At 65.3% G+C, this 57,671-nt stretch carries 53 protein-coding genes, 1 tRNA gene and 1 riboswitch (1 of these 55 running past the window's edge); of the genes, 39 read left to right on the top strand and 15 right to left on the bottom strand.

What is annotated here, in order from left to right:
• Positions 1-808: the 3' portion of an HNH endonuclease signature motif containing protein gene (locus IWX64_RS12475; RefSeq protein WP_196867448.1), read on the top strand. The gene continues 716 nt to the left of window position 1, outside the view; only the last 808 of its 1,524 coding nucleotides appear in the window; its start codon lies beyond the left edge, outside the window; the stop codon is at positions 806-808.
• Between the two features lie 100 nt (positions 809-908).
• Here the strand turns inward: IWX64_RS12475 and IWX64_RS12470 are convergent, their stop codons facing one another.
• A complete protein-coding gene (locus IWX64_RS12470; protein WP_196867447.1) occupies positions 909-1,166 on the bottom strand; it encodes a mycoredoxin in 258 nt (85 codons plus the stop codon).
• Between the two features lie 139 nt (positions 1,167-1,305).
• Positions 1,306-1,743, bottom strand: coding sequence for a VOC family protein (locus IWX64_RS12465; RefSeq protein ID WP_196867446.1), 438 nt, complete (start codon positions 1,741-1,743; stop codon positions 1,306-1,308).
• Between the two features lie 128 nt (positions 1,744-1,871).
• Between IWX64_RS12465 and thrS the strand changes: the two genes are divergently transcribed.
• The 4 genes from thrS (at position 1,872) to pdxS (ending at position 6,137) form a co-directional block, all read left to right on the top strand.
• Positions 1,872-3,887, top strand: coding sequence for a threonine--tRNA ligase (gene thrS / locus IWX64_RS12460; RefSeq protein ID WP_196867445.1), 2,016 nt, complete (start codon positions 1,872-1,874; stop codon positions 3,885-3,887).
• A 5-nt stretch (positions 3,888-3,892) separates the two neighbouring features.
• Complete coding sequence (locus IWX64_RS12455; RefSeq protein ID WP_196867444.1) at positions 3,893-4,543, top strand: HIT family protein; 651 nt, start codon at positions 3,893-3,895, stop codon at positions 4,541-4,543.
• Entirely contained in the window at positions 4,533-5,153 is a 621-nt protein-coding gene (pgsA, locus tag IWX64_RS12450) for a phosphatidylinositol phosphate synthase (protein WP_196867443.1), read from the top strand. The genes IWX64_RS12455 and pgsA overlap by 11 nt, the downstream gene beginning before the upstream one ends.
• 69 nt (positions 5,154-5,222) lie before the next feature.
• On the top strand, positions 5,223-6,137 hold the full coding sequence (pdxS, locus tag IWX64_RS12445) for a pyridoxal 5'-phosphate synthase lyase subunit PdxS (protein WP_196867442.1): 915 nt from the start codon (positions 5,223-5,225) through the stop codon (positions 6,135-6,137).
• Positions 6,138-6,202: 65 nt separating this feature from the next.
• On the opposite strand, the gene IWX64_RS12440 is transcribed toward pdxS, so the two are convergent.
• From IWX64_RS12440 to IWX64_RS17050, 3 genes are all read right to left on the bottom strand, one after another.
• Positions 6,203-6,913, bottom strand: a complete 711-nt coding sequence (locus tag IWX64_RS12440; protein ID WP_196867441.1) for a GNAT family N-acetyltransferase — start codon at positions 6,911-6,913, stop codon at positions 6,203-6,205.
• A gap of 6 nt (positions 6,914-6,919) precedes the next feature.
• Positions 6,920-8,929, bottom strand: coding sequence for a M3 family metallopeptidase (locus tag IWX64_RS12435; protein ID WP_196867440.1), 2,010 nt, complete (start codon positions 8,927-8,929; stop codon positions 6,920-6,922).
• A 94-nt stretch (positions 8,930-9,023) separates the two neighbouring features.
• Complete coding sequence (locus IWX64_RS17050; protein ID WP_334683280.1) at positions 9,024-9,329, bottom strand: hypothetical protein; 306 nt, start codon at positions 9,327-9,329, stop codon at positions 9,024-9,026.
• Here IWX64_RS17050 and IWX64_RS12430 point away from each other — a divergent pair.
• Positions 9,319-10,335 carry a CapA family protein gene (locus IWX64_RS12430; RefSeq protein WP_334683279.1) on the top strand — a complete coding sequence of 339 codons (1,017 nt, stop codon included), beginning with the start codon at positions 9,319-9,321 and terminating at the stop codon, positions 10,333-10,335. The genes IWX64_RS17050 and IWX64_RS12430 overlap by 11 nt on opposite strands.
• Positions 10,336-10,368: 33 nt before the next feature.
• On the opposite strand, the gene IWX64_RS12425 is transcribed toward IWX64_RS12430, so the two are convergent.
• A complete protein-coding gene (locus IWX64_RS12425; protein WP_196867439.1) occupies positions 10,369-11,091 on the bottom strand; it encodes a type 1 glutamine amidotransferase in 723 nt (240 codons plus the stop codon).
• Positions 11,091-12,362, bottom strand: a complete 1,272-nt coding sequence (locus tag IWX64_RS12420; protein ID WP_196867438.1) for a Mur ligase family protein — start codon at positions 12,360-12,362, stop codon at positions 11,091-11,093. Before IWX64_RS12420 ends, IWX64_RS12425 begins: the two co-directional genes overlap by 1 nt.
• Positions 12,363-12,431: 69 nt before the next feature.
• Between IWX64_RS12420 and pdxT the strand changes: the two genes are divergently transcribed.
• The 9 genes from pdxT to IWX64_RS12375 all read left to right on the top strand — a co-directional run bounded on the left by pdxT (position 12,432) and on the right by IWX64_RS12375 (position 22,533).
• A complete protein-coding gene (pdxT, locus tag IWX64_RS12415) occupies positions 12,432-13,148 on the top strand; it encodes a pyridoxal 5'-phosphate synthase glutaminase subunit PdxT (protein ID WP_196867437.1) in 717 nt (238 codons plus the stop codon).
• Positions 13,132-13,890: a YebC/PmpR family DNA-binding transcriptional regulator gene (locus tag IWX64_RS12410; RefSeq protein ID WP_196867436.1), complete on the top strand. Its 759-nt coding sequence runs from the start codon at positions 13,132-13,134 to the stop codon at positions 13,888-13,890. Before pdxT ends, IWX64_RS12410 begins: the two co-directional genes overlap by 17 nt.
• Positions 13,891-13,939: 49 nt before the next feature.
• Positions 13,940-14,512, top strand: coding sequence for a crossover junction endodeoxyribonuclease RuvC (gene ruvC / locus IWX64_RS12405; RefSeq protein WP_196867435.1), 573 nt, complete (start codon positions 13,940-13,942; stop codon positions 14,510-14,512).
• Between the two features lie 104 nt (positions 14,513-14,616).
• Positions 14,617-15,243, top strand: coding sequence for a Holliday junction branch migration protein RuvA (ruvA, locus tag IWX64_RS12400; RefSeq protein ID WP_196867434.1), 627 nt, complete (start codon positions 14,617-14,619; stop codon positions 15,241-15,243).
• Complete coding sequence (ruvB, locus tag IWX64_RS12395) at positions 15,243-16,382, top strand: Holliday junction branch migration DNA helicase RuvB (RefSeq protein WP_334683278.1); 1,140 nt, start codon at positions 15,243-15,245, stop codon at positions 16,380-16,382. The genes ruvA and ruvB overlap by 1 nt, the downstream gene beginning before the upstream one ends.
• Before the next feature lie 106 nt (positions 16,383-16,488).
• Positions 16,489-17,040, top strand: coding sequence for a preprotein translocase subunit YajC (locus IWX64_RS12390; protein WP_334683277.1), 552 nt, complete (start codon positions 16,489-16,491; stop codon positions 17,038-17,040).
• Between the two features lie 85 nt (positions 17,041-17,125).
• Positions 17,126-18,862 carry a protein translocase subunit SecD gene (secD, locus tag IWX64_RS12385; RefSeq protein WP_196867433.1) on the top strand — a complete coding sequence of 579 codons (1,737 nt, stop codon included), beginning with the start codon at positions 17,126-17,128 and terminating at the stop codon, positions 18,860-18,862.
• Positions 18,863-19,873, top strand: a complete 1,011-nt coding sequence (gene secF / locus IWX64_RS12380) for a protein translocase subunit SecF (RefSeq protein WP_196867432.1) — start codon at positions 18,863-18,865, stop codon at positions 19,871-19,873.
• Between the two features lie 359 nt (positions 19,874-20,232).
• Positions 20,233-22,533: a RelA/SpoT family protein gene (locus IWX64_RS12375; protein ID WP_334683283.1), complete on the top strand. Its 2,301-nt coding sequence runs from the start codon at positions 20,233-20,235 to the stop codon at positions 22,531-22,533.
• Positions 22,534-22,561: 28 nt separating this feature from the next.
• Here the strand turns inward: IWX64_RS12375 and IWX64_RS12370 are convergent, their stop codons facing one another.
• Positions 22,562-23,203 (bottom strand): hypothetical protein, encoded by a 642-nt coding sequence (locus IWX64_RS12370; protein ID WP_196867430.1) that lies wholly within the window; start codon positions 23,201-23,203, stop codon positions 22,562-22,564.
• Positions 23,204-23,293: 90 nt separating this feature from the next.
• Entirely contained in the window at positions 23,294-24,889 is a 1,596-nt protein-coding gene (locus tag IWX64_RS12365) for a DUF349 domain-containing protein (protein WP_196867429.1), read from the bottom strand.
• Positions 24,890-25,199: 310 nt separating this feature from the next.
• On the opposite strand from IWX64_RS12365, the gene hisS reads away from it, so the two are divergent.
• On the top strand, positions 25,200-26,546 hold the full coding sequence (gene hisS / locus IWX64_RS12360) for a histidine--tRNA ligase (protein ID WP_196867428.1): 1,347 nt from the start codon (positions 25,200-25,202) through the stop codon (positions 26,544-26,546).
• 30 nt (positions 26,547-26,576) lie between these two features.
• On the opposite strand, the gene IWX64_RS12355 is transcribed toward hisS, so the two are convergent.
• Complete coding sequence (locus tag IWX64_RS12355) at positions 26,577-27,821, bottom strand: APC family permease (protein WP_442859056.1); 1,245 nt, start codon at positions 27,819-27,821, stop codon at positions 26,577-26,579.
• A gap of 121 nt (positions 27,822-27,942) precedes the next feature.
• On the opposite strand from IWX64_RS12355, the gene aspS reads away from it, so the two are divergent.
• The 10 genes from aspS to hisF all read left to right on the top strand — a co-directional run bounded on the left by aspS (position 27,943) and on the right by hisF (position 36,531).
• A complete protein-coding gene (gene aspS, locus IWX64_RS12350) occupies positions 27,943-29,709 on the top strand; it encodes an aspartate--tRNA ligase (protein ID WP_196867426.1) in 1,767 nt (588 codons plus the stop codon).
• A 140-nt stretch (positions 29,710-29,849) separates the two neighbouring features.
• Positions 29,850-29,993: riboswitch (FMN riboswitch) on the top strand.
• Between the two features lie 102 nt (positions 29,994-30,095).
• On the top strand, positions 30,096-30,776 hold the full coding sequence (pnuC, locus tag IWX64_RS12345) for a nicotinamide riboside transporter PnuC (RefSeq protein WP_196867425.1): 681 nt from the start codon (positions 30,096-30,098) through the stop codon (positions 30,774-30,776).
• Positions 30,777-30,781: 5 nt separating this feature from the next.
• Positions 30,782-31,921 carry a bifunctional diaminohydroxyphosphoribosylaminopyrimidine deaminase/5-amino-6-(5-phosphoribosylamino)uracil reductase RibD gene (gene ribD / locus IWX64_RS12340; protein WP_334683276.1) on the top strand — a complete coding sequence of 380 codons (1,140 nt, stop codon included), beginning with the start codon at positions 30,782-30,784 and terminating at the stop codon, positions 31,919-31,921.
• Positions 31,906-32,616, top strand: coding sequence for a riboflavin synthase (locus tag IWX64_RS12335; RefSeq protein ID WP_196867424.1), 711 nt, complete (start codon positions 31,906-31,908; stop codon positions 32,614-32,616). Before ribD ends, IWX64_RS12335 begins: the two co-directional genes overlap by 16 nt.
• On the top strand, positions 32,613-33,281 hold the full coding sequence (gene ribB, locus IWX64_RS12330; RefSeq protein WP_196867423.1) for a 3,4-dihydroxy-2-butanone-4-phosphate synthase: 669 nt from the start codon (positions 32,613-32,615) through the stop codon (positions 33,279-33,281). Before IWX64_RS12335 ends, ribB begins: the two co-directional genes overlap by 4 nt.
• A complete protein-coding gene (locus IWX64_RS12325) occupies positions 33,278-33,958 on the top strand; it encodes a GTP cyclohydrolase II (RefSeq protein WP_196867422.1) in 681 nt (226 codons plus the stop codon). The genes ribB and IWX64_RS12325 overlap by 4 nt, the downstream gene beginning before the upstream one ends.
• A gap of 72 nt (positions 33,959-34,030) precedes the next feature.
• Positions 34,031-34,510 (top strand): 6,7-dimethyl-8-ribityllumazine synthase, encoded by a 480-nt coding sequence (ribH, locus tag IWX64_RS12320; RefSeq protein WP_196867421.1) that lies wholly within the window; start codon positions 34,031-34,033, stop codon positions 34,508-34,510.
• A gap of 63 nt (positions 34,511-34,573) precedes the next feature.
• Entirely contained in the window at positions 34,574-34,837 is a 264-nt protein-coding gene (locus IWX64_RS12315) for a phosphoribosyl-ATP diphosphatase (RefSeq protein ID WP_196867420.1), read from the top strand.
• Between the two features lie 70 nt (positions 34,838-34,907).
• Positions 34,908-35,750, top strand: a complete 843-nt coding sequence (gene hisG, locus IWX64_RS12310; RefSeq protein WP_196867419.1) for an ATP phosphoribosyltransferase — start codon at positions 34,908-34,910, stop codon at positions 35,748-35,750.
• Between the two features lie 10 nt (positions 35,751-35,760).
• On the top strand, positions 35,761-36,531 hold the full coding sequence (gene hisF / locus IWX64_RS12305; RefSeq protein WP_196867418.1) for an imidazole glycerol phosphate synthase subunit HisF: 771 nt from the start codon (positions 35,761-35,763) through the stop codon (positions 36,529-36,531).
• A 139-nt stretch (positions 36,532-36,670) separates the two neighbouring features.
• Here the strand turns inward: hisF and IWX64_RS12300 are convergent, their stop codons facing one another.
• The gene (locus IWX64_RS12300; RefSeq protein ID WP_196867477.1) at positions 36,671-37,318 is read right to left on the bottom strand and encodes a TIGR03085 family metal-binding protein; all 648 of its coding nucleotides are present in this window, start codon (positions 37,316-37,318) and stop codon (positions 36,671-36,673) included.
• Between the two features lie 108 nt (positions 37,319-37,426).
• Here IWX64_RS12300 and hisI point away from each other — a divergent pair, with 108 nt between their 5' ends.
• The 11 genes from hisI to pyk all read left to right on the top strand — a co-directional run bounded on the left by hisI (position 37,427) and on the right by pyk (position 52,608).
• Positions 37,427-37,837, top strand: coding sequence for a phosphoribosyl-AMP cyclohydrolase (gene hisI / locus IWX64_RS12295; protein ID WP_196867417.1), 411 nt, complete (start codon positions 37,427-37,429; stop codon positions 37,835-37,837).
• Positions 37,838-37,898: 61 nt separating this feature from the next.
• Positions 37,899-39,473, top strand: a complete 1,575-nt coding sequence (locus tag IWX64_RS12290; RefSeq protein ID WP_196867416.1) for an anthranilate synthase component I — start codon at positions 37,899-37,901, stop codon at positions 39,471-39,473.
• Complete coding sequence (locus tag IWX64_RS12285; protein WP_196867415.1) at positions 39,470-40,123, top strand: Trp biosynthesis-associated membrane protein; 654 nt, start codon at positions 39,470-39,472, stop codon at positions 40,121-40,123. Before IWX64_RS12290 ends, IWX64_RS12285 begins: the two co-directional genes overlap by 4 nt.
• Positions 40,124-40,281: 158 nt before the next feature.
• Complete coding sequence (locus IWX64_RS12280) at positions 40,282-40,530, top strand: HGxxPAAW family protein (RefSeq protein WP_312884098.1); 249 nt, start codon at positions 40,282-40,284, stop codon at positions 40,528-40,530.
• Positions 40,531-41,355, top strand: coding sequence for an indole-3-glycerol phosphate synthase TrpC (gene trpC / locus IWX64_RS12275; protein WP_196867413.1), 825 nt, complete (start codon positions 40,531-40,533; stop codon positions 41,353-41,355). It abuts the gene before it with no gap.
• Positions 41,356-41,398: 43 nt separating this feature from the next.
• Positions 41,399-42,733 carry a tryptophan synthase subunit beta gene (trpB, locus tag IWX64_RS12270; RefSeq protein ID WP_196867412.1) on the top strand — a complete coding sequence of 445 codons (1,335 nt, stop codon included), beginning with the start codon at positions 41,399-41,401 and terminating at the stop codon, positions 42,731-42,733.
• Entirely contained in the window at positions 42,730-43,530 is an 801-nt protein-coding gene (gene trpA, locus IWX64_RS12265) for a tryptophan synthase subunit alpha (RefSeq protein ID WP_196867411.1), read from the top strand. The genes trpB and trpA overlap by 4 nt, the downstream gene beginning before the upstream one ends.
• Positions 43,531-43,533: 3 nt before the next feature.
• Positions 43,534-44,586, top strand: coding sequence for a prolipoprotein diacylglyceryl transferase (gene lgt / locus IWX64_RS12260; RefSeq protein ID WP_196867410.1), 1,053 nt, complete (start codon positions 43,534-43,536; stop codon positions 44,584-44,586).
• A gap of 274 nt (positions 44,587-44,860) precedes the next feature.
• Positions 44,861-49,594 carry a glutamate synthase large subunit gene (gene gltB, locus IWX64_RS12255; RefSeq protein WP_334683275.1) on the top strand — a complete coding sequence of 1,578 codons (4,734 nt, stop codon included), beginning with the start codon at positions 44,861-44,863 and terminating at the stop codon, positions 49,592-49,594.
• Positions 49,587-51,044 (top strand): glutamate synthase subunit beta, encoded by a 1,458-nt coding sequence (locus IWX64_RS12250; protein ID WP_196867409.1) that lies wholly within the window; start codon positions 49,587-49,589, stop codon positions 51,042-51,044. The genes gltB and IWX64_RS12250 overlap by 8 nt, the downstream gene beginning before the upstream one ends.
• A 70-nt stretch (positions 51,045-51,114) precedes the next feature.
• Positions 51,115-52,608, top strand: a complete 1,494-nt coding sequence (pyk, locus tag IWX64_RS12245) for a pyruvate kinase (RefSeq protein WP_196867408.1) — start codon at positions 51,115-51,117, stop codon at positions 52,606-52,608.
• Positions 52,609-52,694: 86 nt separating this feature from the next.
• On the opposite strand, the gene IWX64_RS12240 is transcribed toward pyk, so the two are convergent.
• The gene (locus IWX64_RS12240) at positions 52,695-53,321 is read right to left on the bottom strand and encodes an ANTAR domain-containing response regulator (RefSeq protein WP_196867475.1); all 627 of its coding nucleotides are present in this window, start codon (positions 53,319-53,321) and stop codon (positions 52,695-52,697) included.
• A 157-nt stretch (positions 53,322-53,478) separates the two neighbouring features.
• Between IWX64_RS12240 and IWX64_RS12235 the strand changes: the two genes are divergently transcribed.
• A tRNA-Leu gene (locus IWX64_RS12235) sits at positions 53,479-53,560 on the top strand.
• Positions 53,561-54,041: 481 nt separating this feature from the next.
• Here IWX64_RS12235 and IWX64_RS12230 read toward each other — a convergent pair.
• On the bottom strand, positions 54,042-54,296 hold the full coding sequence (locus tag IWX64_RS12230; protein ID WP_196867407.1) for a hypothetical protein: 255 nt from the start codon (positions 54,294-54,296) through the stop codon (positions 54,042-54,044).
• A gap of 227 nt (positions 54,297-54,523) precedes the next feature.
• Positions 54,524-54,847, bottom strand: a complete 324-nt coding sequence (locus IWX64_RS17305; protein WP_442859057.1) for a DUF6504 family protein — start codon at positions 54,845-54,847, stop codon at positions 54,524-54,526.
• A 187-nt stretch (positions 54,848-55,034) separates the two neighbouring features.
• On the opposite strand from IWX64_RS17305, the gene IWX64_RS12225 reads away from it, so the two are divergent.
• Positions 55,035-56,234 carry a hypothetical protein gene (locus IWX64_RS12225; protein ID WP_196867406.1) on the top strand — a complete coding sequence of 400 codons (1,200 nt, stop codon included), beginning with the start codon at positions 55,035-55,037 and terminating at the stop codon, positions 56,232-56,234.
• 267 nt (positions 56,235-56,501) lie between these two features.
• Here the strand turns inward: IWX64_RS12225 and IWX64_RS12220 are convergent, their stop codons facing one another.
• Positions 56,502-57,491, bottom strand: coding sequence for a Clp protease N-terminal domain-containing protein (locus IWX64_RS12220; RefSeq protein ID WP_196867405.1), 990 nt, complete (start codon positions 57,489-57,491; stop codon positions 56,502-56,504).
• Positions 57,492-57,671: the final 180 nt, after the last annotated feature.

Raw genomic sequence — 57,671 nt, 5'->3', positions numbered from 1 at the left:
CGAGGTCACCCCCGACCAGGACGGCATGGCCTGGCTTTCGGCGTATCTGCCCGCTGAGCGGGCCTGTGGCATCGAGAACCGGCTCACTTTCATGGCCCGGGCACTGCAGAACCCCCAGGAAACCCGGACCCTCACCCAACTCAAAGCCGACGTCTTCGGAGACCTCCTCACCCACCGCTGCGACCCAACCCCGGGCGGGGCTGCCACGCACAAGACGCACAAGGGGACCGGTGCCAGCGGCACCCGCGCCAACGGCACGGCTGCCGGTGAGACGGGTGCTGGTGAGACTCATGCTGAGAGCGCGGGCCTGGTCGATTTGGCGTCAGTGCTGGGCGTGCAGCCTGTGGTGTTCGTGACTGTTCCCGTGATGACCCTACTCGGCGGCAACGAACCAGCCGAGCTCGAGGGGTTCGGGCCGATCGACGCGGACACCGCCAGGAAGCTCGCCGCCCACGCAAAAGGGTTCACCCGGATCCTCACCCACCCGGAAACCGGGACGGTACTCAGCGTCGGGAGGGACCGCTACAAGGTCCCCAAAGACCTTCGCAGGACCGTCCTGGTCAGGGACAAAACCTGCCGACACCCGGGGTGTAACCGTCCCGGCCCTGCCTGCGACCTTGACCACACCATCCCCTGGCACCAGGGCGGAAACACCAGCTACGACAACCTCGCCGCCCTCTGCCGGAAACACCACATGCTCAAATCCGCTGGCTACTGGCACTACGAGCAACCCGAACCCGGCACCCTCACCGCCACCTCACTCACCGGCAAAACCTACACCACACTGCCCCAACCACCCCCGTTCTAACAGGTAAATCGGTGTGGTGAGAAGCGGACGCGCGATCAGGTGAGCGTCGCCCCCGCAAGGTACTGCAAGGGCGACGGCGTGGACTGGGCGCCGGGGACGACTAGCTACCGAGCCGTGCCATCACATCGGAGACTGAAGGATTGGTGGCGGCAGTACCGTCGGGGAACAACACCGTCGGGACCGTCTGGTTGCCACCGTTAAGGGATTCCACCAGTGCTGCGGTGCCTTCAACCTCTTCGATGTTGATCTCTGTGTAGCCGACACCCTTGGCGTCAAGCTGCTTCTTCAGCCGGCGGCAGTATCCGCACCAGCTGGTGGAGAACATGGTGATCGAGCCGGCATCGGGGGTGTAATCCACGGTGCTCCTTCAGGAATTGTTGGTGGCGGCAAGGCAGGAACGTCTTGCACGGATACGCAATGATTCGCGTACACAGGGTTCAACACATGTGGGGACGTTTAGATTCCGAGTCGGTAGTTGGTAGTGGGCCGCTGACGGATCAGACGATCTCCCGGAGCGCGACGGTCCCGTCGTCAGCCACTGTCAGGCCCGGGTTGTGGCACACCTCCCAATGGAAGCCGTCCGGATCGGCAAAATAACCCGAGTAGCCGCCCCAGCTCATGGCGGTGCCCTCCGCGACCAATTCCGCACCAGCACTGAGAACCGTCTGGAGAACCGCATCCACCTCTTCCGGTGAATCGACGTTGTGGCCCAGGGTGAGCGGTGGAGCGATCAGACCGTGGCCAATACCTCCGGCCTCCGCAGCCAGGTGATCGGCACGGAAGAGCGACAGCACCAGCCCCTGACCCACCTGGAAGAACGCCACCTCGTCAGGGACGTAGACGAGGGGCTCCCAGCCAAGAGCCGTTGCATAAAAAGCGTAGGAGGTATCAAGGTTCCGGACACCCAGCGTAATAACTGTGACCTGAGGTTTCATGAGTTGATCCTACTGACACTTTCGAAGGTTCAGCACCGGCGCGCGCTGGCCGGGTTGTTGGTCGCTTCAGGCGCAGCGGATACCATCAGAGAGTTAACCCACCGCACCACCTTTGCTAGGAGACCACTGTGTCAGCGCCTTCCCTTATCACCCTCCTCGTCGACGGCGAAGAGCACCAGGTGACTACGGGCACTACCGGCGTTGACTTGTTCGCCGACCGCCGCGACGTCGTCGTCGTCCGCGTTGATGGCGAATTGGTGGACCTGGATCAGCCCATCCCCGCCGGTGCCACGGTCGAACCCATCACTATCGGCTCGCCCGAGGGCCTCGAAGTGTTGCGCCATTCGGCTGCCCACGTGATGGCGCAGGCAGTGCAGCAGCTGCGCCCCGGCGCCAAACTGGGCATCGGGCCGTACATCACTGACGGCTTCTACTTCGACTTCGACGTCGACACCCCCTTCACGCCGGAAGACCTGAAGCAGCTCGAGAAGATGATGCTGAAGATCGTCAACAGCAACCAGCTGTTCGTCCGCCGCGTCGCGACCGAGACCGAAGCCCGCGAAGCGATGGCCAACGAGCCCTACAAGCTGGAACTGATCGGCCTCAAGGGCGGTTCGGGAGACATCACCGACGACGACGGCGCCTCGGTCGAGGTCGGCGCTGGGGAACTGACCATCTACGACAACATCGACCGCAAGAGCGGCGACGTCGTGTGGAAAGATCTGTGCCGCGGCCCGCACCTGCCCAACACCAAGCTCATCTCCAATGCCTACGCTCTGACCCGCTCGGCCGCCGCGTACTGGCGCGGCAGCGAGAAGAATCCGCAGCTGCAGCGCATCTACGGCACCGCCTGGCCCACCAAGGACGAACTCAAGGCCTACCAGGAGCGCATCGCCGAAGCGGAGCGCCGCGACCACCGCAAGCTCGGCACCGAACTGGACCTGTTTTCCTTCCCCGACGAGCTGGGCTCTGGCCTGCCCGTATTCCACCCCAAGGGCGGAATCATCCGCAAGGCGATGGAGGACTACTCACGCCAGCGCCACGTCGACGCAGGCTACGAGTTCGTCTACACACCCCACATCACGAAGGGCCACCTCTACGAAGTGTCGGGCCACCTGGACTGGTACCGCGACGGCATGTTCCCGGCGATGCACGTCGACGAGGAACTCAACGAGGACGGCACCGTGCGCAAACCGGGCCAGGACTACTACCTCAAGCCGATGAACTGCCCCATGCACAACCTGATTTTCAAGTCCCGGGGTCGGTCCTACCGCGAGCTGCCGCTGCGCATGTTCGAGTTCGGATCCGTCTACCGGTACGAAAAGTCAGGTGTGGTGCACGGGCTGACCCGGGTACGCGGCATGACCCAGGATGACGCCCACATCTACTGCACCCGCGAGCAGATGAAGGACGAGCTCACCGAGACTCTCAACTTCGTGCTCGGGCTGCTCAAGGATTACGGGCTGGACGATTTCTACCTGGAGCTCTCCACCAAGAACCCCGAAAAGTCGGTGGGCTCGGATGAGATCTGGGACGAAGCAACCCGGACCCTCGCCGAGGTGGGCGAGGCCTCAGGGCTTGAATTGCGTCCCGATCCAGGCGGAGCAGCGTTCTACGGTCCTAAAATCTCGGTTCAGGCCCGCGACGCCATTGGCCGCACCTGGCAGATGTCCACCATCCAGCTGGACTTCAACCTGCCGGAACGGTTCGAACTGGAGTACCAGGCGGCCGACGGAACCCGTCAGCGCCCGGTCATGATCCACCGTGCGTTGTTTGGCTCGATTGAACGGTTCATGGGGGTGCTCACGGAGCACTACGCCGGTGCGTTCCCGGCCTGGCTGGCACCCGTCCAGGTGCTGGCCATCCCAGTCGCCGAAGCCTTCAACGAGTACCTGTTCGACGTCGTCGACAAGCTTAAGGCAGAGGGGATCCGTGCACAGGTAGACATCGGCACCGACCGGTTCCCGAAAAAAATCCGCACCGCGAGCAAGGAAAAGGTTCCCTTTGTCCTGATCGCTGGCGGCGACGACCAGGACGCCGGAGCCGTATCGTTCAGGTTCCGGGACGGCAGCCAGGACAACCAGGTGCCGGTCGACGAGGCAGTCCGGCGCATTGTCGAGGCTGTCCGGAATCGGGATAAGTAAAACGTATGGAGGGTATTACGGGGGCTGACGGGGCGAACGCCGACGGGGGTTATCCCGGCGACGACGACGTAAGGGACGACTTCGAGCTTGCCGGGGTGCCCGACGCTTTTCAGCGCCTGTGGACTCCGCACCGGATGGCCTACATCAGGGGCGGCCAATCCCAGTTCAAGGACAAGGACTGCCCGTTCTGTGTGGCACCGTCGCGTACCGACGAGGAATCCCTCATCGTGCACCGCGGCACGTACGCCTACGTGATCCTCAACTTGTTCCCGTACAACCCGGGTCACCTGCTGATCTGCCCGTACCGTCACGTTCCCGACTACACCGACGTCGACACCGCCGAGACCATCGAAATCGCCGAGCTCACCCAGACGGCGATGCGCGTGCTGCGGGAGGTGGCCAAGGCCACCGGATTCAACCTCGGCATGAACCAGGGAGTAACCGGCGGCGCCGGAATCGCAGCGCACCTGCACCAGCACGTGGTGCCGCGGTGGGGCGGCGACGGGAACTTCCTGCCGATCATCGCCCAGACCAAGGCAATCACCCAGACGTTGGATGAGGTGCGGACCCAGATGGCTGACGCCTGGCCCCAGCCGTCAGGGGTCGCGCCATCGGGCGAGAAGACCGGGCAGGCCGGTGGCACCGATGCTGAATAAGTACGCGCGCAGGTTCTTCACCTCGCTGTTCAGCCCCCTGGCGAAGCTGCTCCTCAAATGGGGAGTCTCGCCTGACGCGGTGACCATTGTCGGCACCCTCGGCGTCGTCGTCGGTGCGCTGGTGTTTTACCCGATGGGCGAACTGTTCTGGGGGACGGTGTTCATCACGGTGTTCGTGTTCTCCGACCTGGTGGACGGCATCATGGCTCGGATCAAGGGCGCGGGAGGGACCTGGGGAAACTTCCTCGATTCGACCCTCGACCGGATTGCTGATGGCGCGCTGTTCGCCGGGGTGGCCATCTGGTTCTTCGGTGGAGGGGACAACGCCCCCATCGCGATTGCCGCGCTGGCGTGCCTCGTCCTCGGGATGCTCGTGTCCTATGCGCGGGCGAAGGCCGAATCGCTGGGCTTCACCGCCAACGTTGGCATCGCCGAACGCGCCGAACGGCTGGTATCGGTGCTGGTGGTGACCGGCCTGACCGGGTTGGGACTCCCCGAAGTGGTACTGCTCACGGTGCTGATCCTGCTGGCTCTTGCGAGCACCGCCACAGTGATCCAGCGGGTAGCGGCTGTCCACAAACAGGCGATGGCCTCCAGCGGAAGCCACTAGCGGCAGATACCGGTCCGCCGCGGGCGTATTATTAACTGTTATCTTTTTACCTAACTTTAGGGGCGAATTGTGTCCACCGTTGAAGAAACTTCGACAACCGCGCCCGTGACCGGCAGCAGCCGGGTCAAGCGCGGCATGGCTGAAATGCTCAAGGGCGGCGTCATCATGGACGTTGTCACTGCCGAGCAGGCGCGCATCGCTGAAGATGCCGGCGCCGTAGCCGTCATGGCCCTGGAGCGCGTACCTGCCGATATCAGGGCGCAGGGCGGCGTGTCACGGATGAGCGACCCTGACATGATCGACAGCATCATCGAGGCGGTCTCCATCCCGGTGATGGCCAAAGCCCGGATCGGCCACTTCGTCGAGGCACAGGTGCTGCAGTCCCTCGGCGTCGATTACATTGACGAGTCCGAGGTATTGACCCCGGCCGACTACGCCAACCACATCGACAAGTGGAAGTTCACTGTTCCTTTCGTCTGCGGCGCCACCAACCTGGGCGAGGCGCTGCGCCGCCTCAACGAGGGTGCCGCGATGATCAGGTCCAAGGGCGAGGCAGGAACCGGCGACGTCTCGAACGCCACCATGCACATGCGGAAGATCCGTTCCGAGATCCTGCGCCTGTCCTCGATGGCTGAGGACGAGTTGTACGTGGCCGCCAAGGAACTGCAGGCACCCTTTGACCTGGTCAAGGAGGTCGCCCGTACCGGCAAGCTCCCGGTGGTGCTCTTCACCGCCGGTGGCATCGCCACCCCGTCCGACGCCGCGATGATGATGCAGCTCGGCGCTGACGGCGTCTTCGTGGGCTCGGGCATCTTCAAATCCGGCAACCCGGCCGAGCGTGCGGCGGCGATCGTGAAGGCGACCACCTTCCACGACGATCCCGACATGGTCGCCAAGGTATCCCGTGGCCTCGGCGAGGCAATGGTCGGTATCAACGTCGACGAAATCCCGGAGCCACACCGCCTCGCAGAGCGCGGCTGGTAGCAGCTCACCAACCAGTACACACACATGCGGACCGCCCTTAGGGGTGGTCCGCATTTGTATATGGCCTACAGCTCCAGCCAGTACGTCTGACCCCGGCCGATCAGCTCGAATCCCCGGCGCGAATACAGCTCAAAACCCTGCGGCGTCGCGTTCAGCGCGAGGTTTTCGGCCCCCGAGGCGGCAGCGGCGGTGCTTAGCCGGCTCAGCAACGCAGTCCCCAGACCACGTCGCTGGTACTCCGGCAGCACCTCCATATTGAAGATGCCGCCCAGCCCCTTCAAACCCGAAACCCCCGACGGGTAGAACGAGTACCCGGCGCCCGCAATGGAGCCGTCCACCCTCGCTTCCGCGTGCCACGCCTGACGAGGCTGGGACCGCACCACCCGCAGCTCCTGCAGCAGTGGCCCCCGGTAGTCGGGGACCTCGGTGGTGAGGGTCGCGGCGGCGTCGTCGTACGCCGCCGGATCCTGAACGCTGGCGGCCATCCACCAGGGCTGCCACCCCGGGCTGAAACCCAGTCCGGTCAATGGCGAACCCTTGACGCCACCGCCCAGCCAGACGCCCACCCGGTGGGCGCCCAGCCTGGTCGCCTCGGCGAGGGCTGGCCGGATCCCGGCCGGCGAGATTTCCAGCGGGAAGAGCAGGATCAGTTCCCGGCGCGCGGGAAGCCAGACCCACTCCGACCCGTGGGTAGTGAACATGCGACCGCCCGTGGCCGAGGACACCGCGGCGAACCAGGAACGTTGCAGGCGCTGGCACGCCGCGATGGTGACCATGGTTTTCTAGGCCAGCCCGCGGCGGGTGAGGAGCGGGTCGATCAGGGCGTCGCGGCCGCGGAAGTTGCGGAACGCCTGCAGCGGGTCGATGCTGTTGCCGCGGGAGAGCAGCTCGGTCCTGAAATGGTCGCCATTTTCGCGGGTCAGGCCGCCGGCGGACTTGAACCATTCGACGGTGTCGGCGTCGAGCACTTCGCTCCAGATGTACGCGTAATAGGCGGCCGAGTAGCCTCCCGCGAAGATGTGCTTGAAATAGCCGGTCCGGTACCGCGGCGGAACGGGGGAGAAGTCGAGGCCAGCCTGGGTGAGTGCCTCCCGTTCGAACTCCACCGGGTCCGCGACAGTGGTCCCCGCCGGGAGCGCATGCCAGGCCAGGTCCAACAGCGCTGCCCCCAGGTACTCGGTGGTTGCGAAACCTTCACCCCAGGCCTGCGCAGCGAGCAGCTTGTCGACGGTCTCCGCTGGCAGCGGCTCACCCGTCTGGTAATGCTTGGCGTAGTTGGCCACCACCTCTGGCCACAGGATCCACATCTCGTTCACCTGTGACGGGTACTCGACGAAGTCCCGGGGCACGGAAGTCCCGGAGAAGGTCGGGTAGGTGACCGACGAGAACAGGCCATGGAGGGCGTGCCCAAACTCATGGAACGTGGTCACCACCTGGTCGAACGTCAGGAGGGTGGGCTCGCCCGCGGGCGGCTTGGGGATGTTCAGGTTATTGACGACGACGGCGTGGGTGCCGTTCAGCGTCGACTGCTCGACGAAGGAGTTCATCCAGGCGCCACCATTCTTGGTGTCCCGGGTGTAGTAGTCGCCGAGGAACAGGCCCAGCTCTACGCCGTCGGCGTCCCTGACCTCCCAGACCCGCACCTCGGGATGGTAGCCCTCAAGATCGGACCGTTCGGAAAAGGTGAGGCCGTAGAGCTTGTTCGCGGCGAAGAAGATGCCGTCCTGCAGCACCCGTTCCAGCTCGAAGTAGGGACGCAGGGCGGCGAGGTCGACGTCGAACTTGTCGGCGCGCACCTTCTCCGAATAGTACGCCCAGTCCCACGCCTCGATCGGGTGCCCGGCGGCGGCTTCAAGGTCCACCACCTCGGCCCGCGCGTTGCGCACCGCTGCCGGAGCCAGCTGCCCCAGCATCCGGTGGATGGCATCCAATGAAGGGGCGGTCTGGTCGTCGGTAGCAGCCGAAGCGTGGCTGTCGAAACCCAGCAGCGCGGCCCGGTCGGCACGCAGTTCGGCCATCCGGGCGGCGATGCCCAGGGTCCGGTTCTCATGGTCGGCGAATCCGCGGTTGACCGACGCCTCATGCAGCCGCTGGCGGGTGGCCCGATGGGTCAGGGTCTCCATCGCAGGCTGCGCCGTCGGCAGGATCAGGGTGAGCAGGAACTTCCCGGGGTGGCCTGCGGATTCGGCTGCGGCTGCTGCCGATCCGATGTCATCCGCCGAGAGACCGGCGAGCTCTTCAGCCGTGTTCACGAGGAGCGCGGAGTTGTTGGTGTCCCTGAGCAGCCGCTGCTGAAAGTCGGTGCTCAACTGGGACAGCTCGGTGTTCAGGGCCCGCAGCTTGCCCTGGGCGTCGTCGTCGAGCTGGGCGCCGGCGCGGATGAACCGCCTGATGTACTCCTCGACCAGCCGGACGGCCTCGGCGTCCAGCCCGGCGGTCGGCACCGCCCGGACCCTGTCGAAGAGGCCACGGTTGAGGGAAATGTTGTCCTCGTGCGCCGCGTAGCGGGGAGCGATTTCGGTTTCCAGGGCCTGGATGGCGGGGGTGGAATGCGCGGAGGAGCTGTTGTGGAACACCAGTGCCACCCGCCGCAGGGTGGCCCCCGCCCTCTCGAGGGCAACAATGGTGTTCTCGAAGGACGCCGGCTCCGGCGAGGACACGATCGACTCGATTTCCGCGAGATGCTCGGCGAACCCCGCCTCGAAAGCCGGCAGGTAGTGGTCATCCTGGACCAGCCCGAAGGGTGGGAGCTGGTACGGCAGGGTACTGGGTGCGAGGAAAGGGTTGCTCATAACAACTAACCCTTACACATGCGGGGCGGGCACTCCAGCAACCGGCGGATCCGCTTCGGCGTGCGGCGGGGCCCTGATCGCTTGGCGGGGCTTATTATGGGGGAACATCGACGAGGGGGTCAGCCGTGCGGGCTACTTTGACCAGTTTGGCAGGAGCGGCGCTGGCTATCGGGCTGCTCAGCAGCTGCTCGGCGGCGGGGCAGAACCCCACCCCCGACGGGCAGGGGCCGACGACGGCGACCGCGGGCCCCCAGTCGTCCGCCTCATCCCAGCCGACCCCATCATCCGCCACCGCACCCACGACGGCCGCACCCACGACGCCCGAGCCCACCGCACCCGAACCCACGCCGGGCGAAGGTCCACCATGTGATGCGGACAGGTGTTTCAGCGTGGCTGCCACCGGTGACCTGCTGATCCACCCGGGACTGTGGGAGCAGGCCGCCGCCGACGCCGCGACAGCCGGCACGGGGGATCTAGATTTTGAACCACTGCTCGCCGGGCAGCGCGGGTATCTCGACCAGGCCGATCTGGGAATCTGCCACATGGAAACCCCGGTGGCGTTGCCGGAAGGGCCGTTCAGCGGCTACCCCCAGTTCAACGTTCCCCCGCAGATCCTCGACGCCGCCCGTGACGTCGGCTACGACGCCTGCACCACCGCAAGCAACCACACCATCGACGCCGGCACTGAGGGATTGAACCGCACCCTCGATGTCCTGGATGGCCTGGGCCTGGAACACACCGGCTCCTACGCCGATGAGGCATCCTCCAGGGAAGTCATGATCCTTCAGACCCCCGCAGCCCGGGTGGCGGTCATCCAGGCAACCTACGGGCTCAACGGGCTGATTCCCGAGCAGCCGTGGCAGGTGGACCTGATCGACGCAGCCGCCATGACCGCCAAGGCCCGGCAGGCCAGGGACGAGGGCGCAGACGTCGTCATCGCCGTGATCCACGCCGGCGACGAATACGCGACGATGCCCAACGCACAGCAGGTGGAGGTGGCCCACGCCCTCGCCGACAGTGGGGAGGTGGACTTTATTTACGGCCATCACACCCACTCGGTCCTGCCGATCGAGAAATACAACGACACCTGGATTGTCTACGGCCTGGGAAATGGCGTCAGTGAACTGTCACCGGTCCACGCGGTGAACAACGAGGGGCTGATGGTGAGGGCCCAGTTCGCCCAGGACGACGGCGGCGACTGGACGGTCAGCGACCTGGCCTGGGTACCCTCCATCATCGTCGCCGACCCCTACCGCTGGTGCGCGCTGGCACCGGACCAGCCTGCCGGTGCGTGCACCTCGCCCGAACGCGAGGCGGAGGTCAGCGCGAGGATCGCCGCGGTGGTCGATACGTTCGGCGCGGTCGACGACGGCGCCCACCTGTGGGATCTCACCGACGACCAGTGACCGGGCAGCCCGGCCCGGGAGCCGGGCCGTTTCCTAGCGGGGACGAGCCCCGGCGTGACGGCGCGCCAGCTCGGCGAGGCTGTCGTCGAGGTCGGCTGCGTCGAATGAGCCGAACTTTCGCTCAGCCGCTTTCCTGAGCAGGAAGTCGGCAATGGCCGGATTCTTCGGCAGCAACGAGCCGTGCAGGTAGCTCGCGACGACATTCAGGTGGCGGGCGCCCTCGTGCCGGTCCTGCGAGTTGTTGCCGGCACCCTTGGTGACGGTGCCCAGCGGCCGGACTCCGGGACCCAGCCGGGTCTGGCCGCTGTGGTTCTCGTAGCCGTGGATTTCACCGAACTCCTTGCTGTCCGCGACCACGTTGCCGATCAGGCGCTCGTTGGTGCCGTGGGTCTCCAGATCGAGGATCCCGATGCCCGGGATGACCGTCCCATCGTGGGTCTTGAAGAAATTGCCGAACAGTTGGTAGAGCCCGCAGATGACGAGCATCGGCAGGCCATCCTCGGCGAGTTCGCGCAGCTTCGGGGCAATGGCCTGCAGGTCCTGCTGGATGACCAGTTGGCCGCTGTCCTGTCCGCCGCCCCCGATGATCAGATCAACGTCTTCGGGAAAGGTGTCGCCGGCGCTGTGCTCAAGGATGTTCGCCGTGTACCCATGCCAGGCCAGCCGCTGTTTCAGCACCAGGACGTTGCCCCAGTCGCCGTAAATGTTCATTTCGCGGGGGTAGAGCTGCAGGATGTTCAGGGTGCCTTTGGACATCAGGAAACCACCTCGACTGTCGTGATCTTGGAGAGGTCCCGGCGGACCGCGAGCATGGCCGTGTAGGTGCAGAAAATCCGCTTGGGCTGGTCGTGCGTGGCGCTGATAAACGCCTTCAACGCCGCGGTCGTATCGGGTTCGACGGCGCGGACGTCGACGTCGTCGTACTTGAGCCGCAGCGCCATATCGTAGGCCCGGACACCGCTGACCATCTCCACCCCGGCCTTTCCGAGGGAATCGAAGTCGACGTCCCAGAGCCAGGACATGTCGCGGCCGTCGGCGTAATTGTCGTTGATGGCAATCATGGTGGCGTATCCGGCGGCGTCGAAAGACTTCAGCCCGAGCCGGAACCCGCTGGGGTTCTTCACCAGCACCAGTTCCAGTGGCTTGCCGTCCACCACGAGGGATTCACCGCGGCCGAAAGCGGGCTCGACGGTGGCGAGGGAAGCGAAGAGGGCGGCACGGTTGATGGCCCCGCCGAGGACGGTGCGCGCGGTTGCCAGCGCCGCGGCAGCGTTGAAGATGTTGTAGACACCGCGGAGCCGCAGGTCCACACTCGTCGATTCGCCATCGGTCAGGAACATTGCAGTGTTCCCGTCGACGTGTTCGAGGATCACATCAGCGGGGAGGCTCGACGGGGGAGCGACGCCGATATCCCCGCGCAGCTCGTCGTCGTTGGGAAAGGTGCTGCGCAACGACGCGTCGAGCCCGAAGTAGGTGACCTCGGCGTCGTGGACGGTCGACGCGATCCCGGCGACGCGGGGGTCCTCGCGGTTGAGCACCACGGTACCGGTGGTCTTCGCGGCGATCTGTTCCAGCAGACGCGTGGTCTGGTCAATTTCGCCGAAGCGGTCCAGCTGATCCCGCAACACATTGAGCAGCAGGCAGTGGGTGGGCGGGACCAGTTTCACGAAGTGGACCGCGTGCGCCTCATCGAGTTCGAGGACCGCGACGTCGGCCTTGAGCCTGCCTCGCCAGTTCACCTCGCCGAGCAGCGCGGCGGCCACCCCGCGGGTGAAGTTGCTGCCGGTGCGGTTGGTGAACACGGTCAGGCCCTGACCCTGGAGGAGTTCCACGACCATCTTGGTGGTGGTGGTTTTCCCGTTGGTTCCGCTGATGACCACCACTCCGTGCGGCAGGCCGGTCAAGGCGCGGCCCATGAACCCCGGATCGATTTTTTCGACGACCAGGCCCGGCAGCGCCGAGCCTCCGCCACGCAACCGCGAGATGCGGCGCACGGCCTTACCGACCAGCACACTGAAGGGAAACATGGAACCTAACTTATCGCAGTCCGGGCTCCGGTTTATCGCGGGCTGGCCCGCCCAACCTAGAATGGATCAATGACCACTTACCCCGTACCCGCCCCATCCGGCGTGCATGTTGGCGTGCTGGCTGTCCAGGGCGACGTGCGGGAACATATCCGCACCATTGAGTCCCTCGGGGGACGGGCCAGCGCCATCCGCCGGCCCAGCGAGCTGGCCGGGATCGACGGCCTCATCATCCCGGGCGGCGAATCGACGGCGATCGACAAACTCACCCGGGCCTTTGACCTGGCCGATCCACTGCGGGAACTCATCATGTCGGGGCTCCCGGTCTACGGATCCTGCGCCGGAATGATCATGCTCGCCGACGCCATCGCCGACCCGGCCACCGACCTTTCAGGGAACCCACAGCAGACCCTCGGTGGGCTGGATATCGTGGTCCGCCGGAACGCCTTCGGTCGCCAGCGGGACTCATTCGAAACGGATCTCGAGTTCGCCGGGCTTGCGCCGTCATCGTCGGGGGAGGTACCGCCGGTACGAGCCGTGTTCATCAGGGCTCCCTGGGTGGAGCGGGTGGGGGAATCGGTCGAGGTACTCGCGCAGGTACCGGCGAAGGCGCCCGCTAGTGACGCGCCGCACCCGGATGCGGACCGGGTCGCTAGGATTGTTGCGGTGCGGTCGGGGAACCTGCTCGCCACCAGCTTTCATCCCGAGGTAACCGGGGAGCGGCGGATACACGAATTGTTTATGCAGATGATCGTAAGGAGAACGGTAGATCATGTCGGGGCACTCTAAATGGGCAACCACCAAACACAAGAAGGCCGCGATTGATGCGAAGCGCGCCAAATCCTTTGCCAAGCTGATCAAAAATATCGAGGTGGCGGCGCGTGCAGGTGGCGCCGACATGGCTGGCAACCCCGGCCTGGAACTCGCTGTGCAGAAGGCCAAGAAGACTTCCGTGCCGATCGACAACATCAACCGCGCCGTGAAGCGCGGCGCCGGGCTGCTGGGCGACGCCGTCGAATACCAGACAATCATGTATGAGGCCCGCGGACCGCAGGGTTCGGCCCTGCTGATCGAGTGCCTCACCGACAACAAGAACCGCGCCGCTTCGGAGGTCCGGTTGGGTGTCACCCGCAATGGTGGCTCGATGGCCGATCCAGGCTCGGTGTCCTACCTCTTCACCCGGAAGGGAGTGGTCACGCTCCCGGGCAACGAGCTCACCGAGGATGACCTCTTGCTCGCCGTGCTCGACGCCGGTGCCGAGGAAGTGAAGGAAACCGCCGGGCGTTTCGAGGTCATCTCCGAACCGCAGGACCTCCGGGCGGTCGTCGCAGGCCTGGAGGAGGCCGGTATCGACTACGACACCGACGAGGCCGAGTTTGTGCCGTCCATGCAGGTGGAGCTCGACGCCGACGGCGCCCGCAAGTTCATCCGCCTGGTCGACGCGCTCGAGGACCTGGACGACGTCCAGAACGTATATTCAAACGCCGCCCTCTCCGATGAGGTACTGGCCGAGCTGGACGGCGACGACTGAGGCCGGTGGCTACCGTTGCACTCCAGACCCCTCACCGCCGGGCCGTCACGTGACTCTGCGTGTGATGGGGGTGGATCCGGGCCTCACCCGCTGTGGTCTGGCCGTGGTCGACATCGAGCCCAACCGGCGGTCATCGCTCGTAGCGGTGGGGGTGGTTGGCACACCGGCCGGTCAGGACCTCGACCAGCGGCTGCTCGTCATTTCCGACGCGGTCGATAAGTGGCTCGATACCCATTCACCTGACGTGCTCGCCGTCGAACGGGTGTTCAGCCAACTCAACGTGAGCACGGTGATGGGCACAGCCCAGGCCTCCGGTGTGGTGATCGTTGCTGCCGCACGGCGTGGAATACCGGTGGCCCTCCATACGCCCACCGAGGTGAAGGCCGCCGTCACCGGCAACGGCCAATCCGACAAGGTAGCGGTCACCAAGATGGTGACGAAAATCCTTCGGCTTGAAACCGCCCCCAAGCCGGCCGACGCCGCCGATGCCCTGGCCCTGGCCATCACCCACGCCTGGCGGCAGGGTGTTGCCACGAACCGGGCCTCCGCCAGCGGTGGCACCGCGACGGCAGCCCAGCGGATCTGGGCTGAAGCCGAAGCCAAGGCCCGACGGCGGCGCTAGGCCGCCGTTCACCACCGCTGACGGTGTGGCGCACCGAGCAACGTCCCCGGATGCCGGTACGCTGTTCGTAGATATGTTCGGATAGAAATTTTGGAGTAGCTCGCATGATCAGTTCCCTCCGCGGCACGGTTGCCCACGTTGGCCTCAACTCGGCAGTGCTGGACGTCAACGGGTTCGGCATGCAGATCCTTGCCACCCCGCAAACCCTTGCCACCCTGCGCACCGGACAGGAGGCGCAGGTCTTCACCGCGATGATTGTCCGTGAGGACTCCATGACACTGTTCGGGTTCGAGGAAGCCGACCAACGCGAGGTGTTCGAGACCCTGCTCAGCGTCAGCGGCATCGGCCCCAGGCTGGCCCTGGCCGTCCTGGCCGTGCACACCCCCGAAGCGATCCGGGTCGCTGCCTCCTCCGGCGACGACAAGGCGTTCAGCAAGGTCCCGGGGATCGGACCGAAGGGCGCCCGACGGATCGTCCTCGAACTGGCCGACAAGCTTGTTCCCCTGGGCACCACCGGTGGAACCCCGAAGAACGCCTGGCAGGGTCAGGTGCTGACGGCGATGATGGGACTGGGCTGGTCCGAGAAGGATGCGGGTGCAGCCATCGACGCCGCGACCGCTGAGGCCCCCGAGATCGCCGCCACCGGTGACGTGGGAGCCATCCTGAAGCTCACGCTGCGCCGCCTCGGCCAGGACGGCGCACGAGCCTCCGCCCGGAGCCGGGCGAGCTGATGGCGCGCGACGACGCAGCGGCGGGGGAAGAGACCCCCGTGGTCTCACCCGCCGGGGACCCCGAGGACCGGGCGGTCGAGGCGGCCCTCCGCCCCAAGAACCTCGACGACTTTGTGGGACAGCAGCGGGTCCGCCGCCAGCTCTCCCTGGTGTTGGAGGCGTCCCGGCTCCGCGGCCGGACGGCCGACCACGTGTTGCTGTCGGGCCCCCCGGGCCTGGGCAAGACCACCCTCGCCATGATTATCGCCGCCGAAATGAACGCACCACTGCGCATCAGCTCCGGGCCAGCGATCCAGCACGCCGGTGATCTCGCCGCGATCCTGTCCTCACTCACCGACGGCGAGGTCCTCTTCCTCGACGAGATCCACCGGATGTCCCGGCCGGCCGAGGAAATGCTCTACATGGCGATGGAAGACTTCCGGGTCGACATCATTGTCGGCAAGGGGCCCGGGGCGACCGCCATCCCGCTGGACCTGCCACCCTTCACCCTGGTGGGCGCCACCACCCGCGCCGGGCTGCTCCCCGGCCCGCTACGCGACCGGTTCGGTTTCACCGGGCATCTGGAGTTCTACTCGACCGGGGAACTTGAGCTGGTGCTCCGCCGGTCGGCGATGCTCATGGATATGAAGGTCAACTCGGCGGCGTTCTCCGAGATCGCCGGCCGATCCCGCGGCACCCCCCGAATCGCCAACCGGTTGCTGCGCCGGGTCCGTGACTGGGCGCTCGTCCACGGGGTGGACCTGATCGATGCGCGCTGCGCCGGGGCAGCCCTGGACATGTATGAAGTGGATGCGAAGGGTCTTGACCGCCTGGACCGGGCTGTACTGACCGCCTTGATCACCAAATTCAACGGCGGCCCGGTGGGGCTGTCCACCCTGGCAATCGCCGTCGGTGAGGAACCCGAGACCGTCGAGACAGTCGCCGAACCCTATCTCGTCCGGGAAGGGATGCTGGGGCGTACGCCCCGCGGTCGGATCGCCACCCGGGCCGCGTGGGATCACTTGGGCCTGGTCATGCCAGCCACCGTTGCCGCCGCGATGCCCGACGATCTCTTCGCCGTCCTCACCGACGACGCTCTTTCCGGTGGCACCCTGGTTGACGGCAACGGTGAGGTAACGGAATGGGTCAATACCGACTGACAGGCGTGCCGCAGGGACGCGGACAATCTCGTTTCCCTTTACACTGATATGACGTGCGGCACGTCAGGTGCGTGCGGATCCCAAGATATAGAAACGGAATTACTCTGTGTTCTCAACCCTATTAGCCCAGACTGCCGCCCCAGAGCAAGGCTTTGATATTTTCAACCTGCTTTTGCCGCTGGCGCTCGGAGCATTGATCTTCATGATGTTCCGGAGGCAACGGAAGACCCAGAAGACCATCAAGGAACAGCGCACCCAGATGGTTCCCGGCACCGAAGTGATGACGAACTTCGGCCTGTTCGGCACAGTGCTCTCCCTCGATGAGGAGAACAACAAGGCAGTGCTCGAGCTCGGCCCCGGCGCCACCGCCACCGTGCACATGCAGACCCTCACCAAAGTGGTCCAGCCTGAGCCCGCCGAGGACGACGAAGAGACCCCCGCCGTTCCCGACGACGCCTCATCGCTGACCAGCTCCACCGCCGACAGCCCCGTCACCGATACCCGGACCGCCACCGTTGATGGCCAGGACCAGCCGGGCCAGGACGGCGCACTCCCCGCCGAGTCCGGTACGGAGCGCCTTGACGCCCGCGCGGACGACGATCTCCGTCTGGACTATGACAACACGCGGGACAACACGCGGGACAACAAGGACAACTAGCGCCGGGTGGGGCAGCCGGGATCCGGTGACAGCCCCACCCCACCAGCAGGACCCAGCGCGCTCTTTCGATAAAAGGAAATTCCACATGCCTCGTACCGGCCCAGGCACGGCAGCGAAACGGACTCTCGTTTGGCTCGGCGTTATGTTTGCACTACTCGCAGTTCTCCTGGGCAGCGGGTCCATCTGGGGCACCGCGAGCTGGAGCCCCAAGCTGGCTCTCGACCTGGAGGGTGGCACCCAGATGATCCTGGCGCCGCAGGTCCAGGGTGGCAGCGATTCCATCACCGAGGAGCAGCTGGACCAGGCGGTGGAAATCATCCGGCAGCGCGTGGACGGCAGTGGCGTCGCCGAAGCCGAAATCAACACCCAGTCCGGCCGCAACGTGATCGTCTCCCTCCCCGGCATTCCGGACGCCCAGACCCGCGAGCTGATTCAGGCTTCGGCGCAGATGGAATTCCGTCCGGTACTCTTTGGCGGGCCGGGTCAGGCCCCCGCCGCCGAAGAACCCACCCCTGAAAAGGACTTGCCGACACCTACCGCCGAGCCTACCGATGCGAGTGACCCGAACTGGATCACCGCCGAGATCTTCTCCGAGTTTGAGGCCCTGGACTGCACCTCTCCCGAGGCGCTGGAGCCAGCCGAAGAGGCCGCACCAGCGGACCAGCCAATGGTTGCGTGCGAGCCGGGCAATATGGGCAAGTACATCCTCGGTCCCGTCGAGGTGCCGGGAACCGACATCGACTCAGCGGACTTCGGCATGCAGCGCGGTGCCCAGGGTCAGTCGCTGAACACCTGGGCCGTCAACATCCAGTTCAACGCCGAGGGAAGCGACACCTTCCGCGAGGTGACCGAGCGGCTGTTCGCCTTCGGGCAGGGTGACCCACGGAACCAGTTCGCCATTGTTCTTGACGGTGCAATCATCTCGGCACCCACCACCAACGCGGTCATCCCCGACGGCCGTCCGTCGATCAGCGGCAGCTTTACCGAGGAATCCGCCGCGGCGCTGGCCGAGCAGCTCAAGTACGGCGCGCTGCCGATCAGCTTCGAGATCCAGAGCGAGCAGCAGATCTCAGCGACCCTGGGCGCTGACCAGCTGCGGCTGGGCCTCATCGCCGGTGTGATTGGGCTAATCCTGGTGGCAGGCTATTCGATGCTGCAGTACCGGATGCTGGGCCTGGTCACCATCACCTCCCTCGTCGTCGCCGGGTTGCTCACCTACCTCGCCATCTGCATCCTCGGCTGGACCGAGAACTACCGGCTCTCCCTTGCAGGTGTGGCTGGCCTGATCGTGGCCATCGGGCAGACCGCCGACTCCTTCATCGTCTACTTCGAGCGAATCCGTGATGAGCTCCGGGACGGCCGTGGGCTGGTCTCTGCCGTCGAGAATGGTTGGCGTCGGGCCAAGAGCACGGTCCTGGCATCAAAGGCGGTCAGCCTGCTCGCCGCCGTGGTGCTGTACTTCGTGGCTGTAGGCAACGTGCGCGGGTTCGCTTTCACCCTCGGGCTGACGGCTATCGCGGACCTCATCGTGGTCTTCCTCTTCACCCATCCAGTCATGCGCCTGCTGGCGAGGACCAAGTTCTTCGGCGAGGGACACCGGTTCTCCGGCGTCGACCCGAAGAAGCTGGGCGTCATGCCCCTGTACCGGGGCGCCGGGCGAATCCGGATGCCCTCCGCAACCCCGGAGTCCGCCGCGCCGCGCACCAGGAACAAAGCAGTGTCAGGCGAAATCGCCCGCCGCACCACCATTGCCGAACGACGGCTGGCTGAACAAAAAGCCCATGCCGCGCGCAGCAATGGCACCGATCAGGAGGAAAAGTAAATGCGGGGCAATAGTTTCGCCAGGTTCGGCAACGACCTCTATTCGGGCAAACGCTCCTACCCCTTCGTAGGGAAGCGCAAACTGTGGTTCACCATTGCGGCCGTGGCCGTCCTGGTCTCGATCATCATTCCGATCGTCAAGGGCGGGTTCAATCTGGGGATCGACTTCCGTGGTGGGTCCGAGTTCACCGTCTCAAGCGTCGAGAACACCGAGATCACGCTCGGTGAGCAGGCGGTTACCAGTGTGGTGCCGGGCGCAGTCCCCAGTGTCACCAATATTGCACCGCAGACCATGCGGATCCAGACCGAACGCCTGTCCGACGACGAAACCCTCAGCGTTCGCGATGCACTGATCAGCGCGTATGACGTCACCGGGGAAGAGGTGACGACCAACTTCGTCGGCCCGACCTGGGGCGAGGACGTCAGCCGGCAGGCACTGATCGGTCTGGTGGTCTTCATCGGGTTGGCGGCGATCCTGATGGCCCTGTACTTCAGAACCTGGAAGATGTCCGCAGCAGCCATGATTGGCCTGGCGGTCGTGATGACCGTGACGGCGGGCCTGTACTCCCTGAGCGACTTCGAAGTCACACCGTCGGCGATGATTGGTTTCCTCACCGTGCTGAGCTATGCCCTGTACGACACGGTGGTGGTCTTCGACAAGATCAAGGAGAACACGGCGGACCTCGATGTCTCGACGAAACGGACCTTCAGCGAACAGGTGAATCTGGCGGTCAACCAGACCCTGGTGCGATCCATCAACACTTCGGTGGTCGCAGTGCTCCCCGTTGCATCGATCCTCTTCATCGGTGCGCTGCTCCTGGGCGCCGGAACGTTGCGAGACCTTTCTCTGGCCCTGTTTATCGGCATCATCATTGGCACCATCGGCACCCTGTTCATCGCCGCGCCGATGTACGCGCAGCTGAGGATGCGGGAGCCCGACATGAAACGGCAGGAGAAGCGGGTCCTGCATCGGAGGTCGGTGGAGGCTACCGAGACCGTCGCCACCACCTGATTTTCGTCACCTGATTTCCGTCACCTGATGGAGTGTCCCGGACTGGGTGAGGTCCGGGACACCTCCATGTGTGGCACCTGTTCGTACCTTTGGGGAGAACCGTTTCAGCACGGTTTGGTTTGCCCGTCTAGACTTAAATGTGCATGCCGAAGAACAAGCATGGTGTAATTCTTTTCAGCCGTTTGACGGTTGAGGAATCGGGGTAGTACGTGGCAGATGCCAGCGGTCCAGCAGAGCGGCCCGACACTGATAACAGTGGGGAGCGCGCCGGTTCAACCACGCGCCCATCGACTGCCCAGCTCGAACAGGTGCCTGCACCTCCTGCAGCAGCGCCCCCGGTCCGGACACCTGATGCGGCGATTGCCTCGGCAGGCTCGGCGCCGTCGGCGGCAAGCGCCGACCACAGCGGGCTCCCAGAGCGGAAGGCCAAGACCCGGTCCCGGCTGGCCCGGCTGACGGGTAGGGCATCCAGCGGGTACTCCCCGGTGCTCGAACCCCTGCTGCGCACGGTCAGGGCGAACAACCCCAAGGAAGACCTGGACCTGATCCAGCGTGCCTACCTCGTCGCCGAACACAGCCACGAAGGGCAGAAGCGCAAGAGCGGCGACCCCTACATCACCCACCCGGTTGCCGTCGCCACCATCCTGGCCGAGCTGGGCATGACGGGTACCACCCTCGCCGCTGCCCTGCTGCACGACACGGTCGAAGACACGGCGTGCACCCTGGACGACATCAAACGGGACTTCGGCGCCGAAGTGGCGATGCTCGTGGACGGGGTCACCAAGCTCGATAAGGTGTCGTTCGGCGACGCAGCCCAGGCGGAAACGGTCCGCAAGATGGTCGTCGCCATGGCCAAGGACATCCGGGTACTGGTGATCAAGCTCGCCGACCGGCTCCACAATGCCCGGACCTGGCGTTTCGTTTCACCGGAGTCCTCGGCCCGGAAAGCCCGCGAAACACTCGAGATCTTCGCGCCCCTGGCGCACCGGCTGGGCATGAACACCATCAAGTGGGAGCTTGAGGACCTGTCCTTCGCGGCACTGCACCCGAAGGTCTACGAAGAAATCGTCAGGATGGTCGGCGATCGCACCCCCGAGCGGGAAAAGCACCTGGCCGTGGTGCGCAACCAGATTGGCGAGGACCTGAAGTCGGTCAAGATCAAGGCCACGATCACCGGTCGGCCCAAGCACTACTACTCGATCTACCAAAAGATGATTGTCCGCGGCAAGGACTTCGACGACATCCATGACCTGATGGGTATCCGGGTCCTCGTGGACAGCGTCAGGGATTGTTACGCCACCCTGGGCCAGCTGCACGCCCGCTGGAATCCGCTGCCCGGACGGTTCAAAGACTATATTGCGATGCCCAAGTTCAACATGTACCAGTCACTGCACACCACGGTGATTGGTCCGGCGGGGCGCCCGGTGGAGATCCAGATCCGCACCCACGATATGCACCGTCGCGCCGAGTACGGCGTCGCCGCACACTGGAAGTACAAGGGAGGCGGGGCGAAGGGGGCAGACGGGCCCGACAATAGCGACATGGGGTGGCTGCGCAGCCTCGTTGACTGGCAGCAGGAGACGTCCGATCCGGACGAGTTCCTCGATTCGCTGCGGTTCGAGATCAACGCTGGCGAGGTATTCGTCTTCACGCCGAAGGGTGAGGTGATGGCGTTGCCAGCCGGGTCCACACCGGTCGATTTCGCGTACGCGGTGCACACGGAGGTGGGCCACCGGACCATTGGCGCGCGGGTCAACGGCAAACTTATTCCGCTTAACAGCGAGCTCAACCACGGCGATATGGTGGAAATCTTCACCTCCAAGGCCGAGGGCGCTGGGCCCAGCCAGGACTGGCAGGGATTCGTCAAGAGCCCCCGGGCACGCAACAAAATCAGGCAGTGGTTCACCAAGGAGCGCCGCGAGGAAGCCATCGAGAAGGGCAAGGAGCTGCTGACGCGTGCCATGCGGAAGCAGAACCTTCCGCTGCAGCGGATGATGACCCACGATGCGCTGATGGCTGTTGCTCAGGAGCTGCGGCACGCTGACATCGCTGCCCTGTACGCCGCCGTCGGTGACGGCCATTCCTCGGCCCAGAATGTGATCGAGCGCCTCGTTGCCCTGATGGGAGGCAATGAAGGTGCCGAGGAGAGCATTGCGGAGACAGTCGTCGCCAGCAGCCCCCGGCGACCCAAGTTCTCCGACTCCGGGGTGACAGTGCGCGGCGTCGGTGACGTCTGGGTGAAGATTGCCCGCTGTTGCACCCCCGTCCCGCCGGACCCGATCATCGGCTTCGTCACCCGCGGCTCGGGGGTTTCTGTTCACCGCAACGACTGCCGGAACGTCGAGGAGCTTCGTGACCAGCCGGACCGCATCGTCGAGGTCGAATGGGCCCCCACCCAGTCCAGCGTGTTTCTGGTGGAGATCCAGGTTGAGGCACTGGATCGGAAGAGCCTCCTCTCCGACGTCACCCGCGTCCTCTCGGAGAACCATGTGAACATTCTCGCGGCGAGCGTCAACACGTCGACGGACCGGGTAGCGCTGTCGCGGTTTGCCTTCGAAATGGGCGACCCGAAGTACCTGACCCACATCCTCAACGCTGTCCGACGGATAGACGGCGTGTTTGACGTGTACCGGACCACCGGGGCGCAACGCCGCCTCTAAACCGGGCCGCCGCTAAACAACGCCGCCGCTAAACCGGGCGCGCAGCTTCGACTAGATGTAACGCTGCCTGCAGCCGGGCCAATGCCCGGTTCTTTCCGGGGACGCGGCGCGCCGCTTCGAGAGCCATCACCACCAGCCGCAGGTCGCAGTTGAGTCCCGGCAGGGTGGCGAGCCGGACCAGCGTGGGGGCCGTCCAGGCGTCGTGCCCATGGACTGCGACATCCAGGGCGGTGCGGAGCGGGGCGGTCACTCCGACCCCGCCGATCAGGTGCACATCGCAGGGCCCCAGCGCCACCTGGTGCATGAGGGCGTCGCTGAAGGGCGGCAGCGCGGTGGTCCGGCGCCGGTGGTCTGTCACCAGGATGACCGTTGCAGGCAGGGCCGAGCAGCCGTAGACCCAGGCGGCGCTCTGGCGGGCCAGAACAACCTTGGACCGGAGCGATCCGGGGACACACAGCATCGCCGACTGCGCCCGGGACGCCGGATCGAGGTGATGGTCGGCGCGCGCATAGGACTGCCCACACACCCGGTGCACCAGTCCGTCAATGCGCATGGCCTGCAACTCCTCGCTACTGAAGATGTCGTCGGCGCGGAAGAGCACCCCACCGGTCGAGTTCACGGGCACTCCGGTCTCTGGTGCGGGTGCGGTGGCTAGCTGGGCGAAGGCCATGGACCCAAGCATTCCGAACGGCCCGGCAATGCGAAAGCCCCGGCCCCCGGATGTGGATAACTCAGGGGTCGGGGCTCTCGTGGGGATTGTCTAGGAGAAGTCCTGCGCCGACTTGCGCAGCATCTCCATCCACTGCTCCCGGGCACCGAGTGCCTCCCTGGCTGCGGCGATACGCTTCGAGTCGCCCGCCTTTTCCGCCGCGTCCAGATCCTCCTGAAGTGCTGCGATGGTCGACTCAAGCTGGCTCAGGGCACTGTTGGTGCGGGCCTGGGTCTCAGGGTTGGTCCGCTCCCAGTGGGCGTCGTCGGCGGCCTTCACCGCGTCCTCGACTTCCCGGATACCGGCTTCGATCCGGCCCATGTCTGCCCGCGGCACCTTGCCGGCTTCTTCCCAACGGTCCCGGATCGACTGCAGGGACTTTTTGGCTGCTCCGAGATTCTTGATCGGCAACAGCTGGCGTGCCTCAACGAGGAGCGCCTCCTTGACCACAAGGTTCGCGCCGTATTCTTCGTCAATCGCCTCGTTGGTTGCCTTCCGGGCGGTAAAAAATTTGTCCTGGGCGGCACGGAACCGGGCCCAGAGGGCGTCATCGTCCTTGCGGCTGGCCCGCTTGGAGGCCTTCCACTCGTCCATAAGCCTGCGGTACTCGCCGGCGGTGTGTCCCCAGTCGGTGGAGGTGGACAGCGCCTCCGCCTGCTGGATGAGTGACTCCTTGGCCTGCTTGGCCGAGGCGTTGTCGGTGTCCAGCTGGGAGAAGTAGGCGCGGCGGTGGCGGTCGAAGATGGTGCGCGCCGCGCGGAACCGCTTCCAGAGGCCGTCCTCGGTGCCGCGGCCCAACCGGATACCGTTTTTCTGCGCGGCCTTCCAGGTTTCGAACAGCTCGTTCATCCGGGTGCTGCTGGCTTTCCACTGCACGGTGGACGGATCGCGGCCGGCGATTTCCTCAGCCTCCGCGACGATCGCCTCGCGGGCGGCCAGTTCGGCGGCCTTCACCGCATCCTGCTCGGCCTTCTCGGCGGCTTCCAGTCCGGTAATCAGGCCGGTCAGCGCATCGAGACGCGCTTCGAGGGCCAGCACGTCGCCGACAATCTTCTTCTCGGCTACCTGCTCCCGCAGGTGACCGGCGGTCTTCTGCATGTCGGACGACGGGGCCTTGGCATGCACCCGCTGCTCGAGCAATGCGATCTGGCTGGCGACGTCGTCGTACTTGCGGACGAAGTAGGCGAGAGCCTCGTCCTTCGAAGCATCAGGGTACTGGCCGACGGCATGCTCCTCGCCGTTGACGATCAGGAATACGTGGCCGTCGTCCTCGACGCGGGCAAACTTGGCGGCCTCGCTCAGTGGAGTGCTGTGCGACGGGGGAGCGGTGACTGCTGCACCTGGTTTCCCGCCGGGCTTCGCGCCCGCGCGCTGTGCCATCGCAGCGGGGCTTGGTGTGGCACTGGGGTGGGGAACCGGCCGGGGAGTCGCGGCGGGAGCCGGTACTGCCGTGGGCTCTGCCTCGGATGAGGGTGCTTCCGCGGCGGGGATCTCTGCGCCCGCTTCCTCCGGCGCAGCAGCCTCAGCCGCTACTTCCTCGGGCGCAGCAGCCTCGGGGGCCGCCTGCTCAGGAGCTGTCGTTGTTTCCTCGTCGCCTGACGTTTCGTCGGTACGGGGTGTTTCGTCGGATTGCTGACTGTGTGTCACCGCTAGAAGTCTTTCGCTCGTTGGTTTGCCTGCTACCTGGTGGCAATTAGTTCAGGGCTACTGAGTCTATCGTCACAGCACCTGCCGGCGGACCGTTCCCTGTCTTTCCTCCGGCGAGCTCATCTCCTGTGGAGCGGTGCAGCCCCAGAGGTTACTTTACGCATAAGGGTCTGACAGCGGAATCTGACGGTCGCCGGGCCGGATATCCGCCTTGATGGGACTGCGGCGTTTCGCGTGGCTTCGGCGCAACCCCTAAAATGAGTGCCGCACCAGTCACCCGAAAGCGATGTACCGCAAGGAGCTCAGCCGCATGGCACGTAAGGCCTCACTGTCCGGTTTTCCCGAATGGCTGCCGGAGGAGCGCCTGGTCGAACTCCATGTGCTGGACACGCTGCGGAAGACCTTTGAGCTGCACGGTTTCTCGAACATCGAAACCCGCGCCGTTGAGACCGTGTCCCATCTGCTCCGCAAGGGAGAGATCGACAAGGAGGTGTATGCCGTCTCCCGGCTCCAGGCCGACGACGACGGCGGACGCGCCTCGAACGCCGATGACGGCCTCGCCCTGCACTACGACCTGACCGTGCCCTTCGCGCGCTACGTGGTGGAGAACTCGGGCCACCTGGCGTTCCCGTTCCGCCGCTACCAGATCCAGAAGTGCTGGCGGGGCGAACGGCCCCAGGACGGGCGGTTCCGTGAGTTCACCCAGGCCGATATCGACGTCGTCGGCGACGGCGTCCTCCCGTTCCGGTACGACGTCGAGCTCGCCCTGGTGGTGGTTGACGCCCTTTCTGCGCTGCCGATTCCCGACTTCACCGTGCGCGTGAACAACCGGAAGCTGGCCGAAGGTTTCTACCGGGGCATCGGCCTCGAAGACACCGCCGGTGTGCTGCGCAGCATCGACAAGCTGGAGAAGATCGGCGCGGAGAAGGTCACCGCACTGCTGCAGACCGAACTCGGCGCCACCGCCGACCAGGCGGTCCTCGCGCTTCGTCTCGCCTCGATCAGGACCACCGATGTCTCCTTCGTCGAACAGGTGCGCGCGCTGGGCGTTACGCACCCGCTGCTCGAGGAGGGCCTGAGCGAGCTGGAGCAGGTCATCGCCGAGGCGTCCCGGCGGGCACCGGGCCGGGTGGTCGCCGACCTCAGCATCGCCCGCGGTCTGGACTACTACACCGGAACCGTCTACGAAACCGTCCTCAACGGGCACGAATCCCTGGGATCCATCTGCTCAGGCGGCCGCTACGACAGCCTGGCCAGCAAGGGCAACAGGACGTTTCCCGGCGTCGGCCTCTCGATCGGCGTCACGCGGCTGGTCTCCCGGATCCTCAGCCAGGACTTCACCGCTGTATCCCGGCAGGTCCCCACCGCCGTGCTGATCTCGTTGACGGATGACGCCTCGTGGTCCGCCGCGCAGGACATCGCCGCCTCCCTGCGGGGACGCGGCATCTCGGCCGAGGTGGCGGCCTCCGCCGAAAAATTCGGCAAGCAGATCAAGTTCGCTGACCGGCGGGGGATCCCGTTCGTCTGGTTCACTGCCGCGGACGGCACCCACGAGGTCAAGGACATCCGCACCGGCGCGCAGGAACCAGCCGACCCGGACACCTGGTCCCCGCCAGCGGACGACCTGCTGCCGACCGTGGTCCGCGCCGACGGCTAGGCGGGCGCGTCTGAGTGCCACCCCGGCACGCTAGGCTCGCCGTCGTCGTACCCCGACGACGACGGCGCGGCCCAGCACCCCCGCCGCCAGCACGGCCACCATCGTGACGACCGACGTCACGGGCAGGGTGAGCGCCAACAGCACGCACCCGCAAAAGCCCACCACGTTCAGCGCCCGTGGGGAATGCCACGGCCGCTCAGTGAGGGTGAACGCCGAGAGGTTCGCGATCGCGTAATAGATCAGTACCCCGAAGCTCGAGAAGCCGACCACCGTCAGCACATCGGTGGTCAAAAGCAGGACGATGACGACGACGGCGGTCGCCACGTCGGCGGCATACGGGACGCCGAAGCGCTCCCAGATCCCGGCCAGCGCGCGGGGGAGGTCGCCTTCCCGAGCCATGGCCAGGGTGGTCCTGCCGACGCCGGCGATCAGGGCCAGCAGGGCGCCCAGGCTGGCGAGGGCAGCTGCCACCGTGACCGCCGTCGCCGGGATGCCCGAGGTGGAGGCAGCGAACACCTCCCGGAGGGGTGCAGGGGAGGTAGCGAGCGTCGTCGGGCCCAGCGCCCCCAGCAGGGCAACGGACAACAGCAGGTACAACACCAGAGTGAACCCGAGGGACCCGAAGATCGCCGCCGGGATGTTGCGGCGCGGGTCGCGGACCTCCTCACCCATGGTGGCGATCCGTGCGTACCCGGCGAAGGCGAAGAACAGCAGTCCGGCGGCCTGGAGGACGCCGAGCCAGGTGGTGGGCAGCGCCACGGCGTCGGACGGTGCTGGTGCGGCGAAAGCTGCGACCGCCACGAACGCCAGCACCGGGACCACCAGGGACACGATGATCCGCGTCATCAGGGCGGTGCGGGTGACCCCCAGCAGGTTCACCACGGTCAGGCCCACCACCGCCGCGACGGCCGCAGCCGTTTCGAACCCGGGCGCCGCGTAGAGCCCAAACGTCAGGGCCATCGCCGCGCAGGAAGCGATCTTGCCGGTCACGAAGCTCCAGCCAGCCACAAATCCGGGCCACGGGCCGAGCTGGCGGCGCCCATAGACGTAGGTGCCGCCGCTGTGTGGGTGGACCGCGGCCAGCTGTGCCGATGCGGCCGCATTGCAGTAGGCGACGAAACCGGCGATCGCGACAGCCACGGGCAGCCAGTTGCCGGCCGACGCGGCCGCGGGCGCGAACACCACAAACACGCCGGCACCGATCATCGACCCGATCCCCACGGTGGTGGCGTCGAAGCCGCCCAACTGCCGCCGAAGCCCTGGCGGATTACTCATGGCCATGTGGTTCCCCTGCCGTGGCGGGTGGGTCCCGGTATCACCGGTAAACTCGGACGAGACGATCTTTTCATATGCGGGTAGCGAATGATGCCCCATGCCCCCACCCGGAAGGAATGCTGTGCTGCGCACACATGACCTCGGTTCACTGCGGACCGAGCACATTGGACACACCGTCACCCTGGCAGGCTGGGTAGCCCGCCGCCGAGATCACGGCGGGGTCGCATTCCTTGACCTGCGCGACGCCTCGGGGTTCGCCCAGGTGGTGGTCCGGGAAGAGGAAGTGTTCCACGGACTGCGCAACGAGTACGTCCTGCAGATCACCGGCACCGTCGAGAAGCGCCCCGAGGGTAACGAGAACCCGGCCCTGGCGACCGGCGGCATCGAAGTGATCGCCGAGACGGTCACGATCCTCAACACCTCCGACCCGCTGCCCTTCCAGATCGACGAGCACGTGGAGGTCGGCGAGGAAGCCCGACTGAAGCACCGCTACCTTGACCTGCGCCGGCCCGCGCCGAACGCCAACCTCCGCCTGCGCTCAGAGGCGAACCGGGTGGCCCGCGAACTGCTGCACCAGGACGGGTACGTCGAAATCGAGACCCCCACCCTCACCCGTTCCACTCCAGAGGGCGCCCGCGACTTCGTCGTCCCCGCCCGCCTGTCACCCGGGTCCTGGTACGCACTGCCGCAGTCACCGCAGTTGTTCAAGCAGCTGCTCCAGGTGGGCGGCTTCGAAAAGTATTACCAGATTGCCCGCTGCTACCGCGATGAGGACTTCCGCGCGGACCGCCAGCCAGAGTTCACCCAGCTCGACATTGAAGCCAGCTTCGTGGAGCAGGACGACGTCCTGGCCCTGGGCGAGAACCTGGTCAAGGCACTCTGGCAGCTGATCGACGTCGAAATCCCCACCCCGATCCAGCGGATGACCTACGCCGACGCGATGGCCCGGTTCGGCTCCGACAAGCCCGACCTGCGTTTCGGGCTCGAGCTGACCGAGCTCACCGAGTTCTTCAAGGACACCGAGTTCGGTGTCTTCAAGGCACCCTACGTCGGCGCCGTCGTCATGCCCGGTGGGGCTTCCCAGCCCCGCCGTCAGCTCGACGCCTGGCAGGAATGGGCCAAGCAGCGCGGTGCCAAGGGTCTCGCGTACGTCCTGGTCGACGAGGACGGCAGCCTTCGCGGTCCCGTCGCGAAAAACCTCACCGACGCCGAGCGCGAGGGCCTGCCCTCCGCGGTCGGCGCCAACCCGGGCGACTGCATTTTCTTCGCGGCCGGGGAAAAGACCCCGTCCCGCGCTCTGCTCGGCGCGGCACGCGTTGAGATCGGCCACCGGACCGGCCTGATCGACCCGAACGCCTGGGCCTTCGTCTGGGTGGTCGACGCACCCATGTTCGAACCGGCATCGGCAGCTGTCGCAGCGGGCGACGTCGCCGTCGGTGGGGGAGCCTGGACAGCAGTGCACCACGCCTTCACCTCGCCGAAACCCGAATACCTGGACACCTTCGACAAGGATCCCGAGACCGCTCTGGCCTACGCGTACGACATTGTCTGCAATGGCAACGAAATCGGTGGCGGCTCGATCCGTATCCACCAGCGTGACGTGCAGGAACGGGTCTTCTCGGTGATGGGTATCAGCCAGGAAGACGCTCAGGAGAAGTTCGGCTTCCTGCTCGAAGGCTTCAAGTACGGCGCACCCCCTCACGGCGGCATCGCGTTCGGCTGGGACCGGGTCGTCGCGCTGATGGCCGGTACCGAGTCCATCCGCGACGTCATCGCCTTCCCGAAGTCCGGTGGCGGGTTCGATCCGCTGACCGCCGCCCCTGCCCCGATCACCGCGCAGCAGCGCAGGGAAGCCGGAGTGGACTTCAAACCGGAGAAGAAGAGCTAGCCCTTCCCCGTTCACCCGAGGCACCGCTTCCCTCAAAGCCTCGGGCGTGTTTATTGACGTATCGGCGTGAGGCGTTACGGGGTGGATTGTGACGGGAATGGACACACGTCCAATCCGGTTATGAAATACTGATACACACAAACGTGCTCCGGGGTCGGTGTAATTCCGAACCGGCGGTTATAGTCCGCGACCCGTCCGCTGCCAGTGCTACCGCGCTGGCGTGGCCGGTTGAGCCGGTGAAATTCCGGCACCGACAGTTAAAGTCTGGATGGGAGAAGCATGTGCAGCCTTGGCTGTGCTGGTTTGCTGGCGCCTTCGTGCGCCGTCACCAGCACCGGCCGTTCCTGTCGTACCCCGGAGCGCACCGCTCGAGACAAGGGGACGACATGGATTTTCTGAGGTGGCTATTCGACGCTCAGATTCCTGTTGCCGGCAGCGCGCTATTGCTTCGCGAGGTGATCGGCAACGTCTTCGGGCTGCTCAGCGCACTCGGCGGGATGCGACGGAAACTGTGGGCCTGGCCGGTCGGCATCGTCGGAAACCTGCTGCTCCTCACCGTCTTCCTCGGCTCCTTCTTCGGCGGGGCCGACGCCGCCAACCTCCTGGGGCAGGCCGGCCGCCAGATCATGTTCATTGCCGTCGCCGTGTACGGGTGGCGTCAGTGGCGGGCCAGCACCCAGCCCGACGGCCACGCGATCACGCCGCGGTGGGCTCCCACCCGGGCACGGATCGGTCTGGTCGCCGGCATGATTCTCGGCACCGTTGCGATCACACCCCTCTTCCGGCTGCTTGGCTCCTACGAACCGGTGTGGGCCGATGCCTGGACCTTCGTTGGATCACTGCTCGCCACCATCGGCATGGCCAAGGGGTGGGTCGAGTTCTGGCTTATCTGGGTCGCCGTCGACGTCGTCGGGGTGCCCCTGCTCTTCAGCGCCGGCTACTACGCCACCGCCTTCATGTACCTGTTCTACGGAATCTTCACCCTGATCGGCTTTTTCGTCTGGATGCGCGCCCGGGAGAGCAAACCCCGCGTCGATATCCTGCTACCTGATCCCACGCTGAGGTGACCGCCGTGACGCACACCGATCCGGCAGCGGTGCCAGACGCTGAGACGACCGCCATGTTGCGCGCCCTCGACCTCGCGGGCCGCGGGGTACGCGGCGCCAACCCCCTGGTGGGGGCCGTCATCCTCGACGAACAACAGCGGGTCATCGGAGCTGGCTACCACCAGGGTGCCGGCACGCCCCACGCCGAAATTGCCGCCCTTGCCGACGCCCGGACGCAGCGTGCGGACCTCTCTGGATGCACCCTCGTCTGCACCCTCGAGCCCTGCAGCCACGCGGGCCGTACCGGACCCTGCACCGAGGCCATCGTGGCCGCTGGAATTACCCGTGTGGTCTTCTCCGCCCACGACGACCACGGCCCGGCAGCAGGCGGCGCGGGCTGGCTTCGCACCCACGGCGTCGACACCGTGGGCGGGCTGCTCGCAGCTGAGGCACAGCTCCTGAACCACCGGTGGCGGGCTGCCACCAGTTCACGCCGGCCCTTCATCACGCTCAAGACCGCCCAGACCCTCGACGGCCGTGTCGCAGCCGCTGACGGCACGAGCCAGTGGATTACCGGTCCCGAGTCGCGCAGCGACGGGCACTCGATCCGGCGCCGTGCCGATGCTGTGCTCGTTGGTACCGGCACTGTGCTTGCCGATGACCCCCGGCTGTCTGCCCGGCACGCCGACGGCTCCACTGCCGTCCGGCAGCCCCTGCGCGTGGCGATGGGTCTGCGTGCCGTCCCCGACGACGCCGCCATCCGCACCGGAAACTTTGTCCACCTCGCCACCCGCGATCCGTTGGAAGCGGTGAAACACCTGTACGACGACGGCGTCGGCCACCTCATGATCGAGGGCGGTCCCACCATCGCCTCCGCTTTCCTCGCCGCCGGGTTGGTGGACGAACTGTTCATCTACCAGGCACCACTGCTTCTCGGCGCCGGCACCCCGGCCATCCACTCGCTCGGGATCGGCTCCCTGCAGGACGCCAGCAGATGGGTGCTGGACCCGCGCGGTGGTGCGGCACTCAGCCAGTGCGGCAGCGACGTCCGCCTCCACCTCAGCCCGGTCGTGGCCGCTGACGGGCGCACCGACCCGGCTTCCACGCAGTCTTCTCACCGAACGATCACCAGCAGCAAAGGACCCAGCACATGTTCACAGGAATAGTCGCTGAAAAGGGCAGTGTTGTCTCACTCGAGGTCGCGGCAGACCAGACCAGCGCCGTCCTCGTCTTCGACGCGCCCACCACCGGACAGGATCTGGGCTTCGGCGGGTCGATCGCCGTCAACGGCGTCTGTCTCACGGCGACCAGCGTCGACGAGGGCAGGATCATGGTGGACGTGATGGGGGAGACCCTGCTCCGGACCACCACCGGGTTACTCGCTCCCGGCAGCGCCGTGAACCTGGAACGGTGCGTCCCGGCAACCGGGCGACTGGACGGACACGTGGTCCAGGGCCATGTCGACGGCATCGGTACCCTGCTGGAGCGCGAAAACCAGGGCGCCTGGCACCGGCTGCGGTTCGGCCTGCCGACCCGGCTGGCCCGGTACGCCGCCGAGAAGGGATCCATCACCGTCGACGGCGTCTCCCTCACCATCAGCGCCGTCAGCGCTGCCGCCGCCCCGGACCCCTGGTTCGAGGTGGGCCTGATCCCCACCACCCTGCAGGAAACCAACCTCGGTGTGAAGCGGGCAGGTGACTCGGTGAACCTGGAAATGGACGTGCTGGCCAAATACGCGGAGCGGCTCATGAGTTTCATGCTGCCCGCCTGGCAGTCACCGAACACCCAGTCATTGCCCATCCAGAAACCGGCGGTCAGCAAGCCCACGGTTCCACCAGCGATTGTCGAGCCCCAGTCATGACCACCCACCACACCGAACCGGCAACCCAGCCCGTCCGGCTCGACGCTGTCCCCGCAGCGGTGGCGGCGATGGCCGCTGGCCGGGCCGTCGTCGTCGTCGATGACGAGCGCCGCGAAAACGAAGGCGACATCATCTTCGCTGCCCAATGGGCCACCGAACAGTTGGTCGGGTGGACCGTCCGCTACACCTCGGGAGTACTGTGCGTCCCCATCTCCGGGGAGGTGGCTGACCGGTTGCTGCTGCCGCCGATGACCGCCGTCAACGAGGACGCCAAGGGAACGGCGTACACGGTGTCCTGCGACGCGGCGGTGGGCGTCTCCACCGGCATCAGCGCCGCCGATCGGGCCCGCACTGCGCGCCTGCTCGCCGATCCGACGACGACGGCGGCCGACCTCACCCGGCCGGGGCACCTGTTCCCGTTGCGCGGGGCCCCCGGCGGGGTGAGTGAACGCCCCGGGCACACCGAGGCGGGCCTGCAGCTGTGCGCCCTTGCCGGTCTGGAACCCGCGGCGGTCATCGCCGAAGTGGTCCACGATGAGGGTCACATGATGCGGTTGCCCGCGCTCCGGGACTTCGCCGACGCGCACGGTCTGCCGTTGATCTCCATCAAGGACCTGCTCGGCTACACGGCTTCCGCACCCGCTGCAGAGAAGGACTCGCGATGACTACTTCCGACGTGACCGCTTCCACCGTGAGCGCTTCCAACGTGACCGGAGGGCCGGTGGTGACCCTCCCGACCGCTTTCGGACGGTTCACCACCCAGGCCTGGACGGACGAGGTGACAGGGGTGGAACATCTGAGCCTCTCCGCGGCCGGGAGGGGGCAAGAGAACGGGAACGGGCACGCGGGCGGTCCCGCACCCCTGGTCCGACTGCACTCCGAGTGCCTGACCGGCGACGTCTTTTCCTCCTTCCGCTGCGACTGCGGCGAGCAGTTGGAACAGGCACTGCAGCTTGTCGCCGACCAGGGCGGCACCGTGCTGTACCTGCGCGGACAGGAGGGCAGGGGGATCGGCCTCGCCAACAAGATCCGCGCCTACGCGCTGCAGGACACCGGCGCGGATACTGTCGAAGCCAACGAGCAGCTCGGCCTGCCCGTGGACTCGCGGGACTACCAGGCGGCCGCAGCGATCCTGCACCAGCTGGGGTTGCAGTCCATCCGGCTCCTCAGCAACAACCCGGAGAAGCGGGACAATCTCCGGCTTCACGGCATCGAGGTGACCGCAATGGAGCCCTCCGAGGTCCCGGCGCGGGCCGAGAACCAGCGGTACCTCCAGACGAAACGCGACCGGTTGAACCACCGCCTGCCCCTCCTCGAGGACCACAGGCTCCAGCAAAGCTGATCTGCCACTGGAAACAGATCTTTAATCACCGATCACGCACTACCGACACTCCCTGCAGGAAAGAGACACACCATGAGCGGCCACGGCGCACCCACCCTGAACCTCAGCCACCTTGCCGGAGTGAGCCATCTGCGGCTCGCCGTCATCGCAGCCAGCTGGCACACCGAGATCATGGACGGACTGCTCGACGGCGCTCTCCGCGCCGCGAAGGACGCCGGGGTTGAGCCCACCGTGGTCCGGGTTCCGGGCAGCTTCGAACTGCCCGTGGCTGCTGCCCGGTTGGCACCGCACTTCGACGCGGTGGTTGCCCTCGGGGTCGTCATCCGCGGCGGCACACCGCACTTTGACTACGTGTGCCAGGCGGCCACCTCTGGCCTGACCGACGTCAGTGTGCGTACCGGCACCCCGGTAGGGTTCGGCGTCCTGACCTGCGACACGGAACAGCAGGGCCTGGACCGCGCGGGCCTGCCCGGGTCCAGCGAGGACAAAGGCTACGAGTCGGTAGCCGCCGCGTTGACCACCGCCGCCGTCCTGGCCGGTTGGCAGGGGTAGAGCTTTGTCACACCGAACTCACCGAATGAGGCTCAGTGCCGCCAACCCAGTAACGTTGGCAGTGTGAAAAGCTTCGAATCCCTCTTCGCTGAACTCAGCGCCAAAGCCATCGACCGCCCGGACGGGTCGCGGACCATCGCCGAACTCGACTCTGGCGTCCACGGCATCGGCAAGAAAGTGGTCGAGGAAGCCGCCGAGGTGTGGATGGCCGCCGAGTACGAATCCGACGAGGCTGCGGCCGAGGAAATCTCCCAGCTGCTCTACCACCTGCAGGTCCTGATGATCGCCAAAGGTCTGACTCTGGACGACGTGTACAAGCATCTCTAGGCACCGTTCCGCCAGGATCCAGGTGCCCCAGCAGCAGACCTCCCTTCGAACCTTCAGCGAAAGAACCCCTATGCTTCGTGTAGCAGTCCCCAACAAGGGCGCCCTGTCCGAATCGGCCTCCGCCATGCTCGCCGAGGCCGGCTACCGCCAGCGCCGCGACACCCGCGAGCTGGTCCTCGAAGACCCCGACAACGGGGTCGAATTCTTCTTCCTCCGCCCCCGCGACATCGCCGTGTACGTGGGCGCCGGAACACTTGACGTCGGGATCACCGGCCGTGACCTGTTCCTGGACGCCGACGTCGACGCCGAGGAGCGGCTGACCCTCGGGTTCGGCGCCTCGACCTTCCGGTTCGCCGGCCCGGTAGGGCACTTCAGCACCGTCGCCCAGCTCGAAGGTAAGCGGCTGGCCACCAGCTATGACGGGCTGCTGCGCCGCTTCCTCGCCGACCACGGGGTGGACGCCACAGTGGTGCGCCTCGATGGTGCGGTGGAGTCCTCGGTGCGCCTCGGCGTCGCCGATGCGATTGCAGACGTCGTCGAGACCGGCAACACGCTCAAGGCCGCCGGGATGGAAATCTTCGGCGACCCGATCCTGCGCAGCGAGGCGGTCCTGATCGGCCGCAGCGGCGACACCCCGGCCGGACTCGATGTGCTGATCCGTCGGCTGCAGGGTGTCCTCGTCGCACGCCAGTACGTGCTGATGGATTACGACATCCGTAAGGACCTCGTTGACGACGCAGCCGCTCTGACTCCCGGCCTGGAATCCCCGACGGTCTCACCGCTCCGCGACTCCGACTGGGTCGCCGTCCGCTCGATGGTGCTGCGCAGCCAGACCAACCGGATCATGGACGAGCTGTACGAGCTCGGCGCCCGAGCCATCCTCGTCAGCACCATCCACGCCTGCAGGGTCTAGGGAGTCAGCCATGGGACTAGCCATTCGCGTCATCCCGTGCCTCGACGTCGATGCCGGTCGCGTCGTCAAGGGCATCAACTTCGCCGATCTGCGGGACGCCGGTGACCCGGTTGAACTCGCGCACCGGTACGACCGGGCGGGCGCCGACGAACTGACCTTCCTTGATGTGACCGCGTCCTCGGGTAACCGGGACACCACGTTCGACGTCGTCGCGCGCACCGCTGAGGAGGTCTTCATCCCGTTGACCGTCGGCGGGGGAGTCCGCGGCATCGCCGACGTCGACAAGCTGCTGCGCTTCGGCGCGGACAAGGCATCAATCAACACGGCGGCCGTCAGCCGGCCCGCCGTGATCGATGAGATCACCAGCCACTTCGGGTCGCAGGTGCTGGTGCTGTCCCTGGACGCGCGCCGGGTGCCGGGCGGCGGGACACCGTCGGGCTACGAGGTCACCACGCACGGCGGCCGGCAGGGCACGGGGATCGACGCCGTGCAGTGGGCCCGCGAGGCGGCCGACCGTGGGGTGGGCGAAATCCTGCTCAACTCGATCGACGCCGACGGCACCAAGGCCGGGTTCGACCTGGAAATGATCCGTGCGGTGCGCGCCGCCGTCACCGTGCCGCTGATCGCCTCCGGTGGGGCCGGTTTGCCAGAGCACTTCCCGCCCGCGGTGCAGGCCGGTGCCGACGCGGTGCTGGCAGCGTCGGTGTTCCACTTCGGGCCGCTGGACGCCATCGCCCAGGTCAAGAAGGCCATCAGCGACGCGGGATTCCCCGTCCGCTGACTGGGACTGGGCTGCTGACTGGGACTGGGCTGGCCGCGACCGGCGAGGATTCCCGAGCCTCCGGACTCGCCACACCTGCACAAAACTCCCGGTGACGGCGGGTTCCGTTCGGGTGAAGCGCGCCTCGTGAAGCGCCTCGCTAGAGGCCGATTTCGGCGCTGTCCAGCAGCGCCACCGCGTCGGGCTGGCCCTCGAACGTGACGAGGGCGTGGCGGGTACGGCCATGGGCGTGCATGAGAAGCTCACCGGGATCGCCCTTGATGGCTACCGAGACGGGCGCACGCTTCGCGACGTGGCGCAGCCCATCGGAGCGCACCAGTACAATTCCCAGGTCCACCCCGCGGTAGAGGATCGCCGCGCGCTTGATCAGTTCGTCCCACAGCGCGTTCGAGTAATCCTCGTCCAGTGCCCGGGGGGCCCACCGGCTGCGCGCCCGCCGCACATCCTCGGTGTGCACAAAGTATTCGATCAGGTTGGCGCTGGCATCAAGCGCTTTGGAGCGCTTCATCGGGGAGTAGAAGGGATGCCCGGCGAGGAAATCGCCGACCAGCTTCTTGAAACCCTCGACAGTTTCGGCCTGGGCGGCGAGTTTGCGGACCGACTTGTCGGACACGGCGGCCAGGGGCTTGATGACCATGGCAAGGGCAACGGCCGGCCGGTGTTCCCGCAGGTACAGGTGGGCGGCCAACTCTTTGGCCTGCCAGCCATGGCACAGCGTCGGCGAGTGGGGCCCTGCTGCGAGAAGCGTCTCGGCCAGGACTTCACGGGAAGGTTCTACATATTGCATCACTGCTGAAACTAGCAGATTCGGTGCTTCTTGGCACGGGAACCGCCGCGCCGCACCGCCGAAGAAGCCGTGAATGGTCCGTTCGTTGGCGCGATAGAATCGAAGGTGATGCCATCACAGACCGATACCCCGCCAGCGCCCGATTCGTCCGCCGGGCCAACCCTCGATCCGCAGATCGCTGGGGCCCTCAAACGCGATCCCGCCGGACTCGTCGCAGCGGTGATCCAGCAGCACGATTCGGGGGAAGTCCTGATGCTCGGCTGGATGGATGACGAAGCTGTCCGCCGCACCCTCACCACCGGTCGGGTCACCTTCTTCTCCCGTTCCAGGAACGCCTATTGGCGAAAGGGAGACACCTCGGGCCACGTGCAATGGGTCAAGTCGGCGGCCATCGACTGCGACGGCGACGCCCTCCTCATCCGGGTCGACCAGGTGGGGGCTGCCTGCCACACCGGAACCCGGACCTGCTTCGACGGCAGGGATCTTGACGTGGTCACCGGTCCGGATGGTTCCCACTAGCGGCCTCCGATACCGCGCCCAGTGACTTTTCCCACAGCCAGCTGAAAGAGCACACATAGTTATGCAGGAACTTGGAGTCATCAGCCCCAGCCTTGAAGAGTTCCGCGAACTCGCCAGGGACCGTCGGGTGGTGCCCGTGCACCTGAAAGTGCTCGCGGATGCCCACACCCCGATCGCCATCTACCGAAAGCTCGCCGACGGACAGCCCGGCACCTTCCTGATGGAATCGGCGGCGGTCGGCGGCGTGTGGTCCAGGTACTCGTTCATCGGTGCCAACTCACGCGCCACCCTGACCAGTCTCGACGGCGAAGCGCACTGGCTGGGGGAGCCGCCCGCCGGTGTCCCGACCACCGGTAGCCCGGTCGAGGCACTCCGCCAGACCATCGAGGCGCTGCGCACCCCTCGGTTTGATGACCTGCCGCCGTTTACCTCGGGCCTGGTGGGCTTCATCGGCTGGGAATCGGTCCGCCACTGGGAGCGGCTCACGAGCCCGCCTGAGGACGATCTGCTGCTGCCCGAACTGGCCATGTGTCTGGTCACCGACATGGCGGTGCACGACAACTCTGAGGGGACTCTGACCCTCGTCGCCAACGCCATCAACTTTGACGGCTCCAGCGACCGGGTGGACGAGGCCTGGCACGACGCCGTCCAGCGGATCCGCGTCATGCTGACCAAGTTGGGGGAGGCTGCCGAACAGCCCGTCTCCGTGCTCCGGGACGGCTCGGTGGACACCGCCGAACTGCTCTCCCGCGTCGACGAACGCTGGGACAAGCCCAAGTACCTGGCCGCCATTGAACGTGGAAAGCGTGCCATCGTGGACGGTGACGTGTTCCAGGTGGTTATCTCCCGGCGGTTCGAACTTGACTGCGCCGCGTCGCCCCTGGACGTCTACCGGGTCCTCCGGAACACCAACCCCAGCCCCTACATGTACCTGTTCAGCCTGGCCGACGCCGACGGGCGGGAGTACTCGATTGTCGGTTCTTCCCCGGAGGCGCTCGTCACGGTCACCGGCAAGGACGTCATCACCCATCCCATTGCCGGCTCCCGCCCCCGCGGGCACACCCTCGACCAGGATCGGGCCCTCGCCGACGAACTGCTGGCGGATGAGAAGGAGCGCGCCGAACACCTGATGCTGGTGGACCTGGCACGCAACGACATTTCCAAGGTCTGTGTCCCCGGATCGGTGGATGTCACCCAGTTCATGGAAGTGGAACGGTTCAGCCACATCATGCACCTCGTGTCGACCGTGGTCGGCTCACTGGCCCCCACCAAGACGGCGTATGACGTGCTCGCCGCCGCCTTCCCCGCCGGGACCCTATCCGGGGCTCCCAAGCCCCGCGCGCTGCGCCTCATCGACGAGGTGGAACCCCACCGCCGCGGAATCTACGGCGGGGTGGTCGGCTACCTCGATTTCGCCGGCGACATGGATCTGGCGATCGCCATCCGCTCAGCGCTGCTCCGCGACGGCCGGGCCTATGTGCAGGCCGGCGGCGGGATCGTCGCTGACTCAGTCCTCGAGGACGAGGCACAGGAAACCGTCAACAAGGCGGCCGCGCCGCTGCGCGCGGCACTGATCGCGTCCAGCCTCAGGACCATCACCGCGTCCGACGCGCTGCAGGAAGTAGAGGTCCCATGAGCACCGACCCGGGCACCACCGACAGTCCAGGGCGCTCCTCCGAGCCCTCCACGACCCCCGGGGCGCCGAGCGCCTGGCAGCGGAAGGGGACTGTGATTCTGGCCACGGTACTGTTCTCCCTGCTGGCATTCGCAAGCACCACGCAGACCTGGCTGACGGTGACCCTGCCGCAGGACGCCGTCCAGACGCCCAACCTGGAAATCCCCGGCAGCGATGCTGCCACCGCCGTCACTGCGTTCGCGCTGGTGTCCCTGGCCGCGGCCTTGGCCGTCTCCATCGCCGGACGGATTGCACGGATCCTGGTGGTCGCCATCCTCCTCATCGCCGGTGTGGGCATTGTCTGGAACAGCCTGCTGGTGGTGGCCGACCCGACCGGGGCTGCCGCTCCGGCGATCGGCGAGGCGATTGGCGTCAGCACCGGTAGCGGCGCCACCCTGGCGCTCACGGTGTTTCCCTGGCTGGCTGCCGCCGCGGGGGTCCTGCTGACCGTAACGGCGGTCTGGATGCTCCTCGCCAGTCGCGGGTGGAACCGGTCCAAACGGTACGAGAAGGTCGCCAACGAGAACCCGTCCGGGCGCAAATCCACCGCCCACTCGGACGAGATCGACAGCTGGGACCAGCTCACCAAGGGGAAAGATCCGACTACCTGAGCCAGCCCGGCAGACCACGGCCGCCCCTAACTAATGGCAGAATGTTCATCAGACGAGTTTCAAGGAGAGTCACCATGGCCAAAGACGCCACAGCTAACGCAACGACCCGGACCGCCTCTGTAGAGCACCCGGAAAATTCACGGGAAAACCACGCATCGATGCACGATGAGACCATCGGCCACGGCAACAGCCCCGCCGCGTGGACCTGCGTCCTGATCATGCTGTTCGGCGGAGCGGTGTCTTCCTTCGCCTTCGTCTTCGCCAGCACTGAGGGCAACCTCGGTGCCGGGACCGTCCTGTTCTGGATCGGCATTGCCGTCATGGTGGTGGGTCTTGGAGCGGGCTTCGTCATGAAGCGCGCCGGTTACGGCGTCGGCGGTTCAAAGCTGAAGGGCAAAGACGACTAGGTGAGCGTTCTCGACGACATCATCGCTGGAGTCCGTGAGGACCTGGCACCCCGGGTTGCGGCGCTCCCGCTGGAGCAACTGCGCGACGACGCCATGTCGGCTGTGGCGCCCCGCGACGCCTACGCCGCCCTGCTCGGGGACGACACCGGCATCACCCTGATCGCGGAGGTGAAACGCCGCAGTCCCTCCAAGGGGGCGCTGGCCGACATCGACGACCCCGCGGCACTGGCGGAGCGGTATGAGACGGGAGGCGCCGCCGTCGTCAGCGTCCTCACCGAGCAGCGACGCTTCGGCGGGTCACTGGCCGACCTCGATGCGGTTCGCGCCGCCGTTGACCTGCCGCTGCTGCGCAAGGACTTCACCGTCGACGAATACCAGATCTGGGAGGCGCGCGCCCACGGTGCAGACCTGATCCTCCTGATCGTTGCAGCCCTCACCGACGACGAACTCCGCGGCTTCCTCGCACTGACCCACCAGTTGGGCATGAACGCACTGGTGGAAACCCACACCACCGACGAGGTGGAACGGGCCGTCTCCGCTGGTGCCAAAATCATCGGCATCAACGTGCGGAATCTGAAGACCCTCGACATTGACCGGTCGGTGTTCGCACCACTCGCCGCCGGTATCCCGACGGGAACGCTCATCATCGCCGAGTCAGGCGTGCGGGACGTTGCCGACGTCGGGCGGTTCGCCTCCGACGGAGCCGACGCCATTCTGGTCGGCGAAGCGCTGGTCAGGCACGACAACCCGCAGGACACGATCGCCGCGTTCCTCGACGCCGGCCGCAGCGCGCGACTGGCACTCCAGGACCAGCCAACCGCCTAGCTACCGGTACGCAGTACACCACCACGACAGGATAGGCAAGCTCATGACCGATTCGACCCAGGCAACCAACGGACCCACCGAGGTCACCGAAGGTACTGCAGAAGCCTTCCTCAATCCCACGGGGAGCCTCCGCCACGCGCCCGGCCCCTACTTCGGTGAGTATGGCGGCCGCTGGATGCCCGAATCGCTGATCGCTGCCCTCGACGAGCTCACCGACACCTTCGAGAAGGCCAAGGCGGACCCCGAGTTCACCGCGCAGGTGGCCGAGCTGAACCGCACCTACGCCGGGCGCCCGTCGCTGCTGACCGAGGCCAAGCGGTTCTCGGAGTACGCCGGCGGCGTGCGGATCTTCCTGAAACGGGAGGACCTCAACCACACCGGGTCCCACAAGATCAACAACGTGCTGGGCCAGGCGCTCCTCGCCAAGCGGATGGGTAAGACCCGGGTCATCGCCGAGACCGGCGCCGGGCAGCACGGGGTGGCCAGCGCCACCGCGGCGGCCCTGATGGGCCTGGAGTGCGTCGTCTACATGGGTGCCGAAGACACCCGCCGTCAGGCCCTGAACGTGGCCCGGATGGAACTGCTCGGCGCCACCGTTGTCCCGGTCACCAACGGGTCGCAGACCCTCAAGGACGCCATCAACGACGCCCTGCGCGACTGGGTGGCCAACGTGGACACCACCCACTACCTCCTCGGCACGGCTGCCGGTGCGCACCCGTTCCCCTCAATGGTCAGGTACTTCCATGAGGTCATCGGCGAGGAGGCCCGCGAGCAGGTGCTCGCGGAGACTGGCCGCCTGCCCGATGCCGTCTGCGCCTGCATCGGCGGCGGGTCCAACGCGATCGGTATGTTCCACGGGTTCCTTGACGACCCCGAGGTGGCCCTCTACGGCTTCGAGGCAGGCGGTGAAGGCGTTGAAACCGGACGCCACGCCGCGACCATCAGCCTGGGTCGGCCCGGTGTGCTCCACGGCGCCCGCTCGTACCTGATGCAGGACGACGACGGCCAGACCATCGAATCCCACTCCATTTCCGCCGGACTCGACTACCCCGGCGTCGGGCCGGAGCACGCCTATCTGGCCGACATCGGCCGGGTCAGCTACGAGCCGATCACCGATGCTGAAGCAATGGATGCGTTCAAGCTCCTGTGCCGCAGCGAGGGAATCATCCCCGCCATCGAAACCGCCCATGCACTGGCAGGCGCCATCAAGGTGGGGCAACGCCTCGCAGCCGAGGGCGGCGACCCGTCGGAGAAGGTCATCCTGATCAACCTCTCAGGCCGTGGCGACAAGGACGTGGCGACCGCCGCGGAGTTCTTCGATCTGCTGCCCGATAACAGTGCCGAGTCCGAAATCGGAAAAGACGGGGAACAACTGTGAGCATCCAGACCACCAGCAAGTCGGCCGCCGCGATCGACCGGGCACGCGACGCCGGCCGTGCCGCGCTGATCGGGTACCTGCCTGCCGGTTTCCCCGACGTCCAGACCACCATCGATGCGGGGGTTGCCCTGGCCGAAAATGGGATGGACCTGATCGAGATCGGTATCCCGTACTCGGATCCGGTGATGGACGGCACAGTGATCCAGGAAGCGACGGTGCAGGCCCTGCGGAACGGCTTCACCGTCGAGAAGGTCTTCGACATCGTCAAGGGCATCACTGAGCGCACCGACGCGGCCGTGCTGGTAATGACCTACTGGAACCCGGTCATGCAGCTTGGTGTCCGCGAGTTCGCCCGCCGGCTGCACGAGGCCGGGGGAGCGGGACTCATCACCCCCGACCTCATTCCCGACGAAGCCGGTGAATGGATGGCCGCCTCCGAGGAGTTCGGTCTGGACCGGGTATTCCTCGTCGCCCCGTCCACGAGCGACGAACGGATGGAACGGACCGTCGCGGCGAGCCGCGGGTTTGTCTACGCCGTCTCCATCATGGGCGTCACCGGGGCCCGGACGGCGGTCAGTTCGGCCGCCCGTGACGTCGTCGACGCCGCCCACGGTGCCGGCGCTGAACGCGCCTGTGTGGGCCTCGGCGTCTCCACCGCGGACCAGGTCCGGGAAATCGCCGCGTACGCGGACGGTGTGATCGTGGGCACCGCGCTGGTGTCGGCCCTGCGCGACGGTGGTGTCACGGCCGTCGCCGAACTGACGAAGGATCTGAGCAGCGGAACGGGAAAGAGCTAACCCATGCGAATCGTGAGCACCATCGGGACGCTTCCCGCCAGTATCCCGAGCCCACCGGCGGAGTGGGCGTCTTTTAGCCTCGGACCGCTCACTCTCTACACGTACGCCCTGTGCATCCTCGCCGGGATCATCCTGGCGCTCCTGCTGACCGTGTCCCGGTGGAAGCGCTACGGCGGCAACCCGGACGTCATCTGGGACGTCGCCATCTGGGCCATCCCGTTCGGCATCCTCGGCGGGCGGCTTTACCACGTGTTCTCCTCACCCGACGCCTACTTCGGTCCGGACGGTGACCTGTCGCGGATCCCGCGGATCTGGGAGGGCGGCCTGGGCATCTGGGGCGCCATTGCCGTGGGCGCCGTTGGCGCCTGGATCGGCTGCCGCAGGTCGGGTGTGCGATTAAGCGCCTTCGCCGACGCCGCCGCCCCGGGCATCCTCCTCGCGCAGGCGGTGGGTCGGCTCGGCAACTGGTTCAACCAGGAGCTTTTCGGTGCTCCCACCACCCTGCCCTGGGGCCTGGAGATCGACCCGGAGAACGCGAACTTCCCCGACGGCGTCCCCGTGGACACCCTGTTCCACCCAACCTTCCTGTACGAAATGCTGTGGAACCTCGCCGGCGTCGCGCTGCTGCTCCTCCTCGACAAGCGGTTCGGGCTGCGCGGCGGAATGATGTTCTGGGCTTACGCCGCCTACTACACGGCGGGCCGCGTCTGGATCGAGGCACTCCGCATTGACGACGCCGAACTGGTCACCCTCTTCGGTGTCACCCAGCGACTCAACGTGTGGACCAGCATCCTGGTCCTGATCGGCGCCATCGCCGTCCTCATCTACCTTGGGACGAAACGCAAGGGCGCCGACACGCCGGCGTTGTACCTGCCCGGTCGTGAACCGGCGGCTATGGACTCGCCGGATGACGCCACCGACACCCACAAAGCCGACACAGACGAAACTAAATCCACCACCCGTGGTAATCTCGTCGAAACAAACGGTAGTGATGAACCTCTCCCCGAGCGGGACAACACCGATCCGAAGAAGCGGGAGAACGATTCCCGATCCTAGCGTCCAGGGCCACCGCCCACACTGGACACACCGCCACAGTGACGTGGCCCCCGGCGCCCCGGCGGAACACCCCTCTCCCGGCGCACCGGATATGGCGGGCACCTCCGGCGCCCAGTTGTTCTGCAATCGTTGTCCCAGGGACCTCCCGGGAAACAACAGACACGCCATAGAATTCTGCTAACTAGTTCGTTTAGTGAGCAGCCCAAGCGGGCTGCAAACCTGGGGCCAAGGCCGTCCCCTCCCGACGCTCCATTCTGGGGGAAGGACACTACCTATGAATGCTTTCACTTCCGGCAACCCCACCGCCGGTGCTTCCACAAACACCCCGGACAGCGGGCTATCGACCCGGGACGAGCAGGATCCCTCGATCGTTGAGGATGTCGCCCCCGAGGTAACTCCCGCCTCCGACAAGCCCGCCGTCGTCTCACCCTTCGACCGGTTCTCCACTATCCCCGAAGCCACCGGGCTGTATAACCCGGAGAACGAGAAGGATGCGTGCGGCCTGGCTGTCATCGCTACCCTCCGCGGCGAACCGGGCCACGACATTGTCGACCATGCGCTGACCGCTCTGCGCAATCTTGAACACCGCGGTGCAGTGGGTGCGGATGAGGGCACCGGTGACGGCGCCGGTCTGCTCACCCAGGTGCCCGATGAATTCTTCCGCGCAGTCGTCGACTTCGACCTTCCCCCCGCGGGCCAGTACGCCGTCGGGACGGCGTTCCTCCCGGCTGAGGGACGCGAGGAGCAGACGTCCCGCGCCGGCCTGGAAGCGATCGCCGAATCCGAGGGGCTCACGGTGCTCGGCTGGCGCGAGGTGCCGATTCAGGCCGACCTCGTCGGCGCGATGGCCCGCGCCTGCATGCCGCATTTCGTACAGCTCTTCCTGGCACCCACCGATGGTGCGTCCGCCAACGGTGCGGCCTCGGACAGCATGGCTGCCCCGGTTGACCTGGACGCGCTGGCTTTCAGGGTGCGGAAGCGCGCCCAGAACAAGCTCGGCGTCTATTTCCCCTCCCTGTCCTCGAAGACCATGGTCTACAAGGGCATGCTGACCACGGCGCAGCTGGAGCCGTTCTATCCGGACCTGTCCGACCCCCGGTTCAAGACCAAGCTGGGCATCGTACACTCACGGTTCTCCACCAACACCTTCCCGTCCTGGCCGCTGGCCCAGCCCTTCAGGACCATCGCCCACAACGGCGAGATCAATACGGTCAAGGGCAACCGGAACTGGATGCGCGCCCGCCAGTCGCAGCTGTCCAACAGCCTCCTCGGCGACGACCCCGAGGAACTGTTCCCCATCTGCACCCCCGGTGCTTCCGACTCGGCGTCGTTCGACGAGGTTGCCGAGCTGCTGATGCTCTCCGGCCGGCCCATCACCCACGCGATCATGATGATGATTCCTGAGGCGTGGGAAAACCACGCCACCATGGATCCCGCACGCCGTGCGTTCTACCAGTACCACTCGATGCTCATGGAGCCGTGGGACGGCCCGGCTGCGGTGTCTTTCACTGACGGCACCCTGGTGGGGGCGGTCCTGGACCGTAACGGCCTCCGCCCCGCCCGCTACTGGGTGATGGAGGACGGTCTGGTGGTCCTCGCCTCCGAGGTGGGGGTCATCGACATCGAACCCTCCAAGGTAGTGCACAAGGGCCGCGTTTCCCCCGGCAAGATGTTCCTCGTGGACACCGAGGCCGGTCGCGTGATCGAGGACCAGGAGATCAAGGCCCAGGTCGCCTCGGCCAATCCGTGGGGCGAATGGGTCAAGGACAACCTGCTGCTCCTGAAGGACCTCCCCGAACGCGAGCACGTCCTGCACACCAAGGCGTCCATCAACCGCCGCCAGCGCACCTTCGGCTACACGCAGGAAGAGCTGCGGATCCTCCTCGGACCGATGGCCAAGGCCGGAGCCGAACCGCTTGGGGCGATGGGCTCCGACACTCCGGTCGCTGTGCTGTCCAAGCGCCCGCGGCTGCTGTTCGACTACTTTGTGCAGTCCTTCGCGCAGGTCACCAACCCGCCGCTGGATTCCATCCGCGAGGAACTGGTCACCTCGCTGCGGGCCTCGCTGGGCCCCAACGGGAACCTCCTGACCACCAAGCAGGTGCACGCCAAGCAGGTGGGCCTGAGTTTCCCGGTGATCAACAATGACGAACTCGCGAAGATCGCCAACATGTCCAACGGCGACGGCGAACGCATCAGTATGAAGGTCCGCGGACTATACCGGCCGGACGGCGGTGAGGCGTCCCTGCGGGCACGCCTCACTGAGATCTGCGAGCAGGTCTCCAGCGCCATTAACCGCGGCATTCAGTACATCGTCCTCTCCGACCGTGACTCCAACGCGCAGTGGGCGCCCATCCCGTCCCTGCTGCTCACCAGCGCCGTTCACCACCACCTGCTCAAGAGCGCCAACCGGACCAAGACCTCACTGGTGGTCGAAGCCGGCGACGTCCGCGAGGTCCACCACGTGGCAGCGCTCATCGGTTATGGTTCCTCGGCGATCAACCCGTACCTGGCGATGGAAAGCTGCGAGGAACTGGTCCGCAACGGGGACATCACCGGAGTAAGCGCCGAGCAGGCGGTTGCCAACCTCATCAAGGGGCTCGGCAAGGGTGTCCTGAAGATCATGTCCAAGATGGGGATCTCAACGGTCGGCTCCTACTGTGGCGCGCAGACCTTCGAAGCGCTCGGCCTGGGCCAGGAATTGGTCGACGAGTACTTCCACGGTACGCAGACCCAGCTTGGCGGCGTCGGGCTGGATGTCCTCGCGGCTGAGACGGCGGCACGCCACGCCAGCGCCTACCCGCAGGACGGGATCGACGATCCGCACCGGGACCTGGACAACGGTGGCGAATACCAGTGGCGCCGCGAGGGGCCACCGCACCTGTTCAACCCGGAGACCGTCTTCCGGTTGCAGCACGCCACCCGCGAGCGGCGCTACGACATCTTCAAGAAGTACACCAACGGTGTCGACGACCAGGCCAAGGAACTGATGACCCTGCGCGGGTTGCTCCAGTTCAAGGACGGGGTGCGCGAGCCGGTGCCGATCGAAGAGGTTGAGCCGGTCTCCAGCATCGTGAAGCGGTTTTCCACCGGTGCGATGAGCTACGGCTCCATCTCCCAGGAAGCCCACGAGACGCTGGCGATCGCCATGAACCGTCTTGGCGGCAAGTCCAATACCGGCGAAGGCGGGGAAGACGTCGACCGGCTGCTCGATCCCGAGCGCCGGTCAGCGATCAAGCAGGTGGCCTCGGGCCGGTTCGGCGTGACCAGCCTGTACCTGACCAACGCGACTGACATCCAGATCAAGATGGCGCAGGGGGCCAAGCCCGGCGAGGGTGGCCAGCTGATGAGCCAGAAGGTCTACCCCTGGGTGGCCCGGACCCGTCACTCCACTCCCGGGGTGGCATTGATCTCGCCGCCACCGCACCACGATATCTACTCGATCGAAGACCTTGCCCAACTCATCTACGACCTGAAGCGGTCCAACCCGTCGGCACGCGTGCACGTCAAGCTGGTCTCCGAAGTGGGGATCGGCACGGTGGCTGCGGGCGTGACCAAGGCCAAGGCCGACGTCGTCCTCATTTCCGGGCACGACGGCGGCACCGGTGCCAGCCCCCTGAACTCCCTCAAGCACGCGGGCGTTCCGTGGGAGCTGGGGTTGGCGGAAACCCAGCAGACCCTGATGCTCAACGGGCTCCGCGACCGGGTAGTGGTGCAGGTGGACGGGCAGCTCAAGACCGGGCGCGACGTCGTCATCGCCGCCCTGCTTGGTGGCGAGGAGTTCGGCTTCGCGACGGCGCCGCTGGTGGTCTCGGGTTGCGTCATGATGCGCGTCTGTCACCTCGACACCTGCCCGGTGGGCGTCGCCACGCAGAACCCCGAGCTCCGCAGTCGGTTCACCGGCAAACCCGAGTTCGTGGTCAATTTCTTCGAGTTCCTAGCAGAGGAAGTCAGGGAAATCCTGGCCAGCCTGGGGTTCCGGTCCATCGAGGAGGCCATCGGCCACAGCGAGTCGCTCGACGCCCGCAAGGCGATCGATCATTGGAAGGCCGACGGTCTGGACCTCGACCCGATTCTCCGCGGCAACGAGTTCGGCGATGACGCGCCGATGCGCAACATGATCCGGCAGAACCACGAACTGGACCAGCACTTCGACAAGAAGCTCATCGAGATGAGCGCCGATGCGCTGGAAAACCGCGCCCCGGTGCGGATCTCGGTCGACGTCGTGAACACCGACCGATCGGTGGGCACCATGCTGGGCCACGAGGTGACCCGGCGGTTCGGCATCGATACCCTCGCCACCGACACCATCGACGTCACCCTGACGGGTCAGGCGGGTCAGTCCCTCGGCGCGTTCCTGCCGGCGGGAATCACCCTGCGCCTGTTCGGAGACTCGAACGACTATGTGGGCAAGGGACTTTCCGGTGGGCGGATCATTGTCCGGCCGGACCGGTCCAACGTCTTCGCTGCCGACCGCAACGTCATTGCCGGCAACGTGATCGGCTATGGCGCCACCAGCGGGGAGATTTTCCTCCGCGGGCAGGTGGGGGAGCGGTTCCTGGTGCGCAACTCCGGCGCGACGGCGGTGGTCGAGGGAATCGGCGACCACGGGTGCGAGTACATGACCGGCGGCCAGACCCTGATCCTGGGGCGGACCGGCAGGAATTTCGGTGCCGGCATGTCCGGCGGCACCGCCTACGTGCTGGATCTCAACCGTCGCCGGATGAACACCCAGAGCATCGAGAACGGTGAGCTGAAGCTCGTCGAACTGGACGCTGAGGACATCGAGATTGTGCGGCAGCTGATGATCAAGCACGTTGAAGAGACCGAATCGAACCTCGCAGCGCATTTGCTGGAGAACTTCGAGGACACCATCGCGCGGCTCACGAAGGTGCTGCCCCGCGACTACGCGGCTGTCCTGGACGCCCGAGCCGCTGCGGTTGAGGAAGGCCTCGACCCCGACGGCGAAGAAGCTTGGACCCGAATCTTGGAGGTAACTGGTGGGTGACCCACGCGGATTCATGAAGGTACGCGAACGCCAGACCCAGCCCCGTCGGCCCGTGCCGGTGCGGATCATGGACTGGAAAGAAGTCTACGAGGCGCAGGAGAAGGGCGTCCTCAAGGCCCAGGCGGGACGCTGCATGGACTGCGGCATCCCGTTCTGCCATCAGGGTTGCCCGCTGGGCAACCTGATCCCGGAGTGGAACGACCTCACCTACCGGGACAAGGGCCGGGAAGCGATCGAGCGGCTGCACGCCACCAACAACTTCCCCGAGTTCACCGGCCGGCTCTGCCCGGCACCCTGCGAGGCGTCCTGCGTGTTGGGGATCAACCAGCCGCCGGTGACCATCAAGCAGGTGGAAGTCTCGATCATCGACCAGGCGTTCGCCGAGGGCTGGGTTGAGGCACACCCGCCCGAGCGCCTGACCGACAAGACCATTGCCGTCGTCGGCTCCGGGCCCGCAGGCCTGGCCGCGGCGCAGCAGCTGACCCGCACCGGTCACACGGTGGCGGTGTATGAGCGTGACGACAATATTGGTGGGCTCCTGCGCTACGGCATCCCCGACTTCAAGATGGAGAAGAGCCACCTGGAGCGGCGCCTCGAGCAGATGCGCGCCGAGGGCACCCGGTTCAGGACCGGTGTCGAGGTGGGACGCGACATCAGCTGGGACCAGCTTCGGCGCCGCTACGACGCCGTCGTGGTGGCTACCGGTGCCACTATTCCCCGTGACCTGCCGATCCCGGGGCGGGAACTGGAGGGTGTCCATTTCGCGATGGATTACCTGGTCCAGGCCAACCGGGTAAGTGCGGGCGGCGTCGTCGAGGACCAGATTCACGCGGACGGCAAGCACGTGGTGATCCTCGGGGGCGGCGACACGGGCGCTGACTGCCTGGGTACCGCCCACCGTCAGCATGCGGCATCCGTGACGACGCTCGCCATCGGGCAGCAGCCGCCGACGGACCGCGCGGCGCACCAGCCCTGGCCCACCTTCCCCACCCTGTTCGAGGTTGCCAGCGCCCACGAGGAAGGTGGCGAGCGGACCTACCTCGCCTCGACCGTCGAATTTGTGGGCGAGAATGGCAAGCTCACTGCGATCCGGGTGGCGGAGACCGAATTCGTCAACGGCCGCCGGGTGCCCAAGGCCGGCACCGAGAAGGACATCCCGGCCGACCTGGTGTTCCTGTCGCTCGGGTTCACTGGACCGGAGCCTGCAGGCCTCACCGAACAGGTGCAGGCCGACTTCGACGAGCACGGCAACATTGGCCGGGACGGTTACTACATGACCAACACGCCCGGGATTTTTGCGGCTGGCGACGCCGGCCGCGGACAGTCACTCATTGTCTGGGCCATCGCCGAGGGGCGCGCCTGCGCCGCAGCAGTGGACAAGTGGCTGATGGGGGAGACCAAACTACCGGCACCGGTGGCGCCCACCGACCGCGCTATGGCAGTGCTCTGAGTGCATCACGTCGCGGAAAGGTCACCGCGCACCCAACAACACCTACAACAACACGACTAGGCTAGGTTTCATGAGACGCGCAAAAATTGTTGCAACATTCGGCCCCGCGATTGCAAGCTATGAGAACACCGTGGCGGTGTTGAAGGCCGGTGTGGACGTTGCCCGGATGAACATGAGCCACGGCGATCACACGGTGCACAACCAGACCTACGAGTATGTACGGCAGGCTTCGGAAGAACTGGGCCGCCCGGTGGCAATCTTTGCCGACCTGCAAGGACCCAAGATCCGCCTCGGTCGTTTCGTGAACGGCCCGCATGTGCTGGCGCCCGGCGACACCTTCACCATCACCACCGAGGACGTCGAAGGCACCCAGGAGATCTGCTCCACCACCCACCTGGGACTCCCCAAGGACGTGAACGTGGGCGATTCCCTGCTGATCGACGACGGTAAGGTAGCCCTCCGGGCCACGGCCGTTGACGACACGAAGGTTGTCGCAGTGGTCACCGTGGGGGGAGCGGTGTCGAACAACAAGGGCATCAACCTGCCCGGCGTCGCAGTGAGTGTGCCGGCGATGAGCGATAAGGACGAGGCCGATCTGCGGTGGGCCATCCAGCGCGGCGTCGACATGGTGGCGCTGTCCTTCGTGCGGAACGCGTCCGACGTCGTCCGCGTCCACGAGATCATGGACGAAGAGGGACGCCGGGTACCGGTGATCGCCAAGATCGAGAAGCCCCAGGCTGTTGACGCCATCGAGGAAATCATCGACGCGTTCGACGCCATCATGGTGGCACGTGGCGACCTGGGCGTGGAGTTGCCGCTCGAAGAGGTTCCCATTGTCCAGAAGCGTGCCATCGAGTTGGCTCGCCGCTGGGCCAAGCCGGTCATCGTCGCCACCCAGGTGCTGGAGTCGATGATCGACAACCCCCGCCCCACCCGCGCCGAAGCGTCTGACTGTGCCAACGCAGTGCTGGATGGTGCCGACGCCGTCATGCTCTCGGGCGAAACCAGTGTGGGCAAGTACCCCATGGAAACTGTGCAGACGATGGCGAACATCATCGAGTCGACCGAAAAGCACGGCCTGGATCGGGTGCCGCCGCTGGGCAGCAAGCCCAAGACCCGCGGCGGGGCGATCACCCGTGCGGCGGTGGAGATCGCCGATCAGCTTGATGCGAAGTACATCTGTACCTTCACCCAGTCCGGCGATTCGGCGCGGCGCCTGTCACGGCTCCGGCCGACCAAGCCGGTGTTCGCTTTCACTCCGGTGCAGTCGACCCTGAATTCGATGGCGATGATCTGGGGTGTGCAGCCCATGCTGGTTCCCTTCGTCGAGCACACCGATCAGATGACCGCCCAGGTTGACCGGGTTCTTCTGGAACAGGGTCTCGTGGAGCCGAATGACCTGGTGGTCATCGCTGCCGGGTCGCCTCCCGGGCAGGCAGGGTCCACGAACTCGATCAAGGTGCATAAGGTCGGGGACATTGCCGACGCCGGTCAGCTGCCCGATGGCTACACTCCGAACAAGGAAAAGGTCGGCCCGTGGCCGGTCAAGAACAAGCACAAGTAGCTCGGTAGCACAGCAGAAGGGCCCCGCTGGTTTTCACCGGCGGGGCCCTTCTGCTGTGCTGATATGTTTTGTGGCAGTGCTGTGGGTCAGTTGACCTGGTTGATGATGGTCTCGGCGACCTCGCGCATGCTGAGGCGGCGGTCCATCGAGGTCTTCTGGATCCAGCGGAAGGCCTCGGGCTCGGTGAGTCCCATCTTGGTGGTCAGCAGGCTCTTGGCACGCTCCACGAGCTTGCGGGTGGCGAACTGTTCCTGCAGATCGGAGACTTCGTGCTCCAGTGCCTTGATCTCCTCATGGCGGGAGAGGGCAATCTCGATGGCGGGCATCAGGTCAGCGGGGGTGAACGGTTTGACGACGTACGCCATCGCGCCGGCGTCGCGGGCTCGTTCCACCAGCTCTTTCTGGCTGAAAGCGGTCAGCAGGACCACGGGGGCGATGCGTGCCTTGACGATCTGTTCTGCGGCGGTGATGCCGTCCATGACAGGCATTTTCACGTCCATCAGGACCAGATCGGGCTTGTGCTCTTTGGCGAGCTGGACGGCCTTCTCGCCGTTGTCAGCTTCGGCGACGACGTCGTACCCTTCGCCGCGGAGAATCTCCACAATGTCCAGGCGGATGAGGGTCTCATCCTCGGCAACAATCACGCGCCGCGCAACACCCGAGACGTTCGACTCGTTGGATTCAGACACAGCAGGCTCCTTGTTCAATTCCATCATTTGCCCGGCCGGGCAGCGCCCGTTGCCGGTTCACTGAAACAGCCTATCGGCATGTAGAGTAGTTTCGCGCACTGACGATGACTTGAGTACTTCATCTGGCTTTGATCGGGTCTCTCACGGGTCCTGTCTCGGGTCTTTGTCGGAGCGCACGTTGGCCCGAATGGCGGAATTGGCAGACGCGCTGCACTCAAAATGCAGTATCGAAAGATGTGTGGGTTCAAGTCCCACTTCGGGCACAGTGTTTCCCCTTGTCAGAGGCTGTTTCGCTCTCTGACTGTGCACAAACCGGCTCAGATGGTGAACAGGGTGTGCCTGTGTCGGTGGGTGGGTTGCAGTTTCCCTGTGGCGGTTCGGCTCCTTCCTTTCTTGAAGCCCTTGTTGGGCTTTCTTACTACTTCATGGGGGAGTGGCGGCGAAGGTACATGACTTTGGTGAAAGTTTTTCACCGAATCTCCTTTGTGCCGTTCTGATCAAGTCATCACCGTTGGGCGGAGAGGCCGGAGTGCAACTTGGCCCTTTCCCGGCGCCTTGCGCCTGGGCTGCCGTGACAGCATGACGCCGGTAGTCCTGTTGCTCTGCTAAGAAGCTACTGCTTTCGCTGACGACACCACGGCGCTCCTAAAGGCTTGCCACGTTCGTGGAGTTTGGCCGCACAACGGGTGCCGCTTTGCGCACCGCCTATCCAGCGTAAAAACGAGCAAGGTCAAGAGACACTGCTTACAGCTCATCCGGCGCAGCAGTGGTAACGGAGCCGACCCATACCCAGCCCTCACGTTGGGTCTTGATTCCTGGTTCGAAGAAGGACACCTTGACGGCTGTTTTCGTCCACGCCGTCGCGTGTCCCTTCACCCGGTAAGCCTTTGACGGGTATCGAATCCACACGTGCACCCGCCGGGGTGCAGGGAACTCGTGGACCGGGTTGGACGGTAAATCCAGTTCCGTTTCCGTGAGCATCACCGGTTCCTCCCGCATCACCAGTTCCTCAATCCACCCGTCTAATAGCCGGTCATAGTAATTTCTGTACCGCTGATTTTGACCCACGGCGTTGCCGCCACTCTGCTAACTCTCAGAAACGGAAAATAGACTTTGTAACGAGCCGAGTCAATCGAGAGTCCTCTGCTCACCGTGCGGGTGTCCTAGAAGCTCCCCCCAGTTTTCTAGGGCACCGGCACCACCACGTTAAAGCCCATCACCGACAGTCACTCAGCCCCAGCGATCCGGCGTAGCTGCCACCCGTCAGTATGTGGATCTGAGCTGATATCGACCTCCAGGGTCGGGGAGACCGGCCCGGCTTGAGCTTGGAACCGCCACACACGCTTGGTGATGAGACTGCCCTGCCCATTCACAGGGGTATTCCCTGGCTCCCACCAGCTTCGGGAACTAGACCAGCTCACCGGTTCCCCGACCGCCTGCCAGATCCGGCCACGCCACCGCATCGCCAGCGGAGCGCCGCTGCTGTGAAACCTCACGTCCACCGGTTCGTTGACCGTCCGTGGCCTAGCTTCCGTGGTTTGTGCTGTCATGTGCGCGCCGCCCTTCGCCCTGTGATCCGTCATGCCGTCCAGAGTTGAAATTAGAACACATGTTCGATTTATGGGAGCCCTTAGAGGTGCGGCAGAATGAGCCGTATGTGCGGACGCTTCGTGGTCACCGGGAATCCGGAGGTCAGTCGATAGGTAGACCGTTCCCGAGTGCCGATACGATGCGACAATGGCACCCTTCAGTAATCCCAGCCCAGAGCATGGCACGGTGACAAAACCGGTCCGACTACGCAATCTATTTCTTTGGCTTGGGCTTACAACGATTGCCATCGCCGTTCTGATTGGTGCTTTTGCCTTCATCCTCAGGGGTCAATTTCTGCCGTGGACTTTAGAACAGTCCCTCACGGCTATGGAACTGCAACAAGTCGTGCAGTCAGCTGTAACTACCGCTGCGGCGTTGGGCCTCGGGATCACCCTCTATCTGTCGTTTCGACGCCAGAAGACGACTGACGAGGGTCACTTAACCACGCTTGAGTTGCTTCGCCTGCACCGGGATCAGCACCGATCAGACAGCATCACCAAATTGCGTGACAGGTACGTGAGCGCGGCAGACCAGCTTGGAAGCGAATCTCGACCCATACGTCTTGCTGGTATCTACGCGTTAGCTTCTCTCGCTGATGATTGGAGCGAAGAACGCAACGTCAAAGAGCGCCAAGTGTGCATCGATCTCCTGACCACCTATCTCGCGCTCGGTGCGAACGATACAGACACAGTTGAATCGCAAGGCCCTGAATGGGAGACGATCTGGAGCACTATCTTCGATCGCTCCGTATTAGAACGGAACAATCCGGGCTGGCCGGGGGCTGACGTGCGCATCAGGAATGTGGGGTTGAAGAGCAGGCTCAGTGGGCTTCGGTTCGATTATGGATTATTGAGTTTTTCAGGCTCTCCTGTCAGGGCGATGGAGTTTGACGGGTGTGATTTCCAGGCCACGGAAGTGCTGTTCGACTCGTATGACCGAGGAGGCGTGTTGTCCTTCCGTAACTGCCGCTTTTCCGGGGGAATGATTAACTTCTGTTGGCAATCCGACTTGGACGCCGCGGGTGCGTATGAAGACCTAAGAATCCACTTCTTCAACTGCAACTTTGAGGGAACTCAAGTCCTTTTCAACGGCAGCGGCGACATGGGTGGATACATGTTTCAGCACTGTCGGTTCAGCGCAACGTCACCAAGTTTTCGAGGGGAGTCCCCGGAACCGCAGGCGATAGGTTTCATTCAAATGAATTATTGCGAGTTCAGCAGCGACCCCTTGCGTGAACTCTCGCTTGACGGAACCGACATCATCGAAATAGGCGGCTTCGACGAGGACCATCCAACTGTGGCTGCGATGGCATCGAAGTACAACTCGTCCAAAGACAAACTGCACTAAGAGAGGCGAACGCATCCTAATCTGAAGTGCTAAGCGGTTGCACAGCCGGTCCGGGTTCTGTGAGGCAACAACCCACTGTTTGTAGCGTTCGTTCGATTCGATCAATCCAGAGTGACCCAAACCGTTCGCAAACGATGGATACAGAGACACCGGTGAGTGAGACGCTACGCGCTGATAGATGTGAATCGCCGAATCAGTGGTCGGGTTCCCGCCGGTTTAGGTGTTAGCCACGCCTCAAAGTTGGGCTATGGGGTCTGGCCTGTCGAGTCAGCGGAACGCTCGGCTGATCGCGCTCCCAGTCCGGAACATGGTGATCCACACGATGAATTTCTGAATGGGACGCAGCGGCGATGCGACGAGACTCCGCCAACCCTGGCGTTTAGACCATGATTTAGTGATCTGGACCTGGGTGCCGCCAGTCGTGTTCATCAGGGTGAATTCTGTCAGGACCGAGCTACTTTCAGGAGCATCGGGGTACGCGATTCTCCATGCGATGCGCTTCGGCTGGTGCGCGGTGACGAGTTCAATGCTGCGGCAACGGAACCGGGGCTTCACTTTCACCGGCTTCCCATCCGGACGACCTATGGGCGCAAGGCCCTGCCAGACGATTCCGGGCGTCCTGTCCTGGCCTGTGTGATCGATGGAGCCGACACTCATCTCCCAATCGGGAACATGGGTTGGGTCTGCTAGGAATTCCCACACCTTCTCCATCGGTGCAGGAACGAACGTCTCCGTCGACCCTGACACCCACCCCTTCACCTTTGCCGGTTTAGGCGCAGTTCTCCCCGCGGGGAAGTCGGACTGGTCAAGATGTCCGAGCACATCGAGGGGGGTCGTGCCTAGGCGGTCAAGGATGTCGGCGATCAGACCGCTCGGCTCTGCGACGAGCTCTCGGAGGACTGCGGCGGCGTCGCCATTCTTGTCTTTGCCACCGGAGCGGGCGATGAGGTCAGAAGCACGCTTGGCCCAGTCATACCCGCCCGTCTCATGAAACACGATTCGTCCGGCCTCGGGGAAAGACGCTTCGATACCAAGTGATGCCAGCTGGGCCGCACGCTGTTCCTCGACAGCGCGGCGACCGGCATCAAGGTCGATCCCCATGCCACGAAGTGCTCGTCCAGCGGATTGGTCATTGATGACGAGAGCGAGGAACAGGTGCTCAATGTCCGCTTCGCGAAGCCCGAGCCGGGAAGCTTCCTCCATGGCGGCAAGCGAGAGGGATTGACTGGTCTGAGCGACGCGAACAAACTTGCTCATGCGTTCCTCCTGAGGAGCGGGATCGTAGGGTCGACGCGTTTAGAGTGCTTCTTGTGAACGGCCTGCCGGGTCACCCCAAGCGCGTCCCCTGTCTGTCAGCATTGGGTGAGACACCGCCACTTTTCCCACTGACTCCTTAAGGGCGAGATTTGGAAACCGATTCCCTGTGAGCACCGCACT

Origin of the sequence: Arthrobacter sp. CAN_A212 (assembly GCF_015752345.1) — a bacterium.
In the GTDB taxonomy this organism is placed as follows: domain Bacteria; phylum Actinomycetota; class Actinomycetes; order Actinomycetales; family Micrococcaceae; genus Arthrobacter_D.
This window is presented reverse-complemented; position numbering and strand designations above follow the sequence as displayed.

Bases quoted from the DNA above. Each gene is read 5' to 3' on its own strand.
- IWX64_RS12325 (WP_196867422.1), top strand. From the start codon at position 33,278: ATGACTACTTCCGACGTGACCGCTTCCACCGTGAGCGCTTCCAACGTG.
- IWX64_RS12370 (WP_196867430.1), bottom strand. From the start codon at position 23,203: ATGGCCTTCGCCCAGCTAGCCACCGCACCCGCACCAGAGACCGGAGTG.
- hisS (WP_196867428.1), top strand. From the start codon at position 25,200: ATGGCACGTAAGGCCTCACTGTCCGGTTTTCCCGAATGGCTGCCGGAG.
- IWX64_RS12285 (WP_196867415.1), top strand. From the start codon at position 39,470: ATGAGCACCGACCCGGGCACCACCGACAGTCCAGGGCGCTCCTCCGAG.
- trpB (WP_196867412.1), top strand. From the start codon at position 41,399: ATGACCGATTCGACCCAGGCAACCAACGGACCCACCGAGGTCACCGAA.
- IWX64_RS17305 (WP_442859057.1), bottom strand. From the start codon at position 54,847: ATGACAGCACAAACCACGGAAGCTAGGCCACGGACGGTCAACGAACCG.
- IWX64_RS12300 (WP_196867477.1), bottom strand. From the start codon at position 37,318: ATGCAATATGTAGAACCTTCCCGTGAAGTCCTGGCCGAGACGCTTCTC.
- IWX64_RS12225 (WP_196867406.1), top strand. From the start codon at position 55,035: ATGGCACCCTTCAGTAATCCCAGCCCAGAGCATGGCACGGTGACAAAA.
- IWX64_RS12230 (WP_196867407.1), bottom strand. From the start codon at position 54,296: ATGCGGGAGGAACCGGTGATGCTCACGGAAACGGAACTGGATTTACCG.
- IWX64_RS12435 (WP_196867440.1), bottom strand. From the start codon at position 8,929: ATGAGCAACCCTTTCCTCGCACCCAGTACCCTGCCGTACCAGCTCCCA.
- secF (WP_196867432.1), top strand. From the start codon at position 18,863: ATGCGGGGCAATAGTTTCGCCAGGTTCGGCAACGACCTCTATTCGGGC.
- pnuC (WP_196867425.1), top strand. From the start codon at position 30,096: ATGGATTTTCTGAGGTGGCTATTCGACGCTCAGATTCCTGTTGCCGGC.
- pyk (WP_196867408.1), top strand. From the start codon at position 51,115: ATGAGACGCGCAAAAATTGTTGCAACATTCGGCCCCGCGATTGCAAGC.
- secD (WP_196867433.1), top strand. From the start codon at position 17,126: ATGCCTCGTACCGGCCCAGGCACGGCAGCGAAACGGACTCTCGTTTGG.
- IWX64_RS12455 (WP_196867444.1), top strand. From the start codon at position 3,893: ATGGAGGGTATTACGGGGGCTGACGGGGCGAACGCCGACGGGGGTTAT.
- lgt (WP_196867410.1), top strand. From the start codon at position 43,534: ATGCGAATCGTGAGCACCATCGGGACGCTTCCCGCCAGTATCCCGAGC.
- ruvA (WP_196867434.1), top strand. From the start codon at position 14,617: ATGATCAGTTCCCTCCGCGGCACGGTTGCCCACGTTGGCCTCAACTCG.
- ribH (WP_196867421.1), top strand. From the start codon at position 34,031: ATGAGCGGCCACGGCGCACCCACCCTGAACCTCAGCCACCTTGCCGGA.
- hisF (WP_196867418.1), top strand. From the start codon at position 35,761: ATGGGACTAGCCATTCGCGTCATCCCGTGCCTCGACGTCGATGCCGGT.
- IWX64_RS12425 (WP_196867439.1), bottom strand. From the start codon at position 11,091: ATGTCCAAAGGCACCCTGAACATCCTGCAGCTCTACCCCCGCGAAATG.
- ribB (WP_196867423.1), top strand. From the start codon at position 32,613: ATGACCACCCACCACACCGAACCGGCAACCCAGCCCGTCCGGCTCGAC.
- pdxT (WP_196867437.1), top strand. From the start codon at position 12,432: ATGACCACTTACCCCGTACCCGCCCCATCCGGCGTGCATGTTGGCGTG.
- IWX64_RS12290 (WP_196867416.1), top strand. From the start codon at position 37,899: ATGCAGGAACTTGGAGTCATCAGCCCCAGCCTTGAAGAGTTCCGCGAA.
- IWX64_RS12420 (WP_196867438.1), bottom strand. From the start codon at position 12,362: ATGTTTCCCTTCAGTGTGCTGGTCGGTAAGGCCGTGCGCCGCATCTCG.
- IWX64_RS12410 (WP_196867436.1), top strand. From the start codon at position 13,132: ATGTCGGGGCACTCTAAATGGGCAACCACCAAACACAAGAAGGCCGCG.
- IWX64_RS12240 (WP_196867475.1), bottom strand. From the start codon at position 53,321: ATGGAATTGAACAAGGAGCCTGCTGTGTCTGAATCCAACGAGTCGAAC.
- IWX64_RS12335 (WP_196867424.1), top strand. From the start codon at position 31,906: ATGTTCACAGGAATAGTCGCTGAAAAGGGCAGTGTTGTCTCACTCGAG.
- pgsA (WP_196867443.1), top strand. From the start codon at position 4,533: ATGCTGAATAAGTACGCGCGCAGGTTCTTCACCTCGCTGTTCAGCCCC.
- IWX64_RS12280 (WP_312884098.1), top strand. From the start codon at position 40,282: ATGCACGATGAGACCATCGGCCACGGCAACAGCCCCGCCGCGTGGACC.
- hisG (WP_196867419.1), top strand. From the start codon at position 34,908: ATGCTTCGTGTAGCAGTCCCCAACAAGGGCGCCCTGTCCGAATCGGCC.
- hisI (WP_196867417.1), top strand. From the start codon at position 37,427: ATGCCATCACAGACCGATACCCCGCCAGCGCCCGATTCGTCCGCCGGG.
- IWX64_RS12220 (WP_196867405.1), bottom strand. From the start codon at position 57,491: ATGAGCAAGTTTGTTCGCGTCGCTCAGACCAGTCAATCCCTCTCGCTT.
- ruvB (WP_334683278.1), top strand. From the start codon at position 15,243: ATGGCGCGCGACGACGCAGCGGCGGGGGAAGAGACCCCCGTGGTCTCA.
- IWX64_RS12355 (WP_442859056.1), bottom strand. From the start codon at position 27,821: ATGAGTAATCCGCCAGGGCTTCGGCGGCAGTTGGGCGGCTTCGACGCC.
- IWX64_RS12465 (WP_196867446.1), bottom strand. From the start codon at position 1,743: ATGAAACCTCAGGTCACAGTTATTACGCTGGGTGTCCGGAACCTTGAT.
- IWX64_RS12440 (WP_196867441.1), bottom strand. From the start codon at position 6,913: ATGGTCACCATCGCGGCGTGCCAGCGCCTGCAACGTTCCTGGTTCGCC.
- gltB (WP_334683275.1), top strand. From the start codon at position 44,861: ATGAATGCTTTCACTTCCGGCAACCCCACCGCCGGTGCTTCCACAAAC.